At 40.3% G+C, this 57671-nt stretch carries 43 protein-coding genes and 4 pseudogenes (2 of these 47 only partly in view); 33 read left to right on the forward strand and 14 right to left on the reverse strand.

Annotated features, from left to right (window positions below; genetic code table 11):
• The 6 genes from leuS to RDV52_RS03565 all read left to right on the forward strand — a co-directional run.
• Positions 1-2707: the 3' portion of a leucine--tRNA ligase gene (leuS, locus tag RDV52_RS03540; protein WP_004367048.1), read on the forward strand. The gene continues 275 nt to the left of window position 1, outside the view; only the last 2707 of its 2982 coding nucleotides appear in the window; its start codon lies beyond the left edge, outside the window; it ends in the stop codon at positions 2705-2707.
• Positions 2708-2772: 65 nt separating this feature from the next.
• The gene (locus RDV52_RS03545; protein WP_004367046.1) at positions 2773-3756 is read left to right on the forward strand and encodes a YitT family protein; all 984 of its coding nucleotides are present in this window, start codon (positions 2773-2775) and stop codon (positions 3754-3756) included.
• A 1-nt stretch (position 3757) separates the two neighbouring features.
• Positions 3758-4336 (forward strand): non-canonical purine NTP diphosphatase, encoded by a 579-nt coding sequence (locus tag RDV52_RS03550; RefSeq protein WP_004367044.1) that lies wholly within the window; start codon positions 3758-3760, stop codon positions 4334-4336.
• A complete protein-coding gene (locus RDV52_RS03555; protein ID WP_004367042.1) occupies positions 4336-5226 on the forward strand; it encodes a glycosyltransferase family 2 protein in 891 nt (296 codons plus the stop codon). Before RDV52_RS03550 ends, RDV52_RS03555 begins: the two co-directional genes overlap by 1 nt.
• A complete protein-coding gene (porZ, locus tag RDV52_RS03560) occupies positions 5223-7250 on the forward strand; it encodes a type IX secretion system anionic LPS delivery protein PorZ (RefSeq protein WP_004367040.1) in 2028 nt (675 codons plus the stop codon). Before RDV52_RS03555 ends, porZ begins: the two co-directional genes overlap by 4 nt.
• Entirely contained in the window at positions 7226-8236 is a 1011-nt protein-coding gene (locus RDV52_RS03565; protein WP_004367037.1) for an acyltransferase family protein, read from the forward strand. Before porZ ends, RDV52_RS03565 begins: the two co-directional genes overlap by 25 nt.
• 612 nt (positions 8237-8848) lie before the next feature.
• Here the strand turns inward: RDV52_RS03565 and RDV52_RS03570 are convergent.
• Complete coding sequence (locus RDV52_RS03570) at positions 8849-10150, reverse strand: IS1380 family transposase (protein ID WP_115098581.1); 1302 nt, start codon at positions 10148-10150, stop codon at positions 8849-8851.
• Positions 10151-10421: 271 nt separating this feature from the next.
• Between RDV52_RS03570 and RDV52_RS03575 the strand changes: the two genes are divergently transcribed.
• The 6 genes and pseudogenes from RDV52_RS03575 to RDV52_RS03605 all read left to right on the forward strand — a co-directional run bounded on the left by RDV52_RS03575 (position 10422) and on the right by RDV52_RS03605 (position 13811).
• The gene (locus RDV52_RS03575) at positions 10422-11168 is read left to right on the forward strand and encodes a hypothetical protein (RefSeq protein ID WP_004367034.1); all 747 of its coding nucleotides are present in this window, start codon (positions 10422-10424) and stop codon (positions 11166-11168) included.
• Complete coding sequence (locus RDV52_RS03580; protein WP_004367033.1) at positions 11165-11878, forward strand: hypothetical protein; 714 nt, start codon at positions 11165-11167, stop codon at positions 11876-11878. Before RDV52_RS03575 ends, RDV52_RS03580 begins: the two co-directional genes overlap by 4 nt.
• A gap of 183 nt (positions 11879-12061) precedes the next feature.
• A pseudogene (locus RDV52_RS11240) lies at positions 12062-12109 on the forward strand (hypothetical protein); the annotation flags it as partial.
• Positions 12110-12115: 6 nt separating this feature from the next.
• Positions 12116-12970, forward strand: coding sequence for an IS256 family transposase, variant Zn-binding type (locus RDV52_RS03595; RefSeq protein WP_040557427.1), 855 nt, complete (start codon positions 12116-12118; stop codon positions 12968-12970).
• 67 nt (positions 12971-13037) lie between these two features.
• Positions 13038-13198 (forward strand): annotated as a pseudogene (locus tag RDV52_RS03600) (class I SAM-dependent methyltransferase); the annotation flags it as partial.
• Between the two features lie 40 nt (positions 13199-13238).
• Positions 13239-13811 (forward strand): DUF6707 family protein, encoded by a 573-nt coding sequence (locus RDV52_RS03605; RefSeq protein ID WP_040557078.1) that lies wholly within the window; start codon positions 13239-13241, stop codon positions 13809-13811.
• 79 nt (positions 13812-13890) lie between these two features.
• Here RDV52_RS03605 and RDV52_RS11245 read toward each other — a convergent pair.
• Positions 13891-14154 (reverse strand): annotated as a pseudogene (locus tag RDV52_RS11245) (transposase); the annotation flags it as partial.
• Positions 14155-14410: 256 nt separating this feature from the next.
• A pseudogene (locus tag RDV52_RS03610) lies at positions 14411-14546 on the reverse strand (transposase); the annotation flags it as partial.
• Positions 14547-14730: 184 nt separating this feature from the next.
• Between RDV52_RS03610 and RDV52_RS03615 the strand changes: the two are divergent.
• The 5 genes from RDV52_RS03615 to RDV52_RS03635 all read left to right on the forward strand — a co-directional run bounded on the left by RDV52_RS03615 (position 14731) and on the right by RDV52_RS03635 (position 21606).
• Complete coding sequence (locus RDV52_RS03615) at positions 14731-15498, forward strand: M15 family metallopeptidase (protein WP_004367025.1); 768 nt, start codon at positions 14731-14733, stop codon at positions 15496-15498.
• 24 nt (positions 15499-15522) lie between these two features.
• The gene (locus RDV52_RS03620; RefSeq protein ID WP_004367023.1) at positions 15523-16752 is read left to right on the forward strand and encodes a THUMP-like domain-containing protein; all 1230 of its coding nucleotides are present in this window, start codon (positions 15523-15525) and stop codon (positions 16750-16752) included.
• A 71-nt stretch (positions 16753-16823) separates the two neighbouring features.
• Positions 16824-17969, forward strand: coding sequence for a hypothetical protein (locus RDV52_RS03625; protein ID WP_040557076.1), 1146 nt, complete (start codon positions 16824-16826; stop codon positions 17967-17969).
• A 33-nt stretch (positions 17970-18002) separates the two neighbouring features.
• Positions 18003-19949: a DNA topoisomerase IV subunit B gene (locus RDV52_RS03630; RefSeq protein ID WP_004364938.1), complete on the forward strand. Its 1947-nt coding sequence runs from the start codon at positions 18003-18005 to the stop codon at positions 19947-19949.
• Positions 19950-20019: 70 nt separating this feature from the next.
• Entirely contained in the window at positions 20020-21606 is a 1587-nt protein-coding gene (locus RDV52_RS03635; RefSeq protein ID WP_004367021.1) for a S41 family peptidase, read from the forward strand.
• 152 nt (positions 21607-21758) lie between these two features.
• Here the strand turns inward: RDV52_RS03635 and RDV52_RS03640 are convergent, their stop codons facing one another.
• From RDV52_RS03640 to RDV52_RS03650, 3 genes are all read right to left on the reverse strand, one after another.
• On the reverse strand, positions 21759-22016 hold the full coding sequence (locus tag RDV52_RS03640; protein ID WP_004367020.1) for a hypothetical protein: 258 nt from the start codon (positions 22014-22016) through the stop codon (positions 21759-21761).
• Between the two features lie 423 nt (positions 22017-22439).
• Positions 22440-24086, reverse strand: coding sequence for a leucine-rich repeat domain-containing protein (locus tag RDV52_RS03645; protein ID WP_004367019.1), 1647 nt, complete (start codon positions 24084-24086; stop codon positions 22440-22442).
• 380 nt (positions 24087-24466) lie between these two features.
• Positions 24467-25834: a helix-turn-helix transcriptional regulator gene (locus RDV52_RS03650; protein ID WP_223381177.1), complete on the reverse strand. Its 1368-nt coding sequence runs from the start codon at positions 25832-25834 to the stop codon at positions 24467-24469.
• 211 nt (positions 25835-26045) lie between these two features.
• On the opposite strand from RDV52_RS03650, the gene RDV52_RS03655 reads away from it, so the two are divergent.
• The 8 genes from RDV52_RS03655 (at position 26046) to RDV52_RS03690 (ending at position 33391) form a co-directional block, all read left to right on the forward strand.
• A complete protein-coding gene (locus tag RDV52_RS03655; RefSeq protein WP_004367016.1) occupies positions 26046-26522 on the forward strand; it encodes a T9SS type A sorting domain-containing protein in 477 nt (158 codons plus the stop codon).
• A gap of 49 nt (positions 26523-26571) precedes the next feature.
• Positions 26572-27285, forward strand: a complete 714-nt coding sequence (locus RDV52_RS03660) for a hypothetical protein (RefSeq protein ID WP_004367015.1) — start codon at positions 26572-26574, stop codon at positions 27283-27285.
• Between the two features lie 11 nt (positions 27286-27296).
• Entirely contained in the window at positions 27297-28010 is a 714-nt protein-coding gene (locus tag RDV52_RS03665; RefSeq protein ID WP_004367014.1) for an Lcl C-terminal domain-containing protein, read from the forward strand.
• A 228-nt stretch (positions 28011-28238) separates the two neighbouring features.
• Entirely contained in the window at positions 28239-29192 is a 954-nt protein-coding gene (locus tag RDV52_RS03670) for a BspA family leucine-rich repeat surface protein (protein ID WP_004367013.1), read from the forward strand.
• A gap of 566 nt (positions 29193-29758) precedes the next feature.
• On the forward strand, positions 29759-30247 hold the full coding sequence (locus RDV52_RS03675; RefSeq protein ID WP_004364515.1) for a TlpA family protein disulfide reductase: 489 nt from the start codon (positions 29759-29761) through the stop codon (positions 30245-30247).
• A gap of 9 nt (positions 30248-30256) precedes the next feature.
• Complete coding sequence (locus RDV52_RS03680; RefSeq protein WP_004364512.1) at positions 30257-31930, forward strand: DUF6029 family protein; 1674 nt, start codon at positions 30257-30259, stop codon at positions 31928-31930.
• A 12-nt stretch (positions 31931-31942) separates the two neighbouring features.
• Positions 31943-32710 (forward strand): Omp28 family outer membrane lipoprotein, encoded by a 768-nt coding sequence (locus RDV52_RS03685; RefSeq protein WP_004367010.1) that lies wholly within the window; start codon positions 31943-31945, stop codon positions 32708-32710.
• 30 nt (positions 32711-32740) lie between these two features.
• On the forward strand, positions 32741-33391 hold the full coding sequence (locus tag RDV52_RS03690) for a hypothetical protein (protein ID WP_004367009.1): 651 nt from the start codon (positions 32741-32743) through the stop codon (positions 33389-33391).
• Positions 33392-33619: 228 nt separating this feature from the next.
• On the opposite strand, the gene RDV52_RS03695 is transcribed toward RDV52_RS03690, so the two are convergent.
• Both RDV52_RS03695 and RDV52_RS03700 read right to left on the reverse strand, forming a co-directional pair.
• Positions 33620-34552, reverse strand: coding sequence for a YitT family protein (locus tag RDV52_RS03695; protein WP_004367008.1), 933 nt, complete (start codon positions 34550-34552; stop codon positions 33620-33622).
• A gap of 152 nt (positions 34553-34704) precedes the next feature.
• Positions 34705-36591 (reverse strand): heavy metal translocating P-type ATPase, encoded by a 1887-nt coding sequence (locus RDV52_RS03700; protein ID WP_004367007.1) that lies wholly within the window; start codon positions 36589-36591, stop codon positions 34705-34707.
• Between the two features lie 348 nt (positions 36592-36939).
• Between RDV52_RS03700 and pnp the strand changes: the two genes are divergently transcribed.
• The 3 genes from pnp (at position 36940) to RDV52_RS03715 (ending at position 43149) form a co-directional block, all read left to right on the forward strand.
• Positions 36940-39156 (forward strand): polyribonucleotide nucleotidyltransferase, encoded by a 2217-nt coding sequence (gene pnp / locus RDV52_RS03705; RefSeq protein ID WP_004367006.1) that lies wholly within the window; start codon positions 36940-36942, stop codon positions 39154-39156.
• 701 nt (positions 39157-39857) lie between these two features.
• Positions 39858-41159 carry a UDP-N-acetylmuramoyl-tripeptide--D-alanyl-D-alanine ligase gene (locus RDV52_RS03710; protein ID WP_040556921.1) on the forward strand — a complete coding sequence of 434 codons (1302 nt, stop codon included), beginning with the start codon at positions 39858-39860 and terminating at the stop codon, positions 41157-41159.
• Positions 41160-41364: 205 nt separating this feature from the next.
• The gene (locus RDV52_RS03715) at positions 41365-43149 is read left to right on the forward strand and encodes a helix-turn-helix domain-containing protein (protein WP_004367002.1); all 1785 of its coding nucleotides are present in this window, start codon (positions 41365-41367) and stop codon (positions 43147-43149) included.
• A gap of 9 nt (positions 43150-43158) precedes the next feature.
• Here RDV52_RS03715 and RDV52_RS03720 read toward each other — a convergent pair whose 3' ends face one another.
• Complete coding sequence (locus tag RDV52_RS03720; protein WP_004367001.1) at positions 43159-44283, reverse strand: helix-turn-helix domain-containing protein; 1125 nt, start codon at positions 44281-44283, stop codon at positions 43159-43161.
• Positions 44284-44603: 320 nt separating this feature from the next.
• Here RDV52_RS03720 and RDV52_RS03725 point away from each other — a divergent pair, with 320 nt between their 5' ends.
• Together RDV52_RS03725 and RDV52_RS03730 are read left to right on the forward strand one after the other, a co-directional pair.
• Entirely contained in the window at positions 44604-48209 is a 3606-nt protein-coding gene (locus RDV52_RS03725) for a hypothetical protein (RefSeq protein WP_004366999.1), read from the forward strand.
• Between the two features lie 15 nt (positions 48210-48224).
• A complete protein-coding gene (locus tag RDV52_RS03730; protein WP_004363575.1) occupies positions 48225-48422 on the forward strand; it encodes a hypothetical protein in 198 nt (65 codons plus the stop codon).
• 135 nt (positions 48423-48557) lie between these two features.
• Here the strand turns inward: RDV52_RS03730 and RDV52_RS03735 are convergent, their stop codons facing one another.
• The 4 genes from RDV52_RS03735 to RDV52_RS03750 form a co-directional block, all read right to left on the reverse strand.
• A complete protein-coding gene (locus RDV52_RS03735; protein WP_040557074.1) occupies positions 48558-49862 on the reverse strand; it encodes a histidine phosphatase family protein in 1305 nt (434 codons plus the stop codon).
• 185 nt (positions 49863-50047) lie between these two features.
• Positions 50048-50545, reverse strand: a complete 498-nt coding sequence (locus tag RDV52_RS03740; protein ID WP_040556919.1) for a very short patch repair endonuclease — start codon at positions 50543-50545, stop codon at positions 50048-50050.
• 1 nt (position 50546) lies between these two features.
• On the reverse strand, positions 50547-51077 hold the full coding sequence (locus RDV52_RS03745; RefSeq protein WP_004366995.1) for an RsmD family RNA methyltransferase: 531 nt from the start codon (positions 51075-51077) through the stop codon (positions 50547-50549).
• 23 nt (positions 51078-51100) lie between these two features.
• On the reverse strand, positions 51101-51913 hold the full coding sequence (locus RDV52_RS03750) for a DUF3822 family protein (RefSeq protein ID WP_004366994.1): 813 nt from the start codon (positions 51911-51913) through the stop codon (positions 51101-51103).
• Between the two features lie 351 nt (positions 51914-52264).
• Here RDV52_RS03750 and RDV52_RS03755 point away from each other — a divergent pair, with 351 nt between their 5' ends.
• Together RDV52_RS03755 and RDV52_RS03760 are read left to right on the forward strand one after the other, a co-directional pair.
• On the forward strand, positions 52265-53686 hold the full coding sequence (locus RDV52_RS03755; RefSeq protein WP_004366992.1) for an ATP-dependent DNA helicase: 1422 nt from the start codon (positions 52265-52267) through the stop codon (positions 53684-53686).
• Positions 53686-54348 carry a SprT-like domain-containing protein gene (locus RDV52_RS03760; RefSeq protein WP_004366991.1) on the forward strand — a complete coding sequence of 221 codons (663 nt, stop codon included), beginning with the start codon at positions 53686-53688 and terminating at the stop codon, positions 54346-54348. Before RDV52_RS03755 ends, RDV52_RS03760 begins: the two co-directional genes overlap by 1 nt.
• 18 nt (positions 54349-54366) lie before the next feature.
• Here the strand turns inward: RDV52_RS03760 and RDV52_RS03765 are convergent, their stop codons facing one another.
• On the reverse strand, positions 54367-55980 hold the full coding sequence (locus RDV52_RS03765; RefSeq protein ID WP_309149736.1) for a hypothetical protein: 1614 nt from the start codon (positions 55978-55980) through the stop codon (positions 54367-54369).
• Between the two features lie 509 nt (positions 55981-56489).
• Here RDV52_RS03765 and topA point away from each other — a divergent pair.
• A protein-coding gene (gene topA / locus RDV52_RS03770; RefSeq protein WP_040556917.1) for a type I DNA topoisomerase crosses the window boundary here: on the forward strand, positions 56490-57671 show its 5' portion. It continues 1164 nt past the right edge of the window; only the first 1182 of its 2346 coding nucleotides appear in the window; it begins with the start codon at positions 56490-56492; the stop codon falls past the right edge of the window.

A 57671-nucleotide genomic window follows, 5' to 3' on the forward strand; every position in this document is an offset into this window, starting at 1 on the left:
AGGACAGCACCCAGCTATCACAACCGAAAAGAACATTGCACGATACCGCGAACAATTGGACAAAATAGGCTTTTGTTTCGACTGGGACCGCGAAGTGCGCACCTGCGACCCGCAGTACTATCATTGGACGCAGTGGGCATTTCAGCGTATGTTCGAGTCGTATTACGACTATAACGAGGGCAAGGCAAAACCCATTTCCGACCTCGTCCGACACTTTGAAGAAGAGGGAACACTCAACCTTAACATTGCGCAGGGCGAAGAAATAACCTTTTCGGCAGGCGATTGGAGAAGCATGAGCGAGAAGGAACAACAGGAGACGCTGATGAACTACCGCATTGCTTACCTCGGAGAAACCATGGTGAACTGGTGTCCAGGCTTAGGAACGGTGCTTGCAAACGACGAAGTTGTAGACGGAGTCAGCGAGCGTGGCGGCTATCCGGTAGTCCAGAAGAAGATGAAACAATGGTGTCTGCGTGTATCTGCTTATGCCCAGCGTTTGCTTGACGGCTTGGAAACGGTGAGCTGGTCGGACTCCATGAAAGAAACACAGCGCAACTGGATAGGCCGTTCAGAGGGTACAGAGGTTGTATTTAAAAGCATTACACCTGCTCAAGGAAAAGTGATTAAGTCTGGTTTTCGCAAAAGAATTAAGTCTTTTTGGCAAAAGTTGATTCATATTTGGACAAAAATCAAGTCAGTTTTATTATCTCGTCCTATAAAGCATAGCCCCTGTACGCCTACCAATAATAAAAAAACAGAACACGACATCACCATTTTCACAACACGTGCCGACACAATGTTTGGTGTAACCTTTATGGTGCTTGCACCCGAAAGCGAATTGGTTCCAGAGCTTACCACCGACGAACAGAAAGCAGAGGTGGAAGAATACTTGGCGTACGTGAAGAAACGAACCGAGCGCGACCGCATGACCGACCGCAAAGTTACGGGTGTTTTTACGGGTTCTTACGGCATCAACCCCTTTACAGGCGAGAAATTGCCTATCTATATATCAGAATACGTGCTTTCAGGCTATGGCACAGGTGCAATTATGGCAGTGCCTGCACACGACAGCCGCGACTATGCGTTTGCCAAACACTTTGGTCTTCCAATCCGTCCGCTTATCAAAGGGGCTGACGTTTCGGAAGAAAGCTTCGATGCCAAAGAAGGTATCGTCATCAACAGTCCCGAGAAACCAATTGAAGGAGGCTTCTCTCTGAATGGACTTACGGTGAAAGAAGCCATCGCTGCTACCAAGAAGTATGTTACCGAACAGGGGTTGGGCAAGGTGAAAGTGAACTATCGCCTGCGCGATGCCATCTTCTCTCGCCAGCGTTATTGGGGCGAACCCTTCCCAGTCTACTATAAAGACGGTATGCCTTACATGGTTCCAGCAGATTGTTTACCGCTCAAATTGCCTTCAATCGACAAGTTTGAACCAACCGAGACGGGCGAACCGCCATTGGGACGCGCCAAGATTTGGGCGTGGAACGAGCAGAACAAGAAGGTTGTAGACAAGGTATTGATAGACAACAAAACTGTTTTCCCATTGGAATTGAACACAATGCCGGGCTTTGCGGGCAGTTCTGCATACTACCTTCGCTATATGGATCCACACAATGACAAGGCTTTGGTGGGCAAGGAAGCCGACGAATACTGGCAGAACGTAGACCTTTATGTAGGCGGAACAGAGCATGCCACAGGACACTTGATATACAGCCGCTTCTGGAACAAGTTCCTTTACGACTACGGTTACAGCTGCAAGGAAGAGCCATACGAAAGGTTGGTGAACCAAGGAATGATACAAGGACGTTCCAACTTCGTATATCGCATCAATTCAGACGACCATTCCAAAGCTCCTGTATTCGTTAGTTATGGTTTGAAAGAAAAGTATGAAACAACGCCAATCCACGTAGATGTGAACATTGTTCATGCCGATGTGCTCGACGTTGAGGCTTTCAAGGCATGGCGACCGGAATACGAAAACGCCGAATTCATACTTGAAGACGGCAAATATATCTGCGGTTGGGCAGTAGAAAAGATGTCAAAATCGATGTTCAACGTTGTCAATCCAGACGACATTGTAGCGCAATATGGTGCCGATACCCTGCGTTTGTACGAAATGTTCCTTGGTCCTGTCGAAGCAAGCAAGCCTTGGGACACCAACGGTATCGACGGTTGTTTCCGCTTCCTGAAGAAGTTCTGGAAGCTGTATCAGCAGGAACTGAACGACAACGAGCCTTCAAAGGAATCGCTGAAGAGCGTGCATAAGCTCATTAAAAAGGTTTCGGGAGACATAGAACAGTTCTCTTACAACACTGCTATCTCTGCTTTCATGATTTGTGTGAACGAGTTGGGACAACAAAAGTGTAAAAATCGCGGCTTATTACGCACATTGCTCATACTGATAGCACCGTTTGCGCCACACATTGCCGAAGAACTTTGGCAGCATATTGGCGAGAAGGGCAGCGTCTGCGATGCTCAATGGCCTACTTGGAACGAGGCTTATTTAACCGAAAACGAGGTTCAACTGACCATTTCGTTCAACGGAAAGGCTCGTTTCCAAATGACTTTCCCCACCAATGCAAGCAAGGAAGACATAGAGAAAGCAGCCCTGAACGATGAGAGAAGTGCGAAATACATAGATGGAAAAACTATCGTGAAAGTGATAGTAGTACCCAAAAAGATTGTAAACATTGTTTGCAAATAAGACAAAACGGCACATTCGTTGGTTTGAAACACAGCCACGAATGTGCCAAAACACATTATTAGACTATGACAATTAATCAGCAATTAATTAGAGACGAAGTAAAAGACTACATCTTATTGACCCTCGGTTTGGCTTTGTATGCAGCGGCATTCACAGTATTTCTTATGCCTTACGAGATTGTAACAGGTGGCGTAACGGGTTTATCGGCTATCATTTACTATGCAACACAGTTCAAACTCGAGAACACTTACATGATTATCAACGCCGCATTGCTGGGCGTTGCATTGAAAATCTTGGGTTTAAAGTTCATGATGAAGACTATCTACGCCATTATTGTGTTATATTTCATGCTGAAATTTGCACAGGAATTAATGCCCGTAGATGCGAGCGGACACTTCGTGAAGATATTGGGCGAAGACCAAAAGTTTATGTCGCTCATCGTGGGGTGCTGCATTACAGGCACAGGAATGGCTATGGTCTTTCTCAATGGTGGCAGCATGGGCGGCACGGACATTGTGGCAGCCTGCATAAACAAGTATAAAAACATTTCGTTGGGGCAGGTATTGATGGCTGTCGATATATGTATCATCGGCAGTTGTATGCTTTTCCCACAGTTTGGAACATACATTGAGCGTTTCCACAAAGTTATCTTCGGTCTTTGTACAATGTTTATTGAGTGCTCTGTATTAGATTATATAATGAACTTAAGACGCCAATCGGTGCAGTTTCTCATCTTTTCAAGGAAGTATGAAGAGATTGCCGACGCCATTATGCAAGAGCGCGACCGAGGCATAACCATACTCGACGGACACGGCTGGTACACCGGAAAGGACGTGAAAGTAATCTGCTTAATGGCAAAACGCAACGAAAGTCAGTCTATTTTCCGCATCGTTAAGATTATCGATCCGCTGGCATTTGTCAGTCAGAGTTCGGTAATAGGTGTATTTGGCGAAGGCTTCGACAAAATAAAAGCGAACACAAAGAATGCTGAAAAAGTGCTTTCGCAGGTCTATCCGAATAACGAATTAACAACAGATAGCGAAAAATAAGATGAAAATAGTATTTGCAACGAACAACAAACACAAGCTTTCCGAGATTAAAGACATTCTCGGCAACGACTTTGATATTGTGTCGTTAAAGGATATTGGCTGCGATGTGGACATACCCGAAACAGCCGAAACATTGGAAGGAAATGCAAGCATAAAGTCGTATTACATCTACGACAACTATCATTTGAATTGCTTTGCCGACGACACAGGACTTGAAGTAGATGCGCTTAACGGCGAACCGGGTGTGCATTCGGCACGCTATGACGAGCACACCGACCACGACAGCGAAGCCAATATGCGCAAACTGCTCCGTAAGTTGGGCGATACAACAAACAGAAAAGCCCACTTCCGCACAGTGGTTTCGTTGATTATCGACGGCAAGGAACATCAGTTTGAAGGCAAAGTAGAGGGGCATATCGCTACCGAAAAATCGGGAACGGAAGGCTTTGGCTACGACCCTATCTTTGTTCCAGAAGGCTACGACAAGAGTTTTGCCGAACTTGGAGAAGACGTTAAGAACCAAATTTCGCACCGAGCACGTGCCGTTCGCAAGCTCGCTGAATATCTAAAGCAACTGTAATGAGTAAGAGTTTGTCCATTCTGCTGCCTACTTACAACTGCATTTGCACCGCACTTGTCGGTGAATTGCAGCGACAGTGTGTAGCAGAAGGGGCAGATTTCGAAATTATTGTAGCCGACGACGCATCGCCCGACAAACGGTTCATAGCCGAAAACAGAGCCATTGCGCGCCTCGATGGTGTGCGCTACATAGAGCGGGAACGCAACGTCGGTCGGTCGGCAATCCGCAATTACCTTGTCTCGCAATCGGCGAAAGAATGGATTTTATTCATCGACGGCGACCTTTCGCTCAACAATGCTCAATTCATACACAACTATCTGCAAGCCGAAGGCGACGTCGTAGTGGGCGGTATCAGCATTGTTGAAGACGAAAACAGATGGGGCAACAACCTCAGATACCGCTACGAGCACGCTTCAAAAGAAACTATCAGTGCCGAAAACCGAAGAAAAACACCTTATCAGCACCTCAGCACCAACTTTATGGCACACCGAAAGCTGATAGGCACAACCCCTTACAACGAGCAAATAAAGCACTACGGCTTTGAAGACGTGTTGCTTGGAAAACGCTTCAAAGCACTAAACGCACACGTAAACCACATTGACAACCCCGTTTTATTCGACGATTTTGAAATGAATGCGGTGTTCCTGCGCAAGACAGAAGAAGCATTGCGCACCCTTTCCATCTTCCAAACAGAGCTGAAAGGCTATTCAAACCTGTTGGAAATGGCTGAAAAGCTGCACAGAATGCACACCGACAGGGTAGTGGCGTGGCTTTATAAACTCCTGCATAAACCATTAAAACTCAACCTTAAAGGCAATAATCCGAGCGTTTTCTTGTTTAATATCTATAAGCTTGTTTATTTCTTACACTATAATTCGATAAGAAAATGATAAAAAGAACATATATACTTGTACTCTCTTGCTTGCTTTCCATACTTCCGCTCCGCAGTTTCGGCAGTGGCATAGGCACGTGGAAAAACTTTCTGGCATACAGCAATGTGCAGTGGATAGAGAAGGGTGGCAATGTGCTTTACGTACTTGCATCGAACGACCTCTATGCTTACAATGAAAAGAACAACAGCATTCAGACCTTCGACAAGGTAAACGGACTGAATGATATCGACATTGACTTCATCGCATGGAACAATGTTGCCAAACGCTTGGTTATCGTTTATGCCAACCAAAACATAGATTTGCTCACCCAGAAAGGCGAAATCATCAGTTTGCCCGACTATTACAGAAAGGCGATGACAGACAACAAGAAGGTAAACAGCCTTTATACCGAGGGGGCATACTGCTACGTTTCAACAGGATTTGGCGTGTTGAAGATAAACGTTGGCAGGGCTGAAATCAGCGATACCTACAATCTTGGCTTCAACGTAGACTATACTTACATCGAAGGAAACTATATTTACGCTGCAAGCAGCGAACGAGGACTCTACCGAGCCTTGCTTTCCGACAACCTATTGGATAGAAACAATTGGAAAAGAACAGGCAACTTTGTGGCACAAAGCAAAACCATTGCACCCGAACTGATGGAGAAAGTGAAGCCGTTACTGCCAGGTGGGCCCAAGTACAACCGCTTTTTCTTTATGCAATATCTTAACGACCGCCTCTATACAACGGGCGGAGCGTTCGAACCGGGCGCAGTAGGACTAAACCAGGCAGGCACCGTTCAGGTGTTGAAGAAAGACGAATGGACCATCTTCCAAGACGAATTGGACAAGATAACGGGCTACTACTATCACGATATGAACTGTTTGGCAGTAGACCCACGGAACCCCGAACACGTATTTGTGGGCGGACGAGCAGGCTTATACGAGTTTCTGAACGGCAAGTTAAAGAAGTATTTCAACAAAGACAACAGTCTTCTGCGCCCCACGGTTTATCAAGGCAGAGAGTTAGGCAACGACTATGTGCCAGTGCAAGGATTGGTTTTCGACCGCAAAAACAATTTGTGGATACTGAACAGCGGTACCAAAACAACTTCATTGCTGAAGCTTTCGCCCGACGGAACTATGACCGACCACTCTAAACCAGAGCTGATGAACAAGGGATTAAGCCTGCAAGTGATGCGCCGACCCATTCTCGACAGCCGCGGTTTAATATGGTTTGTAAACAGCCACTACGAAGCACCGGGCTTGTTCTGCTATAATCCTGAAACCGACAAGCTAAGCGTTTTCCATAATTTCAAGAACCAAGACGGCTCTTCCATTATGGTTATACAAATGCGTTGCGTGCTGGAAGATGCCTATCAGAACCTTTGGATAGGCACGAACGTAGGGCCGCTCCGACTCACTACCGAGCAGATGCAAAACCCTTCAGAGGCTATTTTCGAGCAGATAAAGGTGCCACGCAACGACGGAACAAACCTTGCCGACTACCTATTGGCAGGCGTAGACATTTCGTGTATGGCGATTGATGGCGGCGGACGCAAGTGGTTTGGCACGAATGGCAACGGTGCTTACCTCATCAGTGCCGACAATATGAAGCAGGTGAAACACTTCTTGAGCAGCAACAGCAAGCTCCTTTCAAACAACATAGAGAGCATTGCCATCGACGACAAGACGGGTGAAGTGTTCTTCGGAACAGACAAAGGACTTTGTTCGTATATGGGCGATGCAACAAAACCGTCTGACAATCCGGGCGGCGATGACACTTATGCCTATCCAAACCCCGTCCGCCCAGATTACAAAGGGCTGATAACGGTAGTTGGCTTAGCCTACAATTCCGACGTGAAAGTAGTTACCACCAACGGCATACTTGTGGCACAGGGCACGAGCAACGGCGGTACATTCACGTGGGACGGCAACGACTTAAACGGAAAACGTGTGGCATCGGGAATTTATATGGTGCAGACGGCTGACCAAGAAGGCAACAACGGAACAGTATGCAAGATAGCAATCGTGAACTAACGAAACCCAAGCGCAAACACTGGATAGACCTTTTGCGGGGTTTCTGTATGGTAGCTATATTGCTCGACCATACCGAAATATACTACACAGGCGACAACATCATCGGCTACAACTACTATGTAGCCAATGTGTTGGTCGCCTTTTTCTTTCTCTCAGGTTATCTTTTCTACAAGGAAACACCGTTTTCGCTACGCCATAAGCTCACCTACATCGCGCGCTACTTGCTATTGCCCTACTTCCTGTTCACCACTTTCATTGCCATTCCGAAGGCTTTCGCACACGATTTCGACATTTCCGACACCCTGTTCTCCGTCCTCACAGGGCAAGCATCGTGGTTTGTAGCTGCCCTCATCATTGCAGAAATCGTGTTTTCCACAGCATTATGGGCGTGCAAAAGCAAAACTTGGGGGTTGTCAATACTCGCCCTTGCAGCCTCAGCAGCTTGTTATCTTCTTTCCACACATTGTTCCGACCTTTATTGGCAAATAGAAAACGCCTGTATGGCACTGCCCATTCTCTGTTTTGGCTACTTCTACCACAAGTGGGAAAGCGTTTTCCACCGTTTCCACAACCTATCATCATCATTCTTTCTATTCATACTTTTAGTTATCATAAAAGTATATGAACATACGCAGGGCATAACTCTGCTTGTCGAACCCATACGCATAAACAATTGGTACGTATTTGTTTTCGACGCCCTTGTATGCACCCTGTTCCTCGTAAGTTTAGCCAAACAGCTGAAAAGCGTTGCTTGGTTGGAATGGACAGGACGCCGCAGCCTCGTCTACTACTTCTTTTCAGGCGGCATACCCCTCATTGTTTCCGCCCTGCTCCAACGCACCGATATGGGCTATTCGGGGCACTACCACCGTGTTCTCCTCACCTTCCTGCTCGTCTACGCCCTTACTTCCATCATTGCGTGGGCAGTCTACCGCTACTTAGGCTTTATTGTTCAACAGCCTCCAAAAGCAGCAGACAAAGCGTAAACCACTGCAAAAATATCCCACAAAAATTTTCTTTCCCAAATTACTTACAGGTCAATAATAATTTATCTACACGTAAAGAAATATTTACTTACACGTAGAAAAATATTTATTTACGTGTAAGTAATTCTTTAAACGAACGATTTCGCAACTTTTAAGCATCGCATTTACTAAACCTTTTGCCAATATTCGCATAGAAAAAATGCAGCTAAAACATTAATATTCATATTTTATTTAATTCCTAATTATCTTTTGTTATATAGGCATTAATTGCTAACTTTGTCAAAATTAATAGTTCTCAGAATAAAGATAATTCTATGAAAAATTTTAAAATGTTTTATAACACTATTTCAATAGACTGCGGAGAATAGTGCGTTAACTACTCTTTAAAGGCAATAGAAATTAACACATAAATAAGTTAAGAGCAATGAATAATATTAAATAAAGCCTTAATTCCGCAGCATTATTCCTTGTGAGGTACTTTTATATATTGAAGTGACATTTTTGGGCTCTATCCATTGATATGGGGATTTTCTGGGATTTTTGGTTCTTGCATAGACATGAAATCCCCCACCCAAACCAATGGGGAATGTGAGAACCACAAAGACATGCTGTTTATTCAAGGAATACCTCAGAGTAGTATGCTTTATTTGTATATAGGTTCAGAACGTTCCGCCTTCCTGTTCGTACCCATTTTGCTGGTACACTGACAAAATGCAGGATAAAGGCTTTCAGCCTGCTTGTCTTTTTCAATGGCTTGACCTTCTCGCTGATATGACGGACGAGATAGAGATAGAAGTTTTTCAGCATGGCGGTAACCATCATGAAAACCATGTTCTCAGCCATAAAGGAAAATGGCAGATGTGCCCAGCCGAAGTCATTGTTCTGTATGTCGAAGTTCTTTTCGCTCGCTCCACGTTCATTGTAGAATGTAATGATGTCCTTCTCGGTAGATGTCCGGTTGTTGGTAAGGATACAGCGGTATGTGTATATCACTCCGAACATATCCGTCTGTTCCCTGCCGTGCTTGTCTTTCAAGGGAGTACGCTGTACGACAAGCCTGTATGACTTTCCTTCGATGAGGTCGTCCATGCTGACGGAGGTGACATCGCACCTCTCATAACCAACCTCAACGCTCTTCCATTCTTCCAGCTGGCGGAAGTCCTCACACCGGCTGCCGCAGTTGGCAGCACGTATATAGAACGTGTTGCAGCGCGGCTCTACGGTCTGGATGATTTCCTTCGAGAACGACCCGCAGTCGGCACGGAAATGCTCTATCACAACACCAAGTTCGGAGGTCACACGGTCCATAATGCGACGGAGCGTGTCCTCCTGATGGAATTTCACATTGGTGTTCCCGTCACGGTTCTCACCTCCGACTATGATGCCCCCGATGGAAGCCCAGCCTGGGAAATAACCATGATCCTGCTTGTAGGAATACTTTGCATCGAACTTGCGGGATGGAATAAACTGGTGGTCAAAGTCCAAGTCAACATGACTGCCCGCCTTTATAAGCCCCATTCTACGTATCATCCGTAAAAGTAAGGTGTTCAGCTTCTCTGCAGTATTGAAACTATAAGACTTGCCTGATGTCTCGCTCTTGTAGATAATGTTCTCTTCGGCAAGCTCCTTCAGTCCACGTCCCACGGTGTCGGCACCGGGTAATAGCGTGTCAGGCCTCTGCTTGAACTGCCCTATAAGCGCATTGATGTCCTCAAGGCATTCTCCACCACAAAGGTAACTGAAGAAGAGAGAGCCGAAAATGCTTCCATGGCTGAATGCCTTGCCACTGCTTCCGCGTCTGCCCAACACGGATTCGGTAAGTTTTTCAAAGCCCAACTTTGAAAAAACATCCATAATGTGATACATTCCTCCGAAAGAAGTGATATTCTCGTTTTTAATTGCTACCTTTGTCATGTCAGATTTTTGCTTACTTGTTATGTTTGTTGCACTAAGATTAGGTGAAAATTCTGACATATCCAAGTGTTTTGAGGACTTTGTTTCTCAGGCACTTGGATTTCTTAAAAGATTTTATGCTGCGGAATTGAGGTAAAGAGTAAAAATCAAAATAAAGTCTGTAATAGCTGAAGCCATATTACGGATTTTTGTACTTTTGTTTCCTCAATAACAAATTTACAACAACGTATTATCTCGCAAACAACTATATTTAAATACAAAATAAATTATTATGGCACAAATGGGACTCGGTTATGGAAGCGAATTCCAATTACTTCGGTTTATGGGCAGACATAGACACGAACTTGAAAGGACAATAATTGATGCGCTTCAAGAAAAGCAGCAGACAATTAATGATAAGAATTTTGATTGGCTTGATTTCGAGTATTCTGATATTTACAAAGTTATCACCGGTGATCGTGAACTATATGGTTTATCTTTTCTTGAAAAGAAAATAGATAAAGGTTTGTATGATAAAATAACAAGTGCTCTTCAAAAGGCAGGTTCCTTTATAAGTAATTGGCAACATTGGGATGCTGTTTTCGTATTAGATGATTGCTTTTATTTTGTGGAAGCTAAGGCTTATCCGGGCGAACTGTATTCAACTAATGACCATGGAGGAAGTAGTAAAAAAGAAATTCTAAATTTTATGAGGGAAAATATGCAACCCTATGGCATTGAAGTTGATAAAAACTGGTTAGATTCATATTATCAATTTGCAAACCGAATTTCTATGATGGCTTTTCTTAACCAAAACGGTCTGAATGCTAAAGCTATATATATTTATTTTGAAAATGGATATAATAAACGGCAGTTTATCGGAAAAGAAATAAAAACTGTAAGTGATAAGGGAGCAGGAAAGATAGAATTTGATGAAGCGATTCAAAAAGAATTATCCCATCTCAATATCGAAAAAGCCAACCTTTCAGAGTTAGTCGTACATATTTATATAAATGCAACCCCAAAAGATATTAAATGATGAAAAAAGTTATTACACTTCTCTTGATTTTATTTCCTACTTATACCTTTGCTAAAGTTGGTTTTACTTTAATAAAAGTATTAGATGGTTCATTCAATTTAAACGGAAACAGAATAATCGTAAAGAATGCGGAATACAAAGTCGTTAACCCTAACATTTTCACACTTTTCGATTGTATACCAATAGAGGTAGCTGAACTCTTCTGTACGTCACGTACAGAGAAAGATTTTAGAATAAAAGTTTACAATGCTAATTTAGATTGCGTTTTTGATAAAACTTTTACTCCAAAAATTCCCAATGATTATAAAATATCTTCGACATATACAAACCGTTTCTTACTTGAAAATAACGAATGTCTTCATCTTATTCAGGTGATGTCAACAACAAAAAAGGATGGAGAAGAAGGATATGTAAAATTATATTTATGCAACTCTAATTGCAGTATAATGGAAGAATTATGTTCTTCTCCTAGTTATTTGATACCCCTTTATCTTTATATTGCCAATAACGAAATAAGATTACTTGTTTGGGATAATGGTTATTCTCGAACACTTATTTATCGCTTTTATGATGATAAAAACACAAATATTGAAAACATAAAGGCACGTATGTCAAAACTCAAAGGAACTTTTAACTTGCAGGGAATTCCTGTTCCCGAAGATGAAAAAGGCCTTGTCATAAGAAACGGTGTAAAGATACTAAATAAATAACTTTTATAAAGAAAGGCTTATTCACACAAAGAACCTTACGTTTTGGAAGAAGCTACTTATACAGATTCAGAAACCAATAATCGGCAAAAGAGGCGTAATGGACATTTGGTAGGCTGAAACCTCACAGAACGCTTTTATTTACTACCTTTGCAGCATTTGAAAACCTATGAATAAAAAAACTGTATATTCTGCAACAGCTCAAATGTTAAAAAGAATGGTCATCGACGTAATGTTCAGATGTATCTTTGCAGGGATTGTGGTAGGCAATTCCAAGGTGGTTTACGTATGGATAATGTGTCTCTCTGGAATGACTATCTTGCTGCAAATGGAACAATTTCAGACCTATCCATTCTTTATAAATGCTCAGAACGAACCATACGACGTAGGTTAAGTTTAGTGGTGGATAGTTTTACTGCTACTTACCCCAAATCTGCAGTAATAATAATAGATACAACTTACTTTTCCAAGACATTTGGCGTGATGCTTTTCCAGGACGCATCATCAGGTAAAATACTTTATCGCAAGTTTGTTAAGAACGAAACTAATAAGGATTATCTTGATGGACTTCGGTATATTGCGAAGCGTGGAACTACAATAAAAGCAGTGGTATGTGATGGACACATGGGACTTTTACAAGCTATAAGTTTCTGTCCCGTACAAATGTGTCAGTTCCACCAATTCCAAATAGTTAGAAGGCTTCTTACTAACAATCCACATTTACCTGCAGGCGTTGAACTATTAACTTTAATGAGAAGTATGTTCTCTTTGGGAAAAGAAGAGTTTATAACAGCTTTTGAGAAATGGTGTGAACAATGGAAAGAGTTTCTAGACGAACGAACTCTTCTAATCTCTGGCAAGACGACCTATACACATAGAAGACTGAGAACTGCAAGACGTTCTGTTAAGACTCATCTTAAATGGCTCTATACGTATGAGGATTATACAGAATTACAAATTCCTAATACAACAAATCTATTGGAAGGATTTAACTCACAGCTTAAAAGGGCACTACATAATCATAATGGATTGAATAAAGCTAACAAGAAGAAGTTTATAGATGGATTCATAAATACAAAAAGTAGGCTGGAATGAACAGCCTACCAAATGTCCATTACTAAAACACGTGAGGTTTTCAGCCTACCAAATGTCCATTACGCCGCAAAAGACCGTTACATGGAACTACGGACTGGTTGAAGTTTTAATGGCTTACTCTGTAACGGCTTGCAGATACGGTCTTTTAGAGAGTATGATTATTCGCCCTTCAACTTATTTGGAAATATGATTGCCGAAAAGAACGGAACGTTCAAAATAACTACTTGAAACAAATATTGTAGAATACAATTATAACAAATTCATGAATATGAAAACAATCTTTAATGTCATCGCTTCTAATTTAGCTAATAAGATGCCTTTTAAGTCTCTTTTTGAGGAACTTGGAGATGCAAATATAAATGCAGAACAAAAGTTGAAATATCTGATGTTTGCAGCTTATTGTTTTTACTTTGATGGTGATATAACACACACGAAAGAAATTCTATCTGATTTAGTAAATTGCAGTTTTGATGGTGATTATAATAAATGGACTTGGATAGAAGGAGCCATTATGCTACAGCTGTATCTTGATAACTTTAATAATATAGAATTAAAGAATAAAGTTTTGGCAACCTTAGATTATGGCAACGATGAGTTGAAAAATAAAATTAAGAAAAAGGCTTTTGCCAGAAGAAGCAATGGACTTTTATTGCATACAGACGAAAAGTCTTCTTTAGTAAACAATAAAGAAGTTGACTTTTTAAAACTAACACCCTATTTCAGTGAACTTATTTTTATAAAGTCATTTGGAAATGGAGATAAATTTACTGAAGAAGAATTGATGATTGACCTTAGTTCCTTAGAGAAGGAAGTTAAATCTGTAATATCACAATATAAATAACATAAGTGGTGTTTCGAGAAAGTCAATTGGTAGTGTCCTAAAAAGTGTGTAATTTCTCTTTTCTTTGTTTTGTTTTTATTCATTTTTCTTTCTTGTGTTTCCAGAATTTCCATTGATAAATTTTCCTGGCATATGTTGTTTTTGTTTCTTCCATGGCAACACTTGCTAATAGAAAAAGTACCGACTTGTCTGATGACATTGATGTTCTCATTTTTATCGTTCTCTTATATTTTCTATTGAGCCTTTCAGTCCAGTTAGCCATATATATGCACCTTTACACTTGCACGGGAAAGTCCATATATGTAAAGTAAGCCATGTTGCGGTCGGATTTATAGCTCCTCAATATAGCATGGTGCCCCCTAAAATGGTATGGTAACGTGAGTCCGACGAATTTATGGGTTGTTTCCTCTTCCTGAAACCGCTTTCGCACCCCATAGATGGAGTACGTTCATACCCCACGAGGGGCATATACTTGCGCCCTACTCGTGAGGTACGTTTGCATATCACTCGTGGGATACAGACATTGCCCTATTTACAGACTATTGGAATTCGCTGAACGCACGTTACAACAAGCCTCTTCAGAGACTTGTTTGTCCCTGCGAGTGCAATGAAAGTGGCATCGATACAAACTGCTGAATAATAAAAAGAAAGCGAGCCATTGAACCATTGCCCAACGTCTTCACGGCAGCTATTGCTCAAGTAAGACGTCTGCTGTCTACTATAGGAGTGCACATAAAGTGTGTAAATCCCATTTTTCTATTTTATACAAAGATAAAAAAATATGGGCTTACACACTTTTTAAAGATTGTACCATCTAACTGGAGAAAGTAAATATGTCATAGCATATTATTTTCAACGCGATAGGTTTGTCATTAACAAGATAATGTAGTAACTTTGTGTGAAGAAAATACGTACAACAATGAGAAATAAATGGGTGTTTATAGTGCTTTGGCTTGCTTTTACAAGTTTCATAATAGAAAATTTGCATAATAACGATGTTCAAAGACAATGGCAAACAACTAACAAACAAAGGCAAAAAACTTCATCTGCACAGCGCATGGAGCAGCAAGGATTCGTAGATATAAAAAGTATAGACCCTACAATAAAGGTGGCTTTGATGTATGCCCGGACCGACAATTTTTGCCACAAACAACTTTATAAAAGCTTACGTACAGCCTATATGCTACCCCAATGCGCCGCAGCTTTGAAGAAAGCACAAGCTGAACTGAAACGAATTCGCCCAGATTTAAGCCTCATCATTTTCGATGCAACACGCCCAATGAGCGTACAACAAACTATGTGGAACACTGTAAAGAATACCAACCATAGATTTTATGTCTCTAATCCTGCCAACGGAGGAGGCATGCACAACTATGGAATGGCAGTAGACATAAGTATTTGCAAAGCTTCGTGGAGCGAAAAGCTATGGCGCGATGGTGCAATACCATGTAAGATAGATACTATTCCGATGGGAGTTAAGGTTGACCATTTGGGAAATGAAAGCCATATAGACAACGAACAACAGCTATTAATACGAGGTGTACTCAACAAGGAGAGCCTTGAGAACCGTAGATTGTTGCGCCGTGTTATGAAAGCAGCAGGTTTTCAGCCACTACGAACAGAGTGGTGGCACTTTAATCTTTGTACACGCAAATGGGCAAAGGTGCATTTAGAAGTTATTAAATAATTCTCACCTTATTATATATAGCATTTGGAAACATCAGAATTTATCCGACAGTATGCTAACGATGATGTTAGGGCACTCGCACTTATGGGAAAGCGTTTTCCAAAGGTGGACTTGCCCTACGCACTCGACCAGATTAGAGGGCGACAATTAGCACGAATAAAACTACCTACATGGGCAAATACGGAAGGAATAGTCTATCCACCGCACTTAAACATGGAACAATGTTCAAGCGAACCAACCGCTTTGTATAAACAAGATATTGTGAGGCGTTTGCTGCGAAAGCTTCCAACAGAGAATAATTCTACGCTAATCGATCTTACAGGAGGACTGGGGGTGGACTTTTCTTATATGTCAATGCTTTTTAATAATGCCCTTTATGTAGAACGAAACAAGCAACTCTACGACATAGCACTGCAAAATTTTGAATGTTTAAAGCTTAATAATATAACTACAGAAAATAAAGATTCCATAGATGTCTTGCACCATCTCAGCAGTGTTTCTATATTTTTTTTAGACCCAGCACGTCGCAACAGCAATGGCGAGAAAGTTGTTTCGATGGCAGATTGCGAACCCAACGTACTGGAATTGTGCGATGAAATGGTGAAAAAGAGCTGTTTTACCATTATAAAACTATCACCGATGTTAGACTGGCATAGTGTGGTGGCGCAACTAAAGCATGTGATTGAAGTACACATCGTATCGGTTAAAAACGAGTGTAAAGAGCTTTTAGTAGTGCTGGGCAACCATAAAAAGGAAGAGCAAGACGGTAAAGAGCAAACTATAAAAATATTTTGTGCAAACGATAACGATGTATTCTACTACGATGAGAATATAAATTACAGTCAGAAATACACATCCCAACAACCAATAATCGACAAAAACACATTACAAACATCGTACCTATACGAACCGAATGCTTCTATTATGAAAGCTGGCTGCTTTGCCCAGTTAAGCGAAACATACCATGTAGCAGCAATAAGCAATAATTCTCATCTATTCGTGTCCCCAGTTTTACTGTCTAAATTTCCAGGAAGGAAGTTCAGAATTACACATATTTGCACGCTAAACAAGAAAGAAATACGCCGCGCTCTAACAAATATAACACAAGCAAACATAGCCGTAAGGAACTTTCCTATGGGAGTAGAAGACCTAAAAAAACGGTTAAAACTACACGATGGTGGCACTAATTATATCTTCGCAACAACTTATGGCGAAAAAGAGCATGTACTAATATTCAGCAAAAAAGAGGTGTAAATTTGGCAATATTGCTTAAAATGCGTACTTTTGTAAGTCGAAAAATAAAGTTACGAAAGAATTATAAAAACATGTCATCAATTCAAATTAAGAAGGTTACGAACAAGACAGACCTAAAAAACTTCATAGATTTGCATTACGAACTATATGCAGGAAGTCCCTATGATGTGCCTAACCTTTATGACGACGAATGGAATACACTTTCAAAAGATAAGAATGCAGCTTTCGAATTCTGCGAAGCTGAATATTTTTTAGCATACAAAGACAATAAGATTGTTGGGCGTGTGGCAGCCATTATCAACCATAAAGCCAATGAAAAGTGGGAACGAAAGGACGTTCGCTTTGGTTGGATAGACTTCATTGATGATATTGAAGTGTCTACGGCATTGCTCAATGCCGTGGCAGATTTTGGCCGTACGAGAGGTATGGAAACCATTGCTGGTCCATTAGGCTTTACCGATATGGATCCTGAAGGTATGCTGACAATGGGCTTCGATCAGTTGGGGACAATAGCAACAAGCTACAACTACGACTACTATCCGCGACACATGGAACAAATGGGCGGCTGGGAAAAAGACGTAGATTATCTTGAATACAAAATAAGTGTGCCCGATGCCATTCCCGAAAAGCTTGTTAAGCTCTCTGAAATGATTCAGAAGAGATACAATTTGCGCATTAAGAAACTCACTAAAAAAGAAATATTTGAAGGTGGTTACGGGAGAAAGATATTCCAACTCATCAACAGCACATATAAAGATTTGTATGGTTTCTCCGAATTAACCGACCGCCAAATCGACCAATACATAGCACAATATTTCCCATTTGCCAACTTGGAGTTCATCACCGTTATTGAAGATGGAAACAAAGACAACCAAATTGCAGGTATAGGTATTACTTTGCCGTCGCTTAGTCGTGCTTTGCAGAAGTGTAAAAAGGGACGATTGTTCCCTTTCGGCTGGTGGCACTTGCTGAAAGTAATTAAGTTTACGAAAACGGAAGGTATAGATTTGTTACTCTTAGGGCTTCTTCCCGAATACCGTGCAAAAGGAGCAAACGCACTGTTATTTTACGATTTAATTCCGCGTTACATCAAACACGGCTTTAAATGGGGCGAGAGTCAGGTGGAAATGGAAACCAATGGCGGTGTGCAAAGTCAATGGGACATGTTCGATACCGTGAATCACAAACGCCGTCGCTGCTTTAAAAAGAGTTTATAAAAGAAGAAACAGAAATACCGTTTAAACGAGAATATGGCGGAAGAAAACAAGAAATCAGTAGCATACACCGACGATAATATCCGACATCTTTCGGATATGGAGCACGTACGCACCCGTCCTGGTATGTATATCGGGCGATTGGGCGATGGAAAACTTCCCGAAGACGGTATCTACGTGCTGTTGAAAGAAGTTATCGACAATTCTATCGACGAATTCAAGATGAACGAAGGCACACGCATAGAAATAGAAGTGGAAGACAATCTTCGGGTTTCCGTACGCGATTATGGGCGTGGCATTCCGCAAGGAAAGCTCGTTGAGGCGGTATCTGTGTTGAATACGGGTGGCAAATACGACTCGAAAGCATTTAAAAAAAGCGTCGGACTGAACGGTGTTGGTATTAAGGCGGTGAATGCGCTTAGCACAAAGTTTGAAGTAAAGAGCTTCCGAGAGGGTAAAGTACGCTCATTAACGTTCGAAAAAGGAATCAAGAAGACCGATAAAACGACGAAATCGAACGATGAACAGGGAACTTACATCTACTTTGAACCCGACAATACGCTCTTTAAGAACTACAGTTTCCAAGACGACATTGTCGTTACTATGCTGCGAAACTACACCTATCTGAACACAGGACTTACCATTATGTATAATGGGCATCGCATTCTCAGTCGCCACGGATTGAAGGATTTGCTCTCCGACAATATGACCGTAGACCCGCTTTACCCCATTGTTCACATGAAAGGCGATGACATTGAGATTGCCTTTACGCATACTAACCAATACGGAGAGGAATATTACTCGTTCGTAAACGGACAGCACACCACGCAGGGAGGTACTCATCAGAGTGCATTTAAGGAGCATATAGCCAAGACTATCAAAGAATTCTTCGGGAAATACGAATATGGCGACATCAGAAATGGTATGGTTGCCGCCATCGCCATTAATGTTGAGGAACCTGTTTTCGAGTCGCAGACCAAGATAAAGCTTGGTTCTACGGTAATGTCGCCTAATGGTGAGACAATCAATAAATTTGTTGGCGACTTCGTAAAGACCAATGTCGATAACTTTATGCACATTCATAAAGAAGACTTTACCGACATTCTGGAAAACAAGATAAAAGAAACCGAACGTGAACGCAAGGCTATGGCAGGCGTAACAAAGTTGGCTCGCGAACGCGCAAAGAAAGCAAATCTGCACAATAGAAAACTTCGTGATTGTCGTATTCACTTCAGCGATGCTAAGAACGAACAAAAAGAAGAAAGTTCTATCTTCATAACTGAAGGTGATTCTGCCAGCGGAAGCATTACAAAAAGCCGAGATGTAAACACGCAAGCTGTATTTTCGTTGCGTGGAAAACCACTTAACTGCTATGGTCTGACAAAAAAAGTGGTGTACGAAAACGAAGAATTCAATCTTCTGCAGGCAGCACTCGACATAGAAGAAAGCTTAGATTCGCTACGTTATAATAAGGTAATTGTAGCCACCGATGCTGATGTTGATGGTATGCATATACGTCTACTCATTATAACATTCTTCCTTCAATTCTTCCCAGAGCTAATAAAAAAAGGACACGTCTACGTTTTGCAGACACCATTATTTCGTGTACGCAATAAGCGAACTAAGATTAAGAACAAGCAAATAATAGAGGAACAGGACGCAAAACGACTGAAAGGTGAGAAGAAAAACGACCTCATCACGATTTATTGTTACACCGAAGAGGAAAGAATAAATGCGATTGAGGCTCTCGGACCTGACCCTGAAATTACACGATTCAAAGGTTTAGGAGAAATTTCTCCCGATGAATTTGCTCATTTTATTGGTCCTGATATGCGCTTGGAGCAGGTTACACTGCACAAAAACGACCAAGTGAAGAACTTATTGGAGTATTATATGGGAAAAAATACAATGGAACGACAAAACTTTATCATCGACAACTTAGTGATAGAAGAAGACCTTGTGGACGAAATTCCTGTAGAATGAAATACACTTAATCGTACAATATAAATCCAAAGTGAGCTTACAACCCTACTTGAAATAAGAACTGAAGATTATGAAAAGAAGTTTTCTTTTATCAATAACGCTTTTGCTGTTCAGCACTTTTGCTGCTGCACAAATCAATCTGAACCTCGGCAGCGACTCGCCCATGCGCAAAATGCAGATGGCAGAGATAGCTATCTCCAACTTCTATGTAGATGAGGTAGACGAGCAAAAAGTGGTGGAAGACGCCATTCGTGGTATGCTGAAAGGGCTCGACCCCCACTCCACTTATACCGATGCAAAGGAAACAAAGGCCATGAACGAACCTTTGCAAGGCGATTTTGAAGGAATTGGTGTGCAATTCAATATGATTGAAGACACTTTAGTGGTAATTCAACCCGTGGTGAATGGTCCTTCAGAGAAGGTTGGCATTATTGCAGGCGACCGCATCGTGATGGTAGACGACACGTTAATAGCAGGCGTCAAGATGAACCGTACCGACATTATGAAGCGTTTGCGCGGGAAAAAAGGCACAAAAGTTAAGTTGAGCATCGTGCGTCGTGGTGTAAAAGGCATGCTCAACTTTATGGTTACACGAGCTAAAATACCCGTTCACACAGTTAATGCAGCTTATATGATTCGTCCAGGAATAGGTTTCATACGTTTAGAAAGCTTTGGAATGAAGACGCACGAAGAATTTATGGAGGCTGTTGAAAAACTGAAACAACAAGGAATGAAACGCCTTATTCTCGATTTGCAAGATAATGGCGGTGGATTTCTCGAAGCGGCTGTCCGTATTGCAAACGAATTTCTGCAAGACAATGATATGATAGTCTACACAGAAGGCCGTCGCGTATCAAGGCAAAACTACAAAGCGCGAGGCAACGGACGACTAAAAGATATACCAGTTTATGTACTGGTCAACGAACTAAGTGCATCGGCTGCTGAAATAGTTTCAGGTGCAATTATGGATAACGACCGAGGAACACTCATAGGGCGTCGCACTTTTGGGAAAGGATTGGTACAAAGACCATTTGAACTACCCGATGGAAGTATGATAAGGCTAACCGTTGCACATTATTATATACCAAGTGGACGTTGCATTCAAAAGCCTTATAAGAAAGGAGACAAAGGTGATTACGATATGGATTTGGAAAACCGACTTAAACACGGAGAACTTACTAATCCAGACAGCATTCATTTCACTGACTCTTTAAAGTATTATACTGTACGAAAACACCGTCTTGTTTATGGTGGTGGAGGTGTTATGCCCGATTATTTTGTACCGTTAGATACAACTAAGTTTACTGCTTTCCATCGTAAACTTATGGCGAAAAATATTATTATGGACACTTTCTTAAAGTACGTAGACAATAACCGTAAAGAACTAAAGAAGGATTATAAGACTTTCGAATCGTTCAAAAAACAATACGAAGTCCCTACTTCTCTTACCAACCTGATTATTGCCGAAGCAAAGAAAGAAAAAATTGAGCCAAAAGATTCCGATGAACTTAAAAAGACATTGAATTATATGCGCTATCAACTAAAATCGCTTGTAGCTCGCGACTTATGGGATATGACTGAGTATTTCCAAATATGGAACGAACAAAGCGACATTGTGAAAAAAGCACTCGAAGTAATAGATGCTGATAAGAAGTAATTGAACACAACAATAAATATAAAAGCGAGCAATTTGCACCATAGCAGATTGTTCGCTTTTATATTCTAATTTGGTTTTTTGTCATATAAGCCTATTTTCAAGAAACCAATAAAAAACATAATTCTAATTAACTACTCCCGATATGCCAGGCATTATAAAAATGGTTGATATTGCAATAACATAAGAGAATCTAATATGCTCAAAACTATTAGTTCTTTTTCTTTTTTTATGTTCTTCTTATTTTCCTTTCCTATTTTATACAGCATACCAATTTCTAATATTGTGCATACTAGCAATATTGATAAACCTATAAAAAACATAATTTTACTATAATCTTTGCCTATAGGAATTATTATAAGGGGAATAACATTAATAAGGATAACATTGTCTTTGAAATCTTTATTTATCATTTTTCATTCTTTCTGTTTTTTTAAAAGTAATCATTTTATTTATTCTTAATGTTGATAATCTATATCTAGATTTATTAATGTGATAAAGATATGATAATAATTTGATGTTTATAACATTTATGGTGTTGATTTGATTAATATTATTGAAAATAAACGAAACTTTACTTTTGGTTTTGTGTTTCTGAAATAGGTTATCATTACCAAAATGCCAATTATTGAGTATAAAGAATAGTTTTTTAGTATTTTCTGCCTTAGGGCATACGTTACAACCACTTTAGTATACCAATTATTGCTTTTTGGTAAACATTTTTGTTATATATAAGTAAAGGGCTAAAATTCTCTCTTGAGTTTCAGCCCTTTTGTTATTTTTGTCAAAACTTCAATGAAATAAACAAATGTACAAATTTTATCGGAGTTTTTTTATTAGATTTTCACAACCTTTACACTGCCATCATTAAACTTCAGTTTTGCAATATAAAAGCCATGATAAGGCAAAGTAATCAACACTTTGTTACTGTTAAACTGTCTAACTTCGCTAACCAAAGAGCCTGCTGCATTGTACAATTCCACAGAACTGATATTTACATTGGCTGTTAAACAAGCTTCGTTTGCATTCAATCTAACTACAGAGCATTTCATATTCTCTGTTGCGACATTGCCTATTCCATCTGCAATGTTTGGATAATCGCCTTCAATATTGTCGCCCCACAAGAACAACCAACCATTGTCTGCATACGATTTTTCCGAACCTTTCCTAACGTGTAAATATACTTTATTAAATTCAACATCGCCAAAAACTTCTTCTCCAAGTTCGGGAGCTGTTTCTCGATAGCTATAAATATCTTTTAAGCCATGGCAAGCATAAAAAGCACGATTTGCAATGCCAATTACCAAATCGGGAATATAAACTTTCTGCACATTATTGTTGTAAGCAAATGCATAATCGGCAATATAAGAAGTTTTTGACTGAAGAACGAATTCAGTTCTATTACCTTTGCAAGGAACAGCCATCAAATAGAGACCTTTGCCACTTGGACTTCGATAATAAAGCGCATCGTCTGCGAAGATAAAACTGTTGTTCGTAGCAAAATTAAACTTCGCCATACCATTATTTGCCAATGCACCCGTGCCAATTTTCTCAATATTAGCAGGAAGTGTAATTGCCTTTATATCCTGACACTCAAAAAACGCCATAGAACGAATAACTTTTGTTTCAGCTGGAACAACAAAATTATCGGTTGCTATAACTTGTGGACATTCATAAAGCGTAGTTTTATCCTTAGAATAAAGCACTCCGCCAACAGCCGTCATATATTTACTTGCAGCAACAACCGTAAAACCACCAAACTCTGGACATTGTAAAAACAGTTTTGCACCAGTTTTCTCTACCGTTGCAGGAAGTTCGAGCGTTTCTAAAGCAATGCAACGCTGAAAAGCATTCGCTTTTATCTCTTTCAAGCCTTCGTTTAACTTTACGTTAGTTAATACCTTACAGTTATAGAAAGCACGTTCGCCAATAGTTTCTACTCCAGTAAGTGTTATAGAAGTAAGCGACACACAGTTGGCAAAACAAGTTTCGTCTATCTCTTTCAACGTTTCGGGAAACTTCACCTTCATAAGGTTAGAACACGACATAAACGTACTACGCGAAAGTTTCTTAAGTCCTGTAGGAATAGCTATCTTCTTCAGATTTTCGCATAGCACAAATGCATTTGCTCCAATAGAATCCACCGAATTTGGAAGTTCTATTGTTTCAAGACTTGCACAATCGCTGAAAGCTTGTTCGCCAATAACCTTCAATTTACTATTTGGTGCAAATGTAACCGTCTTTAAACTGTTGGCATAAAAGAATGCACATTGCCCAATAACTTCGAGCGAAGCAGGAAATTCTACGCTTCTAACAGACGAAGTAGCAAAAGCATTGGGAGCAATCTCGCGTATTCCTTCTGGAATTTTGTAATCAACAGGAGCACCATTACCACTTACCAACACATCGCCTTTTATTGTCTGTGCAGACAATACTGCCGGAAAAGAAATTAAGACTGCAAACAATAGAAATTTAATTTTCATAATACATCGTTTAGGAAATAAATTAGAACTCTTGTTTTATGCTTTTTCTCTCTACAGTCCCACCCCAGTAAGAGTTCATAACTAAAAAGAAGGACACGCTACAAAGATAATAATGTTTTTTATACATTCGTCTAATTCCAACAATATTTTCTAACATAAAATAAGATTATCCGTATTACTATAACAAAACACACATATTATACAGCTTTAAAACACAATTTTGAAAATATAAAACAAGGCACAAATATAGCTTTACAATAAACTCTCTATTTTTTCATTTTAAAATTTTATTTTTTAATTAGAATTTCAAAAATTCTAATTAAAAACTCTCGCGTCTTTTATTATAAAAAGAATTGTTCACTTATAACTATAAAAAATTATCACTTTAAATGCTGAATGTATTTCTCTAAATCTTCATTGTTGAGTCCTAATCGCTTTCTTAGTCTATAACGGAGTTTGTAAAAACCTGAACCAGATATATTAAGTATAGACATAATTTTATGTCCGTCAAGTCCAATCTTTATGAGGTATAATAATCTTTTTTCGGCTTTGGTAATAGTTGGATATTGCTTTTCTAAGCGTTGGCAAAAATCATTATCCATAAATTGAAACTGCTCGTTAAAGAACTGCATTCTTTTCTTCTCCTTCTGGTCGCTTAGCATTGCTAATTGTAACGACATTGATATATTTTCTTGCTGTGATTTAATTAACTTCTCTTTTTCAATCTGCATTTTAAGTTTTGATAGTTCTCTTTCCAATTCAGTATATCGAAGCTTATCGGATAGTTCTTTTGCTTCAAGTTCTACAATCCGTTTACGTTGTTTGGTACGATAATAAATCAGAACAGCTACACATACTACGAATAGAGCAACTACAACTATAAGTAGTAATAGTACACGTTGTCCTTTTATTTCTTCGTATGCTTTAAGTTTTTCACTCTCTATTTTAGCCTTCTCTTGTATTTGTTTAATTTTAGAAGTCGCCATTGCACCATTCAAAGAATCGCGCATATTGTAATATTGTGTAAAATGATTGATAAAAGAACGGTAATCCTGACGTATCGAATCTATATGAATCATTGCTTGTAATGCCTCCACTTGGATATTCAATTGCCTAAAACGTACACTCTGTTCAAGGCACTTCTGCGCAATATTATAAATGGAATCTGGACGGCTGTATTGTTTTGCTATAAGCAAACGACAATATAACAGTTGGGTGTGAAAGAAATTATTAACTTGCTTGTCTAAACTATTAAGAATTTTTGATGCTTCTTTTATCTTCCCTTGTTTAATATATATTTCTGCCAAGTTACTTAAGTCGGTTAGAAGGAAAACCTTATTACTTATACAATGGTCATTTGCAATAGCATATTTCATTACCCGGCCTGCTTCTGCATAATTCTTACAGTGTTCTAACAAGTATACTACATTTGCATAATAGTATCTATATTTCACTATTGGAGAAAGTTGCTTCAGTGCACTACGTGCTTTTTTCAGATTTTCGTGAGCCTCTTCCCATAAACCAATACCTTCATATAATAAGGCAAGATGAATTTGACATATTGCTTGTTTTTCTTGATTATTAGTTTTTTCATAGAAAGTCTGTGCCCTTGAAATATCTCTATATGCCTTAACAAAAGAATAATTTATAATATCCATATACGAATTATTTAGCAAACTATCGGCATACGCTCTTTCTTTTGTATGCACAAAAGAAGAACAACCTATATTTATAAATGTGGTTGCCAACAGAAATAAAATTGTTACTATATCTATGTGATGTATTCGAGAAAATCTCATGGTAATACCTTTTTGCTACAAAGATACAGAATTCTATATACTCCATCTTATTTTTTAACACTTATTCAATACATTGTCTATATGATGTCTATATTCATTTTTTGTTTTCTTGCAGAGAAATATATTATTTTGCGAAATCAATGTTAATAAAATTCACAATATGAAAAAGCTAAGGTTTTTAATTCTTACAACAGCCTTGATAATGACAATAGGAGTCATGGGCGAGGAAGGAGTACTATTACAACTAAAGAATGGTTCAACTGTGGGGTTTGCCTTTTCTGATAAACCTACAATGTTAATTGGATCAACATTAGAGATTCGTGCTAATAAAACGGTTGTTAATTATGATTATAATGAAGTAAAGCGAGTATATTGGGGAGAAGTTCAACCCAATGGTATATCTTCTGCCAAAGATAATATCAATAGTAGTGTGGTCTTTCGCATAAATACCAATGGTTTGAGCGTATCTGGTCTTACAAAAGGAGAGCGTGTCAGTGTCTATGACACTACTGGACGACTGGTAACAACAGCAATTTCCACTCAAGATAATGGAACACTTGATTTATCATTGAAAACATCTAATGGTATTTATATCGCAAGAACCCAGTCAGGTATATCCTTTAAATTCACCCGATAAGTTTTACACATTCTATTATTACCAATATAAATAAATACAAATAAGCAACATGAAGAAAGTTTTATCTATTATCTTTACTGCAATGCTCGCTTTAGGAGCAGGTGCACAAAATACTCATGACATAGTTATATGGCACGGAACAAAATCACAGACAATTCAAGCTGTAGATAGTATTACATTTGTCAAGTCAAAAGAAAAGGCAACTTACATAGATTTGGGACTCAGCGTAAAGTGGGGCACCTGCAATATTGGTGCAAAAAATCCTGAAGATTTTGGCAATTTCTATCAGTGGGGCGACGTCGAAACTAAGGAAAGTTACGACTGGAACACCTACAAACACGGCACAGACCGTAATAATTTAGAGAAATACAATGTAAAAGATGGCAAAACAACACTTGATTCGGAAGACGATGCAGCTATTGTTAATCTGAATGAAGGCTGGCGTATGCCTACACCTGAAGAAATAAAGGAATTAGTGAATGATTGTACATGGGAATGGACTACCGTCAACAATATAAACGGTTACAAAGTAACAGGTAAGAATGGCAATTCTATCTTTCTTCCAGCAGCAGGCGTAATGTTTGGTAAGAATTCTTATTATGGTGGAAAGTACGGTTACTACTTATCTAATACGTTACGCGAAGGAGACGAGGCTTATATTAAGATGTATGCGCAGGGATTTTCTTTCCAATCTGATAAATATCAAGCAGACGATCGTATTGCACGTAATTATGGTATACCTGTTAGACCAGTACATAAATAAGAGTATATATTATGACGAAGAAATATATTTTATCTCTTCTTTTCTTAATCATAGCATCAGTAGTATTTGCACAGCAGCAAATAAGTGTTAAGATATGGAAAGGAGGAAAAGCCGAAATTATTGAACAAATAGACAGTGTCACTTTTCCAAATACTATGCAACATCTTATTTGTATAGACTTAGGATTGAGTGTAAAATGGGCTTCTTGTAACCTTGGAGCAGAAACACCGGAGGCTTATGGCGACTATTATGCATGGGGAGAAGTTAAGACGAAGGAAAACTATAAGTGGAACGGATATAAATATTACGAACCCATCTCCAAGAAGATAACGAAATATAATACTTCTGACAAGAAGACAATTTTAGAAGCAAGCGATGATGCCGCTACTATTATATTAGGAAATGAATGGAGAATTCCAACTACAGCCGAAATGGAAGAATTAGTAAAGAAATGCACATGGAAATGGTTCGAAGATGAAAAAAGCGGATATTGTGGCTATTGGGTTACTGGTCCCAATGGTAACCGCATATTCTTACCGGCGGCAGGTTGTATGAATGGAAATGAGCCTTATGCGGCAGAATTTTATGGATATTATTGGACATCGGAGGTCGTTTCCTTTGAAAGTAAATTAGCCGTCCATCTATTTTTTGATGACAGTAAAGCAAATGCCTCAAATGTCAGCAACCGATATTATGGTTTCTGCATAAGACCTGTTCGACAGTGATTAGTCAATCCTTAAAAGGGATTGATGGCATTAATTAATTATCAATATTTCTCTTATAGTAGACATTTTAGATATTCCTTTATTTGTTTACAAGACGTATACAATCAGTAAAGGTTTGCGGGAAAATATAAACCTAAAGCCCTCTTTCAAAAAAGCTGCAAGTTACGCCTGACGTAACATAGGATATCGAGAATACAATAAAATTTATAAATACAATCAGTTAGGATTATGAAGAAACAATTATTTCACAATACGTTTGTAGTTATTGCCATGTTGTTCGCAATCTTATTTTTGCCTATAACAGTACGGGCACAAGTTATGGAAGCATATGCCGTAATGGATACCGATGCAAAAACTTTTTCTTTCTATTATGACTCCAATAAAGATTCATACGATGAAAATACTGTATATACCTTGCCAAATTCTATTACTGGTTATCCTGAATGGTGTTTAAAATATGACAGAAAGAAAATTACAACTGTAATATTTGACAATTCGATGAAGAACTGCTATCCGATCTCTACGAGATTATGGTTTGATGGCTTTGAAAAGCTTACTACTATTGAAGGAATAAAAAACCTTAATACAGACAATGTAACTAATATGGGTGGAATGTTTTCTGGCTGTAAAGTTTTGACCTCGCTTGATGTATCGGGTTTTAGAACTCAAAATGTAACTTATATGGATTACATGTTCGATGGTTGTGAATTACTGAAGACTATTGATGTCTCTCACTTTGATACCAAAAGCGTAACTAATATGAGCTTTATGTTTTATGGCTGTAAATCCTTGATTTCTGTTGACGTATCAAACTTCAATACACAGCTTGTAACTAATATGAGCGATATGTTCCATAATTGCGAATCATTGACTACCATCTATTGCAATGACATTTGGACATGTGAAATGTCTATTTGTATGTTCCAAGATTGTAAGCTGTTGAAAGGAGGAGAAAACGGTAGTGTTGTTTACGATGCGAATAAAATTGATATAGCTATGGCGAATCCAACAACAGGATATTTCACAAGAAAGACCCCTGACAGAATTGAGATGCAAACAATTGAGAACGAGATATCACACAAGCAAATCTATACTTTACAAGGTATACGTTTAGATAATATCTCCAATTTTTCCGGTTCGGGTATTTTTATTCTAAAAGGCAAAAAGCTACTAAAGCGATAAAAACACATTGCTCTTAATCACTAAATTGGTATAAAAAGTAAAGCCTTAGCGTAGTGCCAAGGCTTTATTTTCATTTTCTTCCATTATTTTGCGTCCGAAAGGAAACTTTTGTCGTTGATGCAGCAAAGATGCAGCACACCGTGAACAGTTCTTCTGGACTTTGGAGTGAAATGAAATAGTAAAAATGTGCTGTCCAAGAACCTGCTAACCAATTAATTATATCAACTCAAAAAAATATAATAAGAAAATAAAAATCTATAATGACAAAGTGAAAAATTATAATAACAAATTTGGAAGATTTTAATAATAAACTTGGCGAGATACAGTTGCTAAAATAGAAGTTCTTAATCCTGCATTAAAAAACTGTGCTAAATCAGGGATAGAAAGTGTACTTGTTTGCTGTCCTTTTTTATACTTATTTCCGTTAATTGTTATATTTGTTCGTTGTTTTTTATTTTTTTTCTTGCATAATATTTTTATTTGCCTTATCTTTGCCTACTGTAAAAGGAATATACATTCTTAATTTCGTCTAACTATAAGCAATTTAACAAGAAACAATTTGAATTATGAAAAAAACGGTTCTATCCCTATTAGTATTACTTACTTGTGCTATTGGCACTGTAAGCGCGCAATTACCATCGGTAACACTTAAGGACATTAATGGCAAGGCTGTACGTACAGATACCTTGTCGAATAATGGAAAGCCATTCATCATTGACTTCTTTGCAACTTGGTGCAAGCCTTGCAACCGAGAGTTAAAAGCCATTAGCGAAGTGTATAATGAATGGCGAGAAGAAACTGGAGTGAAAATTTTTGCCATTTCTATAGACCAGGCACAGAATGCAAACAAAGTGAAACCACTTGTAGACGAGAATGGCTGGGAATACGACGTATTGCTCGACCCAAATAGCGAGTTTAAACGTGCCTTAGGTGTACAAATGATTCCTTATGTTCTTATTTGCGATGGTAAGGGAAATATTGTGTATAAACACAACGGCTATACAGAAGGTGCAGAAAACGAGTTGATAGAGAAAGTTCGCGAACTTGTAAAATAGGCAGATAACATGAAAAAATATATTTGCTTACTATGTCTGCTTGCTCTTGGGGCGGTAAATGTCAATGCTCAAGGACAAGACGACAACAACGATAATAAAGTTTCGGTTACCGGAAGCATACAGAGCGACATCCTTGTACCACAGGAAGACTTGAAGATAGGTTCGCCCAAGTATAAAGACAAGGTGCTGACAAATACTTTTCTCGATTTAAACCTGATTAGTAAGAATGTAGACGCCGGAGCAAGATTTGAGTTTCTGAAACATCCATTACCAGGTTTCGAACCAGACTATAAAGGCTATGGTGTGCCATATTTTTATTTAAAAGGTAAATTTGAAAAGCTCGAAATTACATTAGGAAACTACTACGAACAATTTGGTTCGGGCTTCATACTCCGCACGTACGAGGAACGTAGCTTAGGAATAGACAATTCTTTGTTAGGTGCACGCATAGTTTACAAACCTTATAAAGGAATTGTGCTGAAAGCTGTAACAGGCGAACAGCGCAGATACTGGGCACATAATGATTCGTGGATAAATGGTGCCGATTTAGAACTTAATCTTGGCGAATGGTTTGCGGGATTGCAAAAGAGCGATACCCGAATTATGTTGGGTGGTTCGTTCGTAAATAAATATGAAGACAACGACAACGATAATATAATGGTAGACCGCACGCACAAATTAAACCTTCCGCAAAATGTAAATGCCTGGGACGCTCGTGTCCAATTGCAGAAAGGCGGCTTTAATATTCTTGCCGAATATGCACAGAAAACACAAGACCCTTCGTTTACAAATGGTTACATATATCGTAATGGAAATGTAGCTATGCTTTCGGCTTCTTATTCTCAACGTGGAATGAGTGTTCTTTTACAAGCAAAGCGTTCTAACGACATGGCATTTAAAAGCGACAGAAACAGCATCGGAGTTTCTTCGTATATAAACCATCTGCCGGCATTTACACAAGACCAGACTTATGCACTTGCTGCTTTCTATCCTTATGCAACTCGTCCGGACGGCGAATGGGCATATCAGGCACAGTTGGGTTATAAGTTTAAGCGTAAGACTTTTATCGGAGGGCCTTATGGCATGAATGTAAAAGTGAATTTCTCTCACGTCCATGCCATTGACAAGCACATAAATCTTACAGGTTCTATCGATAATGTAAATGTAAAAGGTTCTAAAGGTTATGGTTCTGCTTTCTTTAAATGGGGCGACCAGACCTATTATCAAGATTTGAACATACAGGTTGAACGCAAAATCTCCAAGACATTCAAGCTGAATTTAATGTATATGAACCAATTCTACAATAAGACAGTGGTAGAGGGCGAGGGCGGAATGATACATTCCGACATATTTGTTGCCGATGGTAAATATACATTCTCTCCAAAGATGAACCTTCGTGGCGAAGTACAATACCTTTCTACAAAGGGCGACCAAGGCAACTGGTGGTTCGGCTTGCTGGAATTGGCAATTGTTCCTCATTGGATGTTTACTGTAAGCGATATGTATAATTCTGGCGAAACCAAGTTACATTACTATCAAGGATTAGTAACTTTCAATGCCGGTGCACACAGATTGCAAGTAGGTTATGGCCGTACACGTGCAGGTTTTAACTGCTCTGGTGGCGTATGTCGCTATATTCCCGCAAGCAGAGGTGTAACAGTTTCATACAACTATAATTTCTAAACAGAACATAAAATGAAAAGAATAATTCCATTACTAATAGCATCTGTGGCGATACTTCTCTCTTCGTGTGCAAATGTAGACGAGGGCGACAGATATATAAAGGTAGAATCTTCTGAAGCAAAGCGTGCCGTATTGGTAGAAGAGTTTACAGGACAGAGGTGCATAAATTGTCCTGAAGCTCACGAAGAATTAGCAAAGATTCAAAAAGAATATGGCGAGAACAATGTTATAACGGTTTGTATACATGCTTCTGCGTTGGCAGTATCTCCGTTAAAGACAAGTGTTGGCGAAGAATATTTTAAACATTGGAATGGCGCTAGTCTTCCGTGTGCTGTTATAAACAGAAATACCAGTGCTTTGGGTGTCTCTGCGTGGGCAGGTGTTATAAATAGTGAACTTCAGAAGACAACTAATGTTAAACTCTCTATGGCGAATAACTATAATGCAGCCAATCGTCAGTTGTCTATAGATGTAAATGCGTTAAGTTCAGAAAAGCTAAATGGAAAGTTGCAAGTGTGGATTGTTGAAGATGGCATTGTTGCAGTACAGCTTTTAAAAGGTAATCGCAAGGATAAAAACTATGTTCACAATCATGTGTTCCGTGCAGCTGTAAATGGCACATGGGGAACTGACATCGCTTTACAAGAAAATGTAGAGGCAAAGAACAACTTCTCTATTCAGTTAGATTCAAAATGGAACGAAAAGAATGTTTCTATTGTAGCCTTTGTTTACAACGATTCTGGCGTTCAACAAGTAATTAAACAGCATATAAATAGTTAATATATATCTTTAATTTAAAAGGAGAAAACAATGAAAAGAATATTACTCGTAGCAGCCGTATTGTTCTCAATAAGTATGGGAGCAATGGCTCAAAGTGCAAAATCGGCACTCCAGTTTGTAGACGATAAAGGTAATGTTATACCAGATGGTTCTGTATTTGAAGTTACAGAAATAATAAAAGATGAAGATTTTGGCACCATATATATGAAACCAAACCTGTTTATTAAAAATGTGTCAGGTCTGAAAAAAGAGGTTGCTATGAAACTTGATTTAAAATCTATGCCTGAAGGAAAAATTCAATGTTGTATAGGTAATTGTGATTTCTACGATACTCCTTCAATCCATACATCAGGTTCAATATCAATAGCAGCCGGAAAGTCTGAAAGCATAGAAACTGAATGGTTCATTCCAGCTGAAACTACAACTCCAAAATGCTGGACAGCAGTTTTTACTGCAGGTTTATGTAAGTTGGGAGCAGCTGCATACGAATATTCAGAAGATGGACCTTCTATAAAGGTTAGGTTCGGAAAAGACCCAACTGCAGTAACTTCGGTTAAAGAAAACACAGTAACAGAAGTAGAGCGTTACAATGTACAAGGCCAGAAGATTTCAAAACCTTGCAAGGGTATCAATATCATTAAGCTATCCAATGGCAAAACCGTTAAGAAGCTGATACCTTAAATACACAACGACAAGCAGAAATCTCTGTCGTTTTCATAATTATTATTATTGTAAACAAATAAAATCAAGAGTCATATTTTGCTCCTATCCAAGGATTTAAGATATGACTTTTTGTGTCTCATTACAGAATAGCGTTGGTATTATCTTGCAATCCAAGTAACACCAACGCTATTCTGCGATAAGCCCTAAGAAAGATTTTCCAAACACACTGGAATAATATTTGAGGGGCTATTTTGTTTCTAAAGAAACAGTTTCAGAATTTTTCTTGTTGTTTTTGTTCTTAATTTTAAACTTGTCGAAACCTTGCCCAAACACACCCATTACCTGACTTTGTGTAACAAAAGCGTGAGGGTCTATGTCGTTTATAAGATGATAAAGCGTTCTTGCTTCGCGTTGACGTGTAACAACCAATACAACTTTTGTTGTTTGTCCCGTGTAATATCCTTGGGCATCTATAATAGTACAGCCACGATGAGGTGGAGTTTCTACAACTTCTTTGCATATTTCTTTATATCGCTCCGAAATAATGAGAAACTGAACCGAACGCCTGCCAGAATTAACTACCTGGTCTAACACAAAAGATACGATAAACAAAGATAGATAACCATAAATGACACGCTCCCAATCTTTCAGCACAAAATAACTTAATGTTACGATAGAAGTATCTACCAGAATTAGTACGCGGCCAAGCGAAATGTCGTGGTATTTATTTACAATTGCTGCAACAATATCGGAACCACCTGAACTTCCATTATAAGAAAGACAAAAACCTAAGCCCATACCACAGAACAACGAGCCTATAAGCATGGCAACAAATGGTTGTTCGTGCATAATTGTAGGGTGTGGAAAATATCCTCGCAAGAATCCAGTTGCAAATGTCATAACCAACACTCCATAGATTGTTTTAACGCAAAAGCGCCAGCCAAGTGTCTTTAATGCTACAGTTAATAAAAGGGCATTTAAAACGAAATAAGTGTAAGAGACGGGAATGTTCAAAGCCCAAAAAACTGTAGACGACAAACCTGCAACTCCACCTGTACTAATGTTGTTTGGAAGTAGAAAGATGGTCCAACCAATGCCATACGAGATGCACCCGAGGGTAATCATAACGTAATCGACAATTTCGCGATAAAGCACTTTCTTTGTAATTGAGAACTCCATTGATTTAAGCCTTTTATTTTTCTGCAAAAGTACTTATTTATATTGGATAAAGCGATTTCTTGAGCATAAAAAAAATGCCTTCGTAAAGCATAACTTGCTATATGAAGGCATTTATATTGGTGGAAGCACCCTTTAAGTTTTATTCTTACAATTTATTTCACCTTTAAAGCACGAGTGGCATTCAGTACGGCAAGTACCATTACACCTACATCTGCAAAAACAGCCATTCCCATTGTTGCTATTCCTACGGTAGACAGAATAAGCACTGCTACTTTTATACCTATAGCAAACACTGCATTTTGCCGGGCAATATTAATAGTACGACGAGAAATAGCAATGACTTTGGCTATTTTTGAAGGCTTATCGTCCATAAGAACGACGTCTGCTGCCTCTATTGCAGCATCGCTTCCAAGTGCTCCCATCGCAATTCCAATATCTGCCCGTGCCAAAACAGGCGCATCGTTTATGCCGTCTCCCACGAAAGCGAGTGCACTGTTAATCGGCTTCTCGTTCAGTAAGTGTTCTACGTGTGTTACTTTATCGGCAGGCATTAGTTCGCTGTAACATTCGTCTATTCCCAATTGTGTGGCAACAATCTCGGCTACTTCTTTACGATCTCCAGTTAGCATTACAGTTTTCCCAATACCAGCTTTCTTTAGTTTTGCAATAGCCGAAGATGCGTCGGTTTTTATTTGGTCAGCAATAACAATATGACCAACATACGCACCATCTACAGCAACATGTACCGTAGTTCCTTTAAGATGCTGACATTTGTTGCAGGCAACTATTTCAACTCCTATGAAATCCATTAGTTTTTTATTGCCAACACACACGTTTTTTCCGTTGATTTCGGCAGAAATCCCTTGTCCGGCAAATTCTTTTATATTTTCAACTTTGCATTTACAACCTGTTTCTTTATAAGCATTTCGCAGTGCGATTGCTATTGGATGCGTAGAAAATTGCTCGACATGTGCTGCAAGATGTAAGAGTTCTTTCTCTGAAAACTGATTTGGATGGATTGCTTCTACTTCAAAAACACCACGAGTTAGTGTTCCTGTCTTATCGAAAACAATAGTTTTTGCTCGTGTTAAAGCTTCCATATAATTTCCACCTTTTATAAGAATACCTACATGACCGGCTCCACCTATACCACAGAAGAACGATAAAGGAATAGAAATAACCAAAGCACACGGACAACTGACTATAAGGAAAGTAAGTGCACGGTAGAGCCAAGTAGATAGCGCATAGTTGTAGCTATCTGAAAAAAATGGCGGAATAAACGCTATAATAACTGCAGAGATAACTACGATAGGCGTATAGATACGTGCGAAACGACGAATAAAAGACTCGCTTCTTGATTTATTCTCACTTGCTTTTTCTACCAAATTCAATATCCTTGATGCAGTAGAATTATCGAAGGTTTTGCTTACTTTTATCTTTAATAAACCCGAAATGTTCACACAACCCGATACAACATTATCGCCCGGCGTTACATCTTTCGGCATACTTTCGCCTGTCAGTGCCACCGTATTCAGGCTGGAAGTTCCCTCAATAATCTCTCCATCGAGTGGAATCTTTTCGCCCGGCTTCACAAGAACCACCTCACCAATGGCTACGGTAGCGGGGTTTACCACGATGGTTTCACCGTTTCTTTCCACATTTGCCGTATCAGGGCGTATGTCCATAAGGTCGGAAATGGAGTCTCGCGTCTTGTCTTCGGCGTAGTGTTCAAACAGTTCGCCCACTTGGAAAAACAGCATAACGAAGACTCCTTCCAAGAATTGCGGCTCTCCGTTGGGCAAAAAGCCGACCACAAAAGCACCTATTGTGGCAACAGACATAAGGAAATTCTCGTCGAAAGGGTTACCCTCCATAATTCCCTCCACTGCTTCGCCCAACACATCGTAGCTGATAAGCAAGTATGGAATAAGGTAAACAACCAGCATTTGCCACGTTGGCAAATTGCAATTGCGCTCTACAATCCATGCCAACAATAGCAACACGGACGTAAGAATGACTCTTATAACTTTTTTCTTCATCGTTTTTTATGTTTTGTTACTGATTTCGATGCAAAGGTAAACAAAAGGTTGTGCAACCAAGTTGCAAAGTTTCCGTACGACCATCAAATTGGAATGGAAAAGTCTGACAAGCCGTATATAAATACCTGCCAGTTAGGGTGAAATAGTTGAAAAACAGGCAAAAGCAGAAAATAAATGGAATTTTATTCGTCTGTTCAGCAATTAATACTTAATTTTGTGCGGTTTTTAAAAGTTATGCGGAAATGTAAAATACTTCACAGGGCAAAGCTATGGTTATTCTTTTACCTTTCTGTAGTCTTTACATTTCCCTATGATGTTAGGTCAAAACAATAAGTATTTAAATTTTAGATGAACGTAATTACGAAAACTCTTCAATTGGCTGATGGAAGAAACATCACAATTGAAACTGGAAAGGTTGCAAAGCAAGCCGATGGCGCAGCAGTAATCAGAATGGGTAACACTGTGCTCCTCGCAACAGTTTGTGCAGCCAAAGAGGCAGTTCCAGGTACAGACTTTATGCCTTTGCAAGTAGATTATCGCGAACAATACGCAGCTGCAGGTAGATTTCCTGGTGGTTTTACTAAACGCGAAGGCAAAGCCAACGATGACGAAATACTAACTTCACGTCTTGTAGACCGTGTGCTTCGTCCCCTTTTCCCTTCAGATTATCACACAGAAGTATTCGTGAATGTAATGCTTCTTTCAGCTGACGGCGTTGATATGCCCGATGCCTTGGCAGGATTTGCAGCATCGGTAGCTATGCAATGCTCGGATATTCCTATCGAACACCCCATCTCTGAAGTGCGCGTAGCACGTGTAAACGGAGAATATATCATCGACCCGACCTTCGAACAAATGAAGGAAGCCGATATGGATATCATGGTCGGTGCCACCAAGGAAAACATCATGATGGTGGAGGGCGAAATGGACGAGGTGTCAGAACAAGACCTTATCAACGCCCTTAAAGCAGCGCACGATGCTATCAAGCCTATGTGCGAGATACAGGAAGAACTTGCAAAGGAACTCGGCACAGACGTTAAGCGCGAGTATTGCGACGAAGTGAATGACGAAGAGCTCCGCGAGCAGGTGAAGAAAGAAATGTATGATGCTTGCTATGCTGAAGCTCAGAGCGGCGACAACGACAAGAAGCACCGCGAAGAAGTTTACGACAAGATTAAGTCGGACTTCATCGAACGCTACGATGCAGCACATACCGACCTTTCGGAAGACGACCTCGAGGAAAAACACGCACAGATTGAACGTTACTACGCTGATGTACAGCGCGACTCAATGCGCCGCAGCGTTCTTGATACAGGTAAGCGCATGGACGGCCGTGCATGCGATGAAATTCGCCCAATATGGTGCGAAGTAGATCCACTGCCTATGCCTCACGGAAGCGCATACTTCCAACGTGGCGAAACATTGGCACTCGCTACTTGTACATTGGGTACGAAGCTGGACGAGAAGATGGTAGACAACGTGCTCGACAAGAGCTACCAACGCTTCCTGCTCCACTACAACTTCCCTCCTTTCTGTACGGGCGAGGCAAAGGCACAACGTGGAGTTGGCCGTCGCGAAATTGGTCATGGACACTTGGCTTGGCGCGGTTTGAAGGGTATGATACCAGAAGATTTCCCTTACACAGTGCGTCTTGTAAGTCAGGTATTGGAGTCTAACGGCTCTTCTTCTATGGCTACCGTATGTTCGGGAACACTTGCATTGATGGACGCTGGTGTGCCTATCAAGAAGCCAGTATCGGGTATTGCAATGGGGTTGATTAAGAATCCGGGCGAAGAAAAGTATGCCGTGCTCAGCGATATTCTTGGCGACGAGGACCACTTGGGCGATATGGACTTCAAGACAACTGGTACTCGCGACGGTATTACAGCGACACAGATGGATATTAAGTGCGACGGACTTTCGTTTGAAATCCTCGAAAAGGCACTTATGCAGGCTAAACAGGCTCGCGAATACATTCTCGACAAGATAGTAGAAACCATTCCTGAACCGCGCAAAGAGATGAAACCACAGGTTCCACGTATTGAGACACTCGAAATTCCAAAAGAATTTATCGGTGCTATCATAGGTCCCGGTGGTAAGATTATCCAGCAGATGCAGGAAGAAAGTGGTGCTACTATTACCATTGACGAAGTTGATGGTGTAGGTAAAATTCAGGTTTCTGCACCCAATAAAACTGCAATTGATGCTGCTATGGGCAAAATTAAATCAATTGTTGCCGTACCAGAAATAGGAGAAGTTTACGAAGGTACAGTTCGTTCTATTATGCCTTATGGTTGCTTTGTTGAGATTTTACCAGGTAAAGATGGCTTGCTCCATATTTCAGAAATCGACTGGAAGCGGCTTGCTACCGTTGAAGAAGCAGGCATTAAGGAAGGCGACAAACTTCAAGTCAAGCTCCTCGACATCGACCCTAAGACGGGTAAGTACAAACTTTCACACCGCTGCTTGCTTGAAAAGCCTGAAGGTTATGTAGAGCCACAGCGTCGTCCACGTGGCGACAGAGGCGAACGCCGCCCACGTCGCGACGATAATCACCGTTCATAATTGTGAGAAACGGCAAACCACACTGTGGTTTCCGTTCTGCTGACGGACAAGCTAACGATTATTTTTTAATAGTTAATATAGTTCTAAGTCCCGCAAATTCTTCTGAGTTTGCGGGATTTTTGTTTCTAACCTACACGCAAGTCCAGTATAGGAAAGCAGGTTGGGCAAGCAATCCTATAGATATTCTTTTAGCGAACCTCCTAATAAAATAGTCAGAGTTGTTCTCTCTAACTTTGTAAAGACAATTTTATAAAAAACCGATGATTACACTTTGACATTGCGAAAGCGGCTCTTTTGCGATGCAAAACATACGCTTTTACCGTGCAAAACAGCCACTTTTGGAACGCAAAACAATAGGTTCTGTAATGCGTTGATGAACAGATGGTTAGGCAATAGTTACTCTTGTGAAAAATATTTACACGCTTGTTGCCTTCTTTTCATTCATAAAACAACTCGTGTTAATCTACCGAAAGCCCGATGAAACCGAAGATTTTTGCATATAAGAGCTATGAGATAGGCAGATTATTGAACAGGTCTGTCATGGTTATAAGATTAGTACGGCTTCTTTATAACGGCTTTGTACAGAAACATACACACCTCTGCAACTCCTCCTTTCTGCATTTCCTGCTTAATAAAAGCACCCTATTCCTTTGATGTCTCTACTATTTCCATTACCTTTGCAGATATTAAAAATCGAAGATATGGACAGCAAGGAATTGTACAAACTATACGAACAGCACCCTGTTATAACAACCGACAGTCGCAATTGCCCAGAGGGCAGCATATTCATTGCACTGAAAGGAGCTTCGTTCGATGGTAATAAATTTGCAAAAGCAGCATTGGAAAAAGGTTGCAGCTATGCCATTATCGACGAAAAAGAGTATGCCGAAACGGGAAACGACCGCATTATACTCGTAGACGACGCTCTTATAGCCTACAAGGAAATAGCAAGAGCACACCGCCGCACGTTCCAAATACCTGTAATAGGTATTACGGGCACAAACGGAAAAACCACTTCAAAAGAACTAATATCGGCAGTGCTGGCAGAGAAATTCAATGTTTTGCATACCGAAGGCAACTTCAACAACGATGTGGGAGTACCTAAAACCTTGCTGCGTCTGCGTCCCGAACACGAAATTGCCGTAATAGAAATGGGAGCATCGCACAGAGGCGACATCACGAAACTGGTCGAATATGTAGAACCTACCTGCGGACTGATTACCAATGTGGGGCGTGCGCACCTGCAAGGATTTGGCAGCTTTGAAGGCGTAAAGCAAACCAAAGGCGAACTGTACGACTACCTGAAGGCACACAACTGCCTGCTCTTCCTGAACGAAAGCAATGCAGACTTAGCAGAAATGGCTGCGCAACGCGATTTTGAACGTGTGGTATCGTATGGTCAGGACGAAACGGCGAATATACAAGGTGAGGTGGTAGACTGTGCGCCTTTCCTGCGTTTCCGTTGGCACGAAGCAGGGGGCGAATGGAAAGAAGTGCTGACCCACCTTGTCGGTACATACAATTTAGACAATATGCTGGCTGCCATTGCCATCGGTTTGCACTTTGGTATTGCGCCACAGCAAATTTGCCACGCATTGGAAAACTATATACCGAGCAACAATCGTTCGCAACTCACCGAAACGCCGAACAACAAGCTCGTTGTAGATGCTTACAATGCCAATCCTTCGAGTATGGCAGCAGCCATAGAGAATTTCCGTTTGATGGCGGTAGACAACAAGATGGCGATACTGGGCGATATGCGCGAGCTGGGCGAAGCAACCGCCGAGGAGCACCAAAAGGTGGTAGACTTACTCGCGGCAGCAGGCATTACGAACGTTTGGCTTGTGGGCGAGGACTTCGGAAAAACCGTTACGACCTTTAAAAAGTTCAAGGACGTTGAGGAAGTAAAAGCGGAAATAGCCCGCTGTCAGCCTAAAAATCACTACATATTAATAAAAGGTAGCAACGGCACAAAACTATACGAACTGCCCGAATTGTTGTAGAAACAATATAACAGTCTAAGAAATTATAAGCAAGAAAATAGATAATGGTTAAAATAAAATCATTATCTTTGTAGTCAGATAGCTATTTATGTAGTTTGGAAACATCGTTATCTTCTAAATGTCAAATATGAGAGAACTTATAGAAATAGAACATCAATGTGTTTTAAGCTTAATCAGACTGTAGAAATATGAAAACGTTACCGATATGAAACTGTTTGTATATGATTTATTACTTCACCCTCCCCATTCCTTAAAAACTGTTTTATGCACACTCTATATCCTTATAGGAGGAGCTTCCGTTGCGTTTGCTGATATAAATACTGCCACTGTTCATAGTGAAATGTCGCGAATGCCGGCAAAGGAACGGTTGGTTTATCTGCGCAATGCTTGCGACAATGCCATTGGAAAAGACGATGAAAAACAATACGATCTATTGAAGATTTATATTGCAGAGGCACAAAAACAGGCTTCAACAGTCGATGAAATGTATGGATTGAAGCGTTTGATGTGCTACTATTATAATTATGACAAAGACAAACAGCTGCACAAGGAATTGCCAGACGCCATGAATAAAATGATAGCTTACGGCTATACAGACTACTATTATGAATTGTGGTCGCTCATGATAGAGCAGCATTTTTATACAGAGAAAATCATTCAGGCACTTTCAGAGGCTAAAGAATTGTTTGACGATGCTAAAAAACGGAAAAACGGATATGGGCTTGCTGTGGCAAACAACCTATTGGGAGAAATCTATGCAGACATGTACGACGGTATTATATCGCTGCGACACTTTGCCATTGCCGTTGAATATGCCAAGAAACTGAAACATAACAACCGCTTGCTCATACTGATTTATTCTAATTATACTGATGCTCTTTATAATGAAAGGCAATATTCACAGATGCTCAAAGTTGCGCAGGAATGGGAGGAAAAGCTAAAGGAGCATGCCGAAAAGATAAAGAAAGAGGGCAAATCTTTATCGCCCTTGACACCGTGGTATGCTTATTGCTATCTTGCAATAGCCGATGCGCAGATGCAAATGGGTAACTATGATGCAGCCAATAGCTATCTACAGAAAGTAGCTTCTACTATAAACTCTCAGACCATAAGGGTAAAATCTGCCTATTATCATAGCATATCACAGTTTTGGGCGTGTAAGAAAGACTATGAAAAAGCTTTGGAATACAGCAATATGTGCTTGAAAATAAGTGCCTCTATCAAAGATGCTATGGGTATGAACAGTTTGCTTATCGACCATGCCTACATCTTAAACAGTGCCGGGCGATACAAAGAAGCATCGCAGCTATACAGCAGCTTGATGGAAAAACGCGATAGTCTGGAAGAAAATTATATGCGTAACCAACTCAACGAAATGAGCGTGAACTACCAATTAGAGAACGAACGGGCAAACAGAAATCAGGCTAACATGAACTTAGCCATATCCTTGAGTGCGTTACTGATATCAATATTGATAGGTGTGCTTTATTATATTTATACACGAAAGCTGAGACAACGAGAAAGAATAATGTTCAAAACTGTGCAACGCTTTAAACTGACAGAACGCTTGAACCTTGCCTCGTTGGAAACTTTGTCCGAAGAAAAGCTGACGATGGAAGAACGATTGTTTATAGAGACTTGCCAAATGATGGATAGGGACAAGCCTTATCGCGACCCCGACTTCAATCGGGACCTGATGGCTACGCTGTTAAATACAAACCGGACTTACTTAGGGAGCGCCATCAGAAAGTATGCCGACGGACTCACCATATCGGAATTCATTACACGCTATCGTCTACGCTATGCAGCTGCATTGTTGGTAGGACGACCCGATATGAACATTAACGACACAGGATTGATGGCTGGTTTTAACTCACGAAGCACCTACAACCGCCTTTTCCGCAACTTTTTCGGTGTGTCGCCCACCTCATTCCGTGATATTAGAGTACAATCTGCTGATGAACGAAGTTCCGAAGCAGACGATGTGTAGTACACATACTTAAACCTTTCTTCGTGCATTAAGCCAACGCAAAGGGGTAGTTCCTTCTAATCGTAAGAAAATTTGAATGAAGTAACTACTTGATGAAAAACCTACTTTATAGGCAATCTCTTCAATAGTAAGTGTTGTTTCGGATAGCATAATTTGCTTGGCTTTACGAATACGCAAGCTGTTTATCCAGCTGCTGAAGTTGGAATTGTAAGTCTCATTAATATATTTCGATAAATAGCTGCGATTGGTTTTTATTTCACGAGCTACCGATTCGATGGTCAATTCCAGATTGCAGTATTCCTCATTGGAAAGCCAAATGTGCATTAAACCCTTTTGGGTGTCGGTTAAAATATCTGTCTTGCTGTCGCTTGAGTTATGAATTTGAGAGCTTTTTAATAAGATTTGTTGGTTGAAACTCAAATTAAACGAACGTTCTACCGTTTCAAACACGAACGAATAGTTCATAAACGACTCGGCAATATAGACATTCATAGTGGTTGCCGCCACAAAATAAACCAACTTAAAAAGGTAAGGGGCAAAGAGCATAATAACACTGACAATTCCGAAAAGAACGATGAACATAATGCTTCTGCGTATCCAAAGCACGAAGTTATACATTGGTTCGGTATAGTAATTTTCAAGTTGAATACGCACAGCCTTATACATTCTCATTAAGCGGAAAACACAAATAAGAGTAAAAAAAATGAGCATAAAGCTCCCCGCAAAAACCAATAAGATTTGAACTGTATGGTTTTCAACAATAAGTGCCCCCAAACAAGTGGCACATACTATACACCACGATAACAAATCTAACAGTACACGCTTGTAGGTTCCGAAAGAATGATCAAGCAGATGAAAGAAAGCTAAACACAAAAAAATAAGCTCTATATAGAAGAAAGGTATGTCAATGGCAGAAAGAACTTCTGCCGAAAGTGTATTTTTAGGCAGTTTCCACTCAAAGAAAATTTGCGAAAAGAGAAAGAAAAAAGCCACAACCATAAATCCACGCGAACGCCGATAGGGAGCAAAAACTTTACGTTTCGGAATTTTCATAAATATAAAGATGAAGACAAACACAAGATAGATGCCCCACGAAGCATTTAAGATACTTTGCATTAAGTTTTCTGTTGCCATATATACACTTCTCATTAATTATTTTTCAAATATACAAATTTTGTCTTAAAATGATTGCTCAATATCGTAAACATTGTATCTTAAATGAGCAACAAATTGTTTTCCAGTATTTTATAATGCTTTTCAATACAGTTATTTTGTTTATTTTCGATATTTTTTTGCTCGCTTAATAGAGTATCGGTATAGCAATTTTACGTTTTTATTATGTCTTATTTAACATTTTTATGATATTAAAATTAATTAAAAAGAAGGCTCTCTAATTTTGCAATAACATCGCGAGTCGATATTAAGACAAATGTAATATCAAAATAAATACTATTATGAAAGCGAAAAACAATTACTATCAAACGAAAAAAAGAAGATGGTATCGTACCATTGTACTCCTCTTCTTATTGTGTCTATACGGACACACGCAAGCACAAAATGTAACCATTAGTCCCAAGACGGGCAAGTTGATGGCTGCATTGACAGAAGACCACGAGGTAGGATTTCAGAATGGCTGGTCGTCTCTTTGGCGCCACGACCAGCTCCCATTGTCGTTAACAGTTGCAGACTACCCCGATCTTACACCAAGTGGGGAATTGAAGAGACCTGCCGGTAACATCGCAATCGAAAATAACGAATTGGTTTTACTTGGAGGAATGACCCGTAACCTCTACATGGAAGTCTCTTTACCTAAAGGTTATCGCATTACAGGATATACGCTTGTAATGAAGAACAACCTTAATGGAAAGACTGTAAGAGGTATGAAATTGGGCAATGTAACGAAAAAAATGTATGAAACCAACAAGGATTTTAATTTAGGAAGTGCTAAAACGACCTCTGAACAGATAGGGAAATATAACGAAGAAACCAAGGAATACACCATCAAGCGCACATCAATGACAAAAGATGACATGGGCAACCAGCTTTATTTCTGTTTGGATAAAAGAAATGCAAATGCATACTTTGGTGTAACTATTAAGTACTTTGAACTTCATTTCACTGCTGAAGGCGACTTTACAGAACACGTAGCTCCTGTATCGGTTAGCGATATTCAATCTCCCGTGAGTTATTATGAAATGCCATTTACCACATCGAAACTCGACATTGGTCCTATTCAGCCAAATTCAAAGAATGGTAGCAAGACTTATTACAGCTATAATTATAAAAATGTTGCTGACCTTACTGCAAATATGATTATTTATCAGCAAGCCGCAGTAAATGCCCAAAAAGAGGCTGCCGATGTTGCTGTCAGCAAGCATATCTCGGCTTTTGTAATGGATAATAAAACTCATTTTGGATTAGGGAACGACACTTATTTTGTCGAAACACCTACAACTGCAACTACTAAAAAAGGCGATAATCTTTTGTTAGGCTATCGCATTGTAGGTGCAAAATTCAACTGTGCATATGCTAAAGATAGAAAATATTCAGAGTTTAAAATACATTATAAGAAATTTTTGGGATCCACTTATTACCTGACAGAAACTGGAGGCACAAGTACTAATGCTGCACAAGCAGCCAAATGGTTTATTGATGATACTGGCTATATGCGTATAGGGAATACTTATTTGCAAGTAGATAATTCAGGTGCAATATCAGTTACTCCTAATAAAAAAATGGCAAGTGTAATACGCAGAGATGGTGATAATATAATTTGTGGTAATAAATACCTACGCCTTGGTAGTGGAAAGAAATTAGAATTTGGTTCACAAAACTCTGCTGCATCTGCTGAAGAAACAGGAACCAATATTACTATTTCTAAAGGTGCACCTTACACTTTAAAGATCTACGACAAGACAGGAAAGAATGTCGTACAGAAAATAGACATTAAGAACGCCAACGATGCTGGCAGTTACGAGCTCACGGACTTAAACAACGACGCTGTTAAGTTTGAAGTGTCAGGATTAACAGGTACCGACAAGCAAGCAGTGGTGTCTGTTGATGTAACGATGCAGGCGCTTAACCCATTCATACACAGCATTGATATTGTGTGCCACGACTGGGCAGATGCACATCCTATGACGCAAACCTTTACTGCCAACGACTTCTCTGTACGTGGTGGCAAGTTTACTTTCTATGTGCCAGAAGACTTTAGCGTGAAAGAAGGACAACAACAGCCTTGTAAGTTTACGTTTGAAAACTTATACAGCCTTTATGGCGATAAGACCTATTACACCGGAACAGAAAAGCAAAAGGACGGCAATGCACGCTATGTCTTCATCGAGTCTCCATACGACCAAAACTTCAAGGGTTTGTATGATGCAAGTTATAATCCTGATGCAGACTACAGAGGCAAGATACAAGCTATTGTGAGTGGTACAAAAGCGTTCCGCTTTAACAATGCTGACGAGTTGGGCAATGAAGTCCACAGTACAGACATCAAGTACTTTAATGAATTCCCATTCTCAAAAGAAGCTTACAAAAAAACAACTGGTGGCAAGTTCAAGGAATTGTCATTGATGAAAGATGGCAGCGAAGTGCGCTACTTGTTTACTGCTGACGAAACACGCTACAACATTTCGCCAGCCACAGCGACTGAACACCGTAGCCACGCATTCTATGTAATGGACATTCAGTTGGTACTCAAACAGTATAAACCTAAGTTTACATGGGTTCCAATTTACACCTCAACATGCTATCAGGAAAATGGCAAGGATGTTGAAAAGCCACAATATGGCTTGAAGCTTGGTACTACCGAAATGGGCGAAAGTGGAAAGATGGGCTATTTGACCGTAGACCAAATTAATAAAATCCTTTTGAACGACAATGAAATCTTAGGTAGTGGCTCTACTCCTCGTCCTGCAGAAATAAAATCACCTGAGCAAGTACTTTATGTTGATGCCAGCGACCTTATGACTGTGGTTTATCGCAAGGCAACCATTGAGGGCGGAAAGGACGATTTAGACCAAGCAATGAGCTTGCTCGGAAAGAACGCACTCTTCTACTTGCCCGAAAATCTTGCACCGGCAAAGAATAACTTCGCAACAAAGACAGGCACAGGCGAGTTCCGTGCATGCAAAGACATCGTTATTACCGACAAGAAACCTTTCTATGCACCATACAACATTCGTGTAGATGCTGCACAAACCGCAACTTATACCCGCGAAATAACTGTACCAAAGAATGGCAAGGCTACTTTTGCTTCTGTTATGTTGCCATTCACACTTAGCATAAACAACGATGGAGTGCATACCAACGAAGATGGCTCATGTAAATTCAGATTGAGCAAAATGAACGAAAACAGCTGTATCACGCTCAGCCAGAACGAAGCATCAAAACCAAACAACTATAAGGCAAAGGCTAAGTTTATACCTCTTACAGGAACTTCGACAAAAGCCAACACACCTTATATGGTAGAAGTCTTGTCAGCTCCTACAAGCGATAAGATTTCATTCATAGCAATTCAGAAAGGTTCTGATGTCGTTGCAAGCACATCGATGGCAAACGATACTTACCTCTTCAAAGGTGAAGCTGCAAAGGGCAAGATTGGACAATACGATGTAAACTTCACGAACTATGGCTCTTACTCTGGAAAGAAACTCAATAAGAACAGAAAGATATTCTATTTCTCTGGAAATATGTACTTGTGTTCAAAGAATTTAGATGCTAAGTTCCCTTGGTTATACGTTTATCCATTCCGTGCGTTCTACGAATATACAGGTGGAGCAGATGCTAAAGATTTGAGCGGTATGTCGGTTATCTATGACGACAGCCAAGATGAAGCTACTGGCATTGCAAACTTGCAGCCTCGTCCAAACTTAGCCGTACAGGCAGGCAATGGAACCATTACCTTTGCAGCAACAGTAGATAGCAAAGTGAACATCTACACCGTAACGGGAACTTTGGCAAGCAGCGTAAATGTGAAAGCGGGCAGTACAGAAACTATCAATGTACCTGCGGGCATGTATGTAATAAATGGAGTAAAAGTAATAGTTAAGTAAGAAAGGAGTACTATCATGAAAAAGAAATATATAAAACTCCAAGTGGAGTGCATGCAAATACAACACGAAAACCATCTATTGGCTGGCAGTGGTAATGAGAACGACCACGCAGATTCAAAGGAATTCCAGTCTGATTTTGAGGCAGACTTTGATAATTTCGATGATGATGATATTAATACCTTTAAAGATAATAAGAAGTTATGGGACTATTAGCTTATGTGCCAATTAATTAGACTATAATTAGTTATTAGTTTATTTAATTGTGCTGATGTTTGAGTAGGAGGGTGTTCCAAAAAGCGTTTTGGGCACCCTCTTATTATTTTGTTCTTGTTCGCAGAGAGATGCCTATCAGTTGTTTGACGCTTTATAGCTATTGAGCAGTTTCAAATAGAATGTTTTAAAGTCTTTCCATTTATAATAATAAGGTGTAGAAGTTTTGGGCAATGGCATTGTTACCTCTTCCTCGTTTAGCAATGCCTTTACAAGAACATCTGCATTCGGTTTCTTTGAATTCTTATAAAAAATGAACTGAATGTTAGCTGCCATTGGAAATATGTACGCACTGTTCCAACCTTTCGTTTCAAGACTATCTAAGTCAGATGTCTGTATATTGTAATTGTTAAGGTTTAACAAACAAGCCAAAGGCATAATCATTGTATCATGTCCAAAGCGAAGAGTTGCTCCTGGATGCATGAGCGATAAGCATGAATCGGCTTCAGTTATTATTTTGTGTAGCAAATTCCGCTGAGAAAAAGGTTGGTTTCCTCCATTTTGTGGAGCACCGGCATAATGTAAATACCACCAAACATTAGACCGTTGCCAAAGATTATATAGTTCGTCAGGTGTAAAAATATCGTATAGCGACAGCGAATGGCGTATTTCAGAATCCTGAACAATACCAGCAAGACTAAATAAATCGTGCACAAATTGTTCAGCGTTTATATTTTTATCCACATAACTGCTATCTGTAAAAAGCCGCGACATTAATGGACGGAAGTTTAAATGTTGTTTATCCCAATCGTTTTGTGCCTTTTTCACTTCTTTGGTTTCTTTTTTCAGCATCAGCTTTTTATCCGAAAGATTCATGTAATACATATCGTGAGCACTGGCATCGCAGCGTACTTTTAAGCAGGAATTGTGCCGAAGAAGTTCCTGAAGTTCGTTTTCCATCGACAAAATACAACGGATAACAACCGTAGATTTAGCATCTACCCACACAGAATCTTTGAAAACAGAAGGAAAGCGCTCGTACATTCTTCGTGCTATTTGTCTATGTTGTTCAGCCCCTAAAGGTGTAAGTTCTCCCCATCTGTTATAAGCTTCGGCATACATACGGCGTATTTTGGCTATTGTTTCTTTGCCTTTATTGGTAAGAACACCTGCCGAATCGGCTTTCTCAAGTGCTTGTAAAGGTCGTAAGTACTGATAATCGTGAATGAGATAACGCGATCCGTGCCTTCCGTAATGAGAAATATAAACAGGGACGTAGCCGGTTGGTGGCAGCGTAAGCTTACCCGAAGGCGTAGGATAAGCGAGATAATTGTTTGCCGACAGTTCTGGTCTTGCGTAAATTTCCTTTCTAAATGATTGTGCCGTTATGTGTAACGATGACAAAAATGCCATTGTACACAACAAAATAAAATATTTCTTCATTTCTTCTACGTTTATTTTGATTTGTCCCAAATGGGCAATGTAAGTTTTATAAATGCTGCAATAAAGCCTTTTCCATTACCTTTCAGTGCAAAGATAGTTATTTTTAGCGAATATGAAGTATTGATGTAGTCGGAACATAAAATGGTTATGGGGGATTTTTCATAACCTTCTTGCATAAGAATATTTTATGTCTGTGGTTCGGGTTCTGCGGCTATCATCATTCCGGCGTCTTCTTCAGGTACCTGATAAGTAATCAAACGGTCTTTCAGGTATATATGGTTAAGCGTGTATGCCAGCGACACCAGTGTCTGTTCGCGCTTGTTTTTCTTCAGCTCACATTCCCACACCGTAATGCAATGCCAGCCCATCTGTGCTAACCGCTGTTGTTCTTCCTTGTCCCGTTCCTTGTTACGGGCTACCTTCTTCACCCAGAATTCTGTATTGGTCTTCGGCACAGTGTAGTATCTGCAGCCCTCGTGTCCGTGCCAGAAACAGCCATTCACAAAGATGCAGGTTCGGTACTTGCGCAGCACGATGTCAGGACTGCCTGGCAAGCGTGGGTTGTTTATCCTGTACCGGAAGCCGTTGCGCCACAAAAACTTTCTGACTATCATCTCTGGCTTCGTATTCTTGCTTTTGATGGCTGCCATGTTGTTGTGGCGCTGTTGTGAGGGACAAGCCATTTCATTTAAATATAGAGAAGTTCACGCTGCCGTAGCTTCTGTGTTCTACAAAGTGCGGATTGTTTGAGAAATCGTTGTTTTTTCCATGCTCAAACACGAAAATTCCGTCTGTTGAAAGCAGGTTATATTCAAAAATAAGGTCCGGAATGGTCCCGAGTTCTGGTAATGCATAGGGTGGGTCGGCAAAGATCAAGTCAAACTTTTGATGGCATGTTTTAAGAAAGCGGAATACGTCGCCACGGATAAGAATATTGCTTTCCACCTTTATTTTCCGCATACATTCGGCTATGAAGCGTGCATGGTCGCGGTCTTTTTCTACACTTACCACCTCCTTACAACCTCGGGATATTAGTTCCAAGCTTATGCTTCCGGTGCCAGAAAATAGGTCAAGCACCGTAATACCATCGAAATCGATGTATCCGTTGAGTACGTTAAATATGTTTTCTTTTGCAAAATCGGTGGTAGGACGTGCCTTGAAGGTACGTGGTATGTCGAAGTGTCTACCTTTGAACTGTCCGGTTATTATGCGCATAGCGTCTTTCTCTTATTTTCGTTTCAACCCAAATACAATGCTTTCAGGTCGTATGGAATTTCCTTTTGCGTTGCCATTGCAGCGTTGTTGAAGTCGGTTGCAACTTCCAGAACGTGGTATCGGTTCACGAATTGTTGCAATTTGGTGCACAGTTCGTCTCTATTGGGAACGTTTCCTGCCAAATACAGTTCGTTGTCTCCCCTATCCATTCCCATCAGCTTCCATACGTAAAGCAGATAATAGAGTATGTCTTGCGTACTATTTACTCCGTACGAATTGCAGAACTCGAACCTGTTTCGCTGAAATCTAATCACCTCCATTCGCTTGTCGTGGAAATATGCGAACAGTTTCTGACGGATACCAGCGAATGCGTACTTATACAGATGCGTCCACACGGCTTGCATTTGCGGCTGGACTTGTATGTTTTCAAAATGGTTGTCTACCACCATCTTCAGGTCTTTGCTTACTGCAAACACTGCAACGGCATTTAGTTTGGGCATTGTGCTCGTCAGTATGTCTTCGCTTCGTTGCCATTTCAAGGTGTGTTTGTAGAGTGTTTCTGCATCTTGTTCCTTATATTCGTCTAACGGAACAAACATTGTGGGGGCATCTATCGCCACCAATGCGCGCTTGTAGCCACTCTGCAATAGTTCAGACTTCTTGAAAGCTTCGCGCAAGTTTGCCGCTACAGAAATGCTATTGTTTACGTTATAGGGTTCGAACACAAAATTATCGTCGGCTTGCGGGTCGCCAACGGCAAACAGCATACTGCTTTCGCTTATGCGTAAAGTAAGGCGTATGCACCTATCGGGAATGTTATTATCTATCTGAACCATAGTTTATGAGTGCTGCAAACTTACGCATTTTTTTTCAATTACGCGGTCTTTCGCACCACAAATATAGCTTATTCTTTGCACACCGCAGTCTTTCATTTCATTTTTACCATGGTTCTGCAACTTTTTTACCATAGTTCTGTATTTGTTTTATCGGCACAAAACAGTAATATCTACACGTAGATACGAGCGTACCTACACTTAAATACAATTGTACTTGCGCACAAGTACTACAACAGAGAGCCTGTTTAACGATAACAGAACGGTGGTTTTGTTGGCAAAATACCATGCAAAAGAAACCGCAATCAAATAAAATGGCTAACTTTGCACGGTTAGAACGAAATGCAATGAAGTATGATACAAGACGAATGGGTGTACCAAATACTGCAAGACTTCGGCTTTGAACCAACGCAAGACCAACGAAACGCCTTGCACATCTTTGCCCGGTTCATGACCGACAGAAGCGAAAATGCAGCGATGATACTGCGCGGAAGTGCGGGTACGGGCAAGACTTCGCTTGCAGGAGCCATCGTCAGAGCCGTGAGCCGGCTGCGTATCAAGGTGTCGTTGTTGGCACCTACGGGGCGGGCAGCAAAGGTTTTCTCGCTCAATGCAGGCTTGGCAGCCTCAACCATTCACCGCAAAATCTACCGGGAAAAGGCTTTCAACGGTGCCGATGGGCATTTCCAGCTCAACAACAACCTGTTTCGCGACGTGCTGTTCATGGTAGATGAGGCTTCGATGATTAGCCTTTCGCAAAACAATTCAGTGTTTGGCAGCGGTCGTTTGCTCGATGATTTGGTGCAATACATTTACAATAGTAATGGCAATTGCCGCCTGCTGCTCATTGGCGACAAGGCGCAGCTGCCCCCAATAGGCGAACAGGAAAGCCCTGCACTGCGTGCCGACATGCTGCGAACTTACGGCTTGCAGGTCTATGAATGTGATCTGAACGAGGTGTTGCGCCAAAGTCAGCATTCTGGAATACTGTGGAATGCCACCGCCATTCGCAAAATGATAACCTGTAACACGGCAACACAGCTGCCGAAAATACGGCTGAAAGGATTTGCCGACATCTCTGTTGTGCACGGCGACGAACTGATTGAGAGTCTCACATCGAGCTATTCGGCAGTGGGAATGGACGAAACTATGGTGATAACACGGTCGAACAAGCGGGCAAACATCTTCAATCAAGGCATTCGCAACACCATTCTCGGACGCGAGGAAGAACTTACAACGGGCGATTTGGTAATGGTAGTGAAGAACAAATACTTGGAAAAAGACCGCAGCACCGATATTTCGTTCATTGCAAACGGCGACCACGCCGTGGTGCGGCGCGTGCGCAACATTCGCGAACTGTATGGTTTCCGCTTCGCCGACGTCGTTTTGGAGTTTCCCGATTACGACAATACGGAGCTGGACACGGTGGTCGTGCTCAACACGCTCACGACGGAAGCCCCTGCACTGACACACGAACAGAACGAGAAACTCTTTCAAAGCATAATGGAAGACTATGCCGACGTGCCCCGAAAAGCCGACCGCATGAAGCAATTGCGCGAAGACCAGTACTTCAACGCCATGCAAATAAAGTTCGGATATGCCGTTACGTGCCACAAAGCGCAGGGCGGACAGTGGGCACATATCTATCTCGACCAAGGCTATATGACCGACGAAATGCTTACAGCCGACTACATTCACTGGCTCTACACAGCTTTCACGCGTGCCACCGAGCACCTTTACTTGGTGAACTGGAACAAAAAACAGATTGCAGAATAATGGAAATTACGACAGCTTATCTTAAAGAAGCCTTCAACAAATACAATGAAGAGATATTCGGAGACACGCTTCCCATGCCTAACTTACGGGTGTCTAACGCCAAACGGAGATTAGGTTCCATGAGCTATCGTATGCAAAAAACATGGCGAAAAACACACCGTAGCTTTACCATTACTGTTTCCAACTATTACGACATGCCGCAATCGCTCATAGAAGACACACTTATTCACGAAATGATTCACTACGAAATTGCCTACAAAAACCTGAAAGACACATCGGCACACGGCACTTTGTTTCGCCAAAGAATGGAGGAAATAAACCGCAAATACCATCGAGACATTACCATAAGCAAGCGTATGATGGACTATGCGCCACGCCAAGACGACCCGACAGAAACCTTTCTGGTGCTGGCAATAAAACTGAACGACGGTTCGCATCTGCTTAGCTCCGTTGCACGAACAGCGATAGCAAACTTGGAAAGCCAGATGAAAAGAGTGTCGAAGATAAGCAACTACGGCTGGTATGTTACGCAAGACCCTTACTTTCGTAACTTTTCGAGAGTACGAACCTTGCGTGCCCATGCGGTATCGGCAGAAGAATTTGCTCGCCTTACTGCACAAATGGCATTAATAAGAGACAAAAGTGGGTGGACAGAACCATAGCCACCCATATGCCATAGCCTACTCCTTAGACTTTGAAAAATAATGCTCTTTGTTGGTTTTAAGGTCGAGCCAGCCACTAACGCCGTCCTTCACTATGTGGTAAAAGTATCGAGTGCTCTGTTCCAACTCATCGTAAACAGGTGTGTCGTTGTACGAATAGATGCCCGCTTTGCCACCTTTGTAGAAATAAATATATCCGTCGTTGTGCATCATAATAGAGTCGTAGACCATCGGAAGAATTGTTTCGCCCTTTAGAGTCCGCACAGGATAAGTCATCAATGGTCTTTTCCAATCACCCTGACCTACTGTACCTTCCTTAGGTTCCACATCGTTTGGCAGTTTATAATCGTAAGCAAGAATACCAAATTTGCCATTTCTTCCTACTCTTATCCATTCTGGACGTACATCGAGATCTCCCAGAAACCAACTGTTTCCATTGCATCTGTACTCTTTTTTTCCATCAAGAAAGGTAAGAGAGTCAGAAGGTTGGCAGTCTGAAAGCACGTAACGTTTGTCTTCTTCGCAGGTTACACCAGGTCCACCAGTGTAGTATTTCAGCTGGTGTTGCCCACGTTTCTTTAGCAAACTATATGTCCAATGAGGTACAGTGCCGCAAACTTCAAACTGTATTTTCCAAGGATTTTTCATCTTTTTCCCCATTTCATCGTAGTAAAAATCACCATTTCTGTTCAGCACATTTATGCAACCAATCATACAATTAGGTATTTCATACGCAACCAGGGCGTTTCCCAAGTCGAGCTTTTGAAGGTAAAGATTGTACACATCAACCCCTTTCTTTGTATGCGCAATAATAAAACGGTCTCCACAAATAATGCTGTCGTAATCTTGTTTCAGCATATTTTCGCCGAAAGCGTTCACCAATTGGCACCTACCTTCGTCCGTTTTCTTAACGTTCAAGAAGTCTTTAAGAACAATATTCATGAAGTCGTAGGGTGCAGCAGCATCGTATTTATTTCCTGCTTCTGTTAGTTCCGCAGGTTGGCATTCGCGAGATAATTTCACAAACTGGTCGCTTTTAATCGTTGGAAGCAACAAATAATCGAATGTTCTATAGGCGAATAACAAAACCGTCTTCCCTCCTTTCATTTCCAAAACAAGCGGATTTAATGGTTGAGACACCCCACGCCAGGTTGTAACCGAGTCTGGAACACACGAAGAAATAGTTATTACGCTGTATGCATACCTATCAGCCTTGGCATAACGCAGCAGTTGAGCAAACGCAAGGTCGGGTCGCAAGAACTTCAAAACATAGCTCGAGTTTTCTTCATTGCGCTTCCATTTGCCGCCTTCTTTGATATCGAACGTCTTTCCAACATAGTTTTCGAGAGCTATGGGACGCAGATTATCTACATCAACGAAACGCTCTCCCCTTTTTTCAATATCGTTTCTACTTAGTGTATCATTGCAAGAATATAAATCCCAGACCATCTGATAAGCTGCAGAAGCTTTGCTTATGCTTATTTTTTTCCGATCTATTTGCAAACGTCTTTGAGCATAACGGTCGGTGCCTACTTTTTTATAAAGGTCTATCCAACTGCCATCTACGTCGTAACCTATGGCATCAACATCGGGCAAAGACAGTCGTTGCTGCGCATAAAGACTGGTTGCCATACAGTAAAAAAATAGAAAAAGGAAAATATTTTTCTTCATAAGTACATTTATTTTTGAGACAAAGATAAGAAATTTGAAGAATAAAGACCTGCATTTTAAGAAACTTTATGATAGTACGAATTTATATATTGATAGACGGAACAGGGGGAGGAGTTGAGCTAAAGCGTGAAAACTACAGAACAAGCAAGACTTTAATATTTGCGATTATCTAACGCACACTTAAGGCATCATGGCGTTTTAAAAACAGCGAAAATATTGTTCGGATAACTATTTAATACTCAACATACTACAAAAAGCTATCGTTTTGCCTTGCAAAAGAGCCTGTTTGGCAATGCAAAAGAGCCTGTTTGGCAATGTGAAACAAGCTCTTTTAAAAAGTTAGAAAACATAGAATACATAATATTCCTACAAGCGCTAATATTAAAAAAACTAAAAATAGCCCATTATATAAGGTGTATGGAAAAAGTTTGCTTACTTTTGCGCCCTTGAATAATGTTACTAATGCTGATATGCAAGAAAACTTAGTTATAGTGGAAAGCCCTGCAAAGGCGAAGACAATAGAGAAGTTCTTAGGCGAAGACTTTAAAGTAATGTCGTCTTACGGACATATTCGTGATTTGAAAAAGAAAGAGCTGAGTGTGGATTTGGACACTTTAGAAGCCAATTACGAAATTCCGGAAGAGAAGAAGAAGGTTGTTTCAGAACTTAAAAAGAACGCAAAAGCCGCCAAAAAGGTTTGGTTGGCATCCGATGAAGACCGCGAAGGAGAAGCCATAAGCTGGCACCTTTGCGAAGTTTTAGGTCTCGACGAAGCAAAAACAAGTCGCATTGTGTTCCACGAAATTACGAAACCAGCCATTCTTGCCGCCATTCAGAATCCCCGTCATTTGGACATGAACCTTGTAAACGCACAGCAAGCACGCCGTGTCTTGGACCGTTTGGTAGGTTTCCGCCTGTCTCCGGTGTTGTGGCGCAAAGTAAAACCGGCACTAAGCGCAGGGCGCGTGCAAAGCGTTGCCGTACGGTTGATAGTAGAACGCGAGCGCGAAATACAAGCATTTAAGTCTGAGCCCTATTACAGAATAAGCGCAATATTCGCTGCAACAAGCGAAGACGGCACGAAAAACGAGGTGAAGGCAGAACTAAACAAGCGTTTTTCTACGCACGAAGAGGCGTTGGCGTTTCTTGAACAGTGCAAAACGGCATCGTTCAAAATATCTTCCATCGCCAGGAAACCGCTGAAACGTACCCCCGCCCCTCCCTTTACAACATCTACATTGCAACAAGAAGCTGCACGCAAACTCGGCTTCACAGTAAGTCAGACCATGATGGTGGCACAGCGGTTGTACGAAGCAGGACGCATTACATACATGCGTACCGACAGCGTAAACCTCTCGTCGCTCGCCATCAGCACGACCCAAAAAGAGATAGAGCGCTTATATGGCACCGAATATAGTCAGACTCGGAAATATCACACCAGCAGCAAGGGGGCACAAGAAGCCCACGAGGCTATCCGTCCAACCGACATGAGTGCACACAACATAGACGGAACCAGTCAGGAAAAACGTCTTTACGACCTTATCTGGAAGCGCACGGCAGCATCGCAAATGGCAGATGCCAAGATAGACAAGACCACTGTTTCTATTGCCATCTTCGATACGGAAGGGCACGAAGCAGCCGACTTGCAATTC

Source organism: Prevotella nigrescens (assembly GCF_031191185.1).
In the GTDB taxonomy this organism is placed as follows: domain Bacteria; phylum Bacteroidota; class Bacteroidia; order Bacteroidales; family Bacteroidaceae; genus Prevotella; species Prevotella nigrescens.

What these genes read in the sequence shown, in the direction of transcription:
- RDV52_RS03545 (WP_004367046.1), top strand. Translation starts at nt 2,773, where the DNA reads ATGACAATTAATCAGCAATTAATTAGAGACGAAGTAAAAGACTACATC.
- RDV52_RS03550 (WP_004367044.1), top strand. Translation starts at nt 3,758, where the DNA reads ATGAAAATAGTATTTGCAACGAACAACAAACACAAGCTTTCCGAGATT.
- RDV52_RS03555 (WP_004367042.1), top strand. Translation starts at nt 4,336, where the DNA reads ATGAGTAAGAGTTTGTCCATTCTGCTGCCTACTTACAACTGCATTTGC.
- porZ (WP_004367040.1), top strand. Translation starts at nt 5,223, where the DNA reads ATGATAAAAAGAACATATATACTTGTACTCTCTTGCTTGCTTTCCATA.
- RDV52_RS03565 (WP_004367037.1), top strand. Translation starts at nt 7,226, where the DNA reads ATGCAAGATAGCAATCGTGAACTAACGAAACCCAAGCGCAAACACTGG.
- RDV52_RS03570 (WP_115098581.1), bottom strand. Translation starts at nt 10,150, where the DNA reads ATGACAAAGGTAGCAATTAAAAACGAGAATATCACTTCTTTCGGAGGA.
- RDV52_RS03575 (WP_004367034.1), top strand. Translation starts at nt 10,422, where the DNA reads ATGGCACAAATGGGACTCGGTTATGGAAGCGAATTCCAATTACTTCGG.
- RDV52_RS03580 (WP_004367033.1), top strand. Translation starts at nt 11,165, where the DNA reads ATGATGAAAAAAGTTATTACACTTCTCTTGATTTTATTTCCTACTTAT.
- RDV52_RS03595 (WP_040557427.1), top strand. Translation starts at nt 12,116, where the DNA reads ATGTATCTTTGCAGGGATTGTGGTAGGCAATTCCAAGGTGGTTTACGT.
- RDV52_RS03605 (WP_040557078.1), top strand. Translation starts at nt 13,239, where the DNA reads ATGAAAACAATCTTTAATGTCATCGCTTCTAATTTAGCTAATAAGATG.
- RDV52_RS03615 (WP_004367025.1), top strand. Translation starts at nt 14,731, where the DNA reads ATGAGAAATAAATGGGTGTTTATAGTGCTTTGGCTTGCTTTTACAAGT.
- RDV52_RS03625 (WP_040557076.1), top strand. Translation starts at nt 16,824, where the DNA reads ATGTCATCAATTCAAATTAAGAAGGTTACGAACAAGACAGACCTAAAA.
- RDV52_RS03630 (WP_004364938.1), top strand. Translation starts at nt 18,003, where the DNA reads ATGGCGGAAGAAAACAAGAAATCAGTAGCATACACCGACGATAATATC.
- RDV52_RS03635 (WP_004367021.1), top strand. Translation starts at nt 20,020, where the DNA reads ATGAAAAGAAGTTTTCTTTTATCAATAACGCTTTTGCTGTTCAGCACT.
- RDV52_RS03640 (WP_004367020.1), bottom strand. Translation starts at nt 22,016, where the DNA reads ATGATAAATAAAGATTTCAAAGACAATGTTATCCTTATTAATGTTATT.
- RDV52_RS03645 (WP_004367019.1), bottom strand. Translation starts at nt 24,086, where the DNA reads ATGAAAATTAAATTTCTATTGTTTGCAGTCTTAATTTCTTTTCCGGCA.
- RDV52_RS03655 (WP_004367016.1), top strand. Translation starts at nt 26,046, where the DNA reads ATGAAAAAGCTAAGGTTTTTAATTCTTACAACAGCCTTGATAATGACA.
- RDV52_RS03660 (WP_004367015.1), top strand. Translation starts at nt 26,572, where the DNA reads ATGAAGAAAGTTTTATCTATTATCTTTACTGCAATGCTCGCTTTAGGA.
- RDV52_RS03665 (WP_004367014.1), top strand. Translation starts at nt 27,297, where the DNA reads ATGACGAAGAAATATATTTTATCTCTTCTTTTCTTAATCATAGCATCA.
- RDV52_RS03670 (WP_004367013.1), top strand. Translation starts at nt 28,239, where the DNA reads ATGAAGAAACAATTATTTCACAATACGTTTGTAGTTATTGCCATGTTG.
- RDV52_RS03675 (WP_004364515.1), top strand. Translation starts at nt 29,759, where the DNA reads ATGAAAAAAACGGTTCTATCCCTATTAGTATTACTTACTTGTGCTATT.
- RDV52_RS03680 (WP_004364512.1), top strand. Translation starts at nt 30,257, where the DNA reads ATGAAAAAATATATTTGCTTACTATGTCTGCTTGCTCTTGGGGCGGTA.
- RDV52_RS03685 (WP_004367010.1), top strand. Translation starts at nt 31,943, where the DNA reads ATGAAAAGAATAATTCCATTACTAATAGCATCTGTGGCGATACTTCTC.
- RDV52_RS03690 (WP_004367009.1), top strand. Translation starts at nt 32,741, where the DNA reads ATGAAAAGAATATTACTCGTAGCAGCCGTATTGTTCTCAATAAGTATG.
- RDV52_RS03695 (WP_004367008.1), bottom strand. Translation starts at nt 34,552, where the DNA reads ATGGAGTTCTCAATTACAAAGAAAGTGCTTTATCGCGAAATTGTCGAT.
- RDV52_RS03700 (WP_004367007.1), bottom strand. Translation starts at nt 36,591, where the DNA reads ATGAAGAAAAAAGTTATAAGAGTCATTCTTACGTCCGTGTTGCTATTG.
- pnp (WP_004367006.1), top strand. Translation starts at nt 36,940, where the DNA reads ATGAACGTAATTACGAAAACTCTTCAATTGGCTGATGGAAGAAACATC.
- RDV52_RS03710 (WP_040556921.1), top strand. Translation starts at nt 39,858, where the DNA reads ATGGACAGCAAGGAATTGTACAAACTATACGAACAGCACCCTGTTATA.
- RDV52_RS03715 (WP_004367002.1), top strand. Translation starts at nt 41,365, where the DNA reads ATGAAACTGTTTGTATATGATTTATTACTTCACCCTCCCCATTCCTTA.
- RDV52_RS03720 (WP_004367001.1), bottom strand. Translation starts at nt 44,283, where the DNA reads ATGGCAACAGAAAACTTAATGCAAAGTATCTTAAATGCTTCGTGGGGC.
- RDV52_RS03725 (WP_004366999.1), top strand. Translation starts at nt 44,604, where the DNA reads ATGAAAGCGAAAAACAATTACTATCAAACGAAAAAAAGAAGATGGTAT.
- RDV52_RS03730 (WP_004363575.1), top strand. Translation starts at nt 48,225, where the DNA reads ATGAAAAAGAAATATATAAAACTCCAAGTGGAGTGCATGCAAATACAA.
- RDV52_RS03735 (WP_040557074.1), bottom strand. Translation starts at nt 49,862, where the DNA reads ATGAAGAAATATTTTATTTTGTTGTGTACAATGGCATTTTTGTCATCG.
- RDV52_RS03740 (WP_040556919.1), bottom strand. Translation starts at nt 50,545, where the DNA reads ATGGCTTGTCCCTCACAACAGCGCCACAACAACATGGCAGCCATCAAA.
- RDV52_RS03745 (WP_004366995.1), bottom strand. Translation starts at nt 51,077, where the DNA reads ATGCGCATAATAACCGGACAGTTCAAAGGTAGACACTTCGACATACCA.
- RDV52_RS03750 (WP_004366994.1), bottom strand. Translation starts at nt 51,913, where the DNA reads ATGGTTCAGATAGATAATAACATTCCCGATAGGTGCATACGCCTTACT.
- RDV52_RS03755 (WP_004366992.1), top strand. Translation starts at nt 52,265, where the DNA reads ATGATACAAGACGAATGGGTGTACCAAATACTGCAAGACTTCGGCTTT.
- RDV52_RS03760 (WP_004366991.1), top strand. Translation starts at nt 53,686, where the DNA reads ATGGAAATTACGACAGCTTATCTTAAAGAAGCCTTCAACAAATACAAT.
- RDV52_RS03765 (WP_309149736.1), bottom strand. Translation starts at nt 55,980, where the DNA reads ATGGCAACCAGTCTTTATGCGCAGCAACGACTGTCTTTGCCCGATGTT.